Source organism: Thermoanaerobaculia bacterium (genome assembly GCA_035593605.1).
In the GTDB taxonomy this organism is placed as follows: domain Bacteria; phylum Acidobacteriota; class Thermoanaerobaculia; order UBA2201; family DAOSWS01; genus DAOSWS01.
This window is the reverse complement of record DAOSWS010000006.1, coordinates 1-57,671: the sequence shown is the minus strand read 5'-3', so window position 1 is coordinate 57,671 and position 57,671 is coordinate 1. Positions and strand designations below refer to the sequence as shown.

At 54.0% G+C, this 57,671-nt stretch carries 45 protein-coding genes and 1 pseudogene; 38 read left to right on the top strand and 8 right to left on the bottom strand.

Going from position 1 to position 57,671, the window contains the following annotated elements; genetic code table 11:
• The first annotated feature begins 113 nt into the window (after window positions 1-113).
• From PLD04_04115 to PLD04_04040, 16 genes are all read left to right on the top strand, one after another.
• Window positions 114-740, top strand: a complete 627-nt coding sequence (locus PLD04_04115; GenBank protein HXK67504.1) for a cytochrome c3 family protein — start codon at window positions 114-116, stop codon at window positions 738-740.
• 66 nt (window positions 741-806) lie between these two features.
• Window positions 807-2,477 (top strand): hypothetical protein, encoded by a 1,671-nt coding sequence (locus PLD04_04110; protein ID HXK67503.1) that lies wholly within the window; start codon window positions 807-809, stop codon window positions 2,475-2,477.
• Entirely contained in the window at window positions 2,470-3,375 is a 906-nt protein-coding gene (locus tag PLD04_04105) for a hypothetical protein (GenBank protein ID HXK67502.1), read from the top strand. Before PLD04_04110 ends, PLD04_04105 begins: the two co-directional genes overlap by 8 nt.
• Window positions 3,363-3,998 (top strand): cytochrome c3 family protein, encoded by a 636-nt coding sequence (locus PLD04_04100; protein HXK67501.1) that lies wholly within the window; start codon window positions 3,363-3,365, stop codon window positions 3,996-3,998. Before PLD04_04105 ends, PLD04_04100 begins: the two co-directional genes overlap by 13 nt.
• On the top strand, window positions 3,983-5,008 hold the full coding sequence (locus PLD04_04095) for a cytochrome c3 family protein (GenBank protein ID HXK67500.1): 1,026 nt from the start codon (window positions 3,983-3,985) through the stop codon (window positions 5,006-5,008). Before PLD04_04100 ends, PLD04_04095 begins: the two co-directional genes overlap by 16 nt.
• Before the next feature lie 109 nt (window positions 5,009-5,117).
• On the top strand, window positions 5,118-8,183 hold the full coding sequence (locus PLD04_04090) for a 6-bladed beta-propeller (protein ID HXK67499.1): 3,066 nt from the start codon (window positions 5,118-5,120) through the stop codon (window positions 8,181-8,183).
• Window positions 8,180-9,223, top strand: a complete 1,044-nt coding sequence (locus PLD04_04085) for a cytochrome c3 family protein (protein HXK67498.1) — start codon at window positions 8,180-8,182, stop codon at window positions 9,221-9,223. Before PLD04_04090 ends, PLD04_04085 begins: the two co-directional genes overlap by 4 nt.
• Window positions 9,220-17,661 carry a CxxxxCH/CxxCH domain-containing protein gene (locus PLD04_04080; protein HXK67497.1) on the top strand — a complete coding sequence of 2,814 codons (8,442 nt, stop codon included), beginning with the start codon at window positions 9,220-9,222 and terminating at the stop codon, window positions 17,659-17,661. The genes PLD04_04085 and PLD04_04080 overlap by 4 nt, the downstream gene beginning before the upstream one ends.
• A 73-nt stretch (window positions 17,662-17,734) precedes the next feature.
• The gene (locus PLD04_04075) at window positions 17,735-18,985 is read left to right on the top strand and encodes a rhodanese-like domain-containing protein (protein HXK67496.1); all 1,251 of its coding nucleotides are present in this window, start codon (window positions 17,735-17,737) and stop codon (window positions 18,983-18,985) included.
• A gap of 23 nt (window positions 18,986-19,008) precedes the next feature.
• Window positions 19,009-19,557, top strand: a complete 549-nt coding sequence (locus tag PLD04_04070) for a hypothetical protein (protein HXK67495.1) — start codon at window positions 19,009-19,011, stop codon at window positions 19,555-19,557.
• Window positions 19,554-20,429 carry a hypothetical protein gene (locus PLD04_04065; GenBank protein ID HXK67494.1) on the top strand — a complete coding sequence of 292 codons (876 nt, stop codon included), beginning with the start codon at window positions 19,554-19,556 and terminating at the stop codon, window positions 20,427-20,429. Before PLD04_04070 ends, PLD04_04065 begins: the two co-directional genes overlap by 4 nt.
• The gene (locus PLD04_04060; GenBank protein HXK67493.1) at window positions 20,426-20,938 is read left to right on the top strand and encodes a hypothetical protein; all 513 of its coding nucleotides are present in this window, start codon (window positions 20,426-20,428) and stop codon (window positions 20,936-20,938) included. Before PLD04_04065 ends, PLD04_04060 begins: the two co-directional genes overlap by 4 nt.
• On the top strand, window positions 20,935-22,179 hold the full coding sequence (locus PLD04_04055; protein ID HXK67492.1) for a cytochrome c biogenesis protein ResB: 1,245 nt from the start codon (window positions 20,935-20,937) through the stop codon (window positions 22,177-22,179). The genes PLD04_04060 and PLD04_04055 overlap by 4 nt, the downstream gene beginning before the upstream one ends.
• Window positions 22,166-22,963, top strand: coding sequence for a cytochrome c biogenesis protein CcsA (ccsA, locus tag PLD04_04050; protein HXK67491.1), 798 nt, complete (start codon window positions 22,166-22,168; stop codon window positions 22,961-22,963). Before PLD04_04055 ends, ccsA begins: the two co-directional genes overlap by 14 nt.
• A gap of 3 nt (window positions 22,964-22,966) precedes the next feature.
• Window positions 22,967-24,160, top strand: coding sequence for a hypothetical protein (locus PLD04_04045; GenBank protein HXK67490.1), 1,194 nt, complete (start codon window positions 22,967-22,969; stop codon window positions 24,158-24,160).
• Window positions 24,157-24,939: a hypothetical protein gene (locus PLD04_04040; GenBank protein ID HXK67489.1), complete on the top strand. Its 783-nt coding sequence runs from the start codon at window positions 24,157-24,159 to the stop codon at window positions 24,937-24,939. The genes PLD04_04045 and PLD04_04040 overlap by 4 nt, the downstream gene beginning before the upstream one ends.
• 2 nt (window positions 24,940-24,941) lie before the next feature.
• On the opposite strand, the gene PLD04_04035 is transcribed toward PLD04_04040, so the two are convergent.
• Genes PLD04_04035 through PLD04_04020 form a run of 4 tightly spaced genes read right to left on the bottom strand, consistent with a single transcriptional unit; the run spans window position 24,942 to window position 27,595 of the window.
• Window positions 24,942-25,508 carry a ferritin family protein gene (locus PLD04_04035; GenBank protein HXK67488.1) on the bottom strand — a complete coding sequence of 189 codons (567 nt, stop codon included), beginning with the start codon at window positions 25,506-25,508 and terminating at the stop codon, window positions 24,942-24,944.
• Between the two features lie 29 nt (window positions 25,509-25,537).
• Window positions 25,538-26,218 carry an outer membrane protein assembly factor BamD gene (gene bamD, locus PLD04_04030; GenBank protein ID HXK67487.1) on the bottom strand — a complete coding sequence of 227 codons (681 nt, stop codon included), beginning with the start codon at window positions 26,216-26,218 and terminating at the stop codon, window positions 25,538-25,540.
• Window positions 26,215-26,883 carry a ribulose-phosphate 3-epimerase gene (gene rpe, locus PLD04_04025; GenBank protein ID HXK67486.1) on the bottom strand — a complete coding sequence of 223 codons (669 nt, stop codon included), beginning with the start codon at window positions 26,881-26,883 and terminating at the stop codon, window positions 26,215-26,217. The genes bamD and rpe overlap by 4 nt, the downstream gene beginning before the upstream one ends.
• Entirely contained in the window at window positions 26,876-27,595 is a 720-nt protein-coding gene (locus PLD04_04020; protein ID HXK67485.1) for a PASTA domain-containing protein, read from the bottom strand. The genes rpe and PLD04_04020 overlap by 8 nt, the downstream gene beginning before the upstream one ends.
• A gap of 159 nt (window positions 27,596-27,754) precedes the next feature.
• Between PLD04_04020 and PLD04_04015 the strand changes: the two genes are divergently transcribed.
• Window positions 27,755-28,174 (top strand): BLUF domain-containing protein, encoded by a 420-nt coding sequence (locus PLD04_04015; protein HXK67484.1) that lies wholly within the window; start codon window positions 27,755-27,757, stop codon window positions 28,172-28,174.
• Window positions 28,175-28,211: 37 nt separating this feature from the next.
• Here PLD04_04015 and PLD04_04010 read toward each other — a convergent pair whose 3' ends face one another.
• Genes PLD04_04010 through PLD04_04000 form a run of 3 tightly spaced genes read right to left on the bottom strand, consistent with a single transcriptional unit; the run spans window position 28,212 to window position 31,919 of the window.
• A complete protein-coding gene (locus PLD04_04010) occupies window positions 28,212-28,661 on the bottom strand; it encodes a DsrE family protein (protein HXK67483.1) in 450 nt (149 codons plus the stop codon).
• 42 nt (window positions 28,662-28,703) lie between these two features.
• Window positions 28,704-31,463 (bottom strand): PAS domain S-box protein, encoded by a 2,760-nt coding sequence (locus PLD04_04005; GenBank protein HXK67482.1) that lies wholly within the window; start codon window positions 31,461-31,463, stop codon window positions 28,704-28,706.
• 60 nt (window positions 31,464-31,523) lie between these two features.
• Entirely contained in the window at window positions 31,524-31,919 is a 396-nt protein-coding gene (locus PLD04_04000; protein ID HXK67481.1) for a response regulator, read from the bottom strand.
• A 167-nt stretch (window positions 31,920-32,086) separates the two neighbouring features.
• Here PLD04_04000 and PLD04_03995 point away from each other — a divergent pair, with 167 nt between their 5' ends.
• From PLD04_03995 to PLD04_03980, 4 genes are all read left to right on the top strand, one after another.
• Window positions 32,087-34,126 (top strand): response regulator, encoded by a 2,040-nt coding sequence (locus tag PLD04_03995; protein ID HXK67480.1) that lies wholly within the window; start codon window positions 32,087-32,089, stop codon window positions 34,124-34,126.
• An 87-nt stretch (window positions 34,127-34,213) separates the two neighbouring features.
• On the top strand, window positions 34,214-35,101 hold the full coding sequence (locus PLD04_03990; GenBank protein ID HXK67479.1) for a DMT family transporter: 888 nt from the start codon (window positions 34,214-34,216) through the stop codon (window positions 35,099-35,101).
• A gap of 66 nt (window positions 35,102-35,167) precedes the next feature.
• On the top strand, window positions 35,168-36,181 hold the full coding sequence (locus tag PLD04_03985) for a hypothetical protein (protein ID HXK67478.1): 1,014 nt from the start codon (window positions 35,168-35,170) through the stop codon (window positions 36,179-36,181).
• 54 nt (window positions 36,182-36,235) lie between these two features.
• The gene (locus PLD04_03980) at window positions 36,236-36,448 is read left to right on the top strand and encodes a TOBE domain-containing protein (GenBank protein ID HXK67477.1); all 213 of its coding nucleotides are present in this window, start codon (window positions 36,236-36,238) and stop codon (window positions 36,446-36,448) included.
• A 27-nt stretch (window positions 36,449-36,475) separates the two neighbouring features.
• Here PLD04_03980 and PLD04_03975 read toward each other — a convergent pair whose 3' ends face one another.
• Window positions 36,476-37,345, bottom strand: coding sequence for a hypothetical protein (locus tag PLD04_03975; protein ID HXK67476.1), 870 nt, complete (start codon window positions 37,343-37,345; stop codon window positions 36,476-36,478).
• 77 nt (window positions 37,346-37,422) lie between these two features.
• Here PLD04_03975 and ispG point away from each other — a divergent pair, with 77 nt between their 5' ends.
• The 17 genes and pseudogenes from ispG to PLD04_03890 all read left to right on the top strand — a co-directional run bounded on the left by ispG (window position 37,423) and on the right by PLD04_03890 (window position 57,417).
• Window positions 37,423-38,652 carry a flavodoxin-dependent (E)-4-hydroxy-3-methylbut-2-enyl-diphosphate synthase gene (ispG, locus tag PLD04_03970; protein HXK67475.1) on the top strand — a complete coding sequence of 410 codons (1,230 nt, stop codon included), beginning with the start codon at window positions 37,423-37,425 and terminating at the stop codon, window positions 38,650-38,652.
• Between the two features lie 136 nt (window positions 38,653-38,788).
• Window positions 38,789-41,314: a SpoIIE family protein phosphatase gene (locus PLD04_03965; GenBank protein ID HXK67474.1), complete on the top strand. Its 2,526-nt coding sequence runs from the start codon at window positions 38,789-38,791 to the stop codon at window positions 41,312-41,314.
• Window positions 41,315-41,421: 107 nt separating this feature from the next.
• Complete coding sequence (gene ileS / locus PLD04_03960) at window positions 41,422-44,118, top strand: isoleucine--tRNA ligase (GenBank protein HXK67473.1); 2,697 nt, start codon at window positions 41,422-41,424, stop codon at window positions 44,116-44,118.
• Window positions 44,115-44,603 (top strand): signal peptidase II, encoded by a 489-nt coding sequence (lspA, locus tag PLD04_03955; GenBank protein HXK67472.1) that lies wholly within the window; start codon window positions 44,115-44,117, stop codon window positions 44,601-44,603. The genes ileS and lspA overlap by 4 nt, the downstream gene beginning before the upstream one ends.
• A complete protein-coding gene (locus PLD04_03950; GenBank protein ID HXK67471.1) occupies window positions 44,584-45,369 on the top strand; it encodes a prolipoprotein diacylglyceryl transferase in 786 nt (261 codons plus the stop codon). The genes lspA and PLD04_03950 overlap by 20 nt, the downstream gene beginning before the upstream one ends.
• The gene (locus PLD04_03945; GenBank protein HXK67470.1) at window positions 45,335-46,267 is read left to right on the top strand and encodes an RluA family pseudouridine synthase; all 933 of its coding nucleotides are present in this window, start codon (window positions 45,335-45,337) and stop codon (window positions 46,265-46,267) included. Before PLD04_03950 ends, PLD04_03945 begins: the two co-directional genes overlap by 35 nt.
• Entirely contained in the window at window positions 46,264-46,746 is a 483-nt protein-coding gene (locus PLD04_03940; protein ID HXK67469.1) for a hypothetical protein, read from the top strand. The genes PLD04_03945 and PLD04_03940 overlap by 4 nt, the downstream gene beginning before the upstream one ends.
• A 61-nt stretch (window positions 46,747-46,807) precedes the next feature.
• Entirely contained in the window at window positions 46,808-47,365 is a 558-nt protein-coding gene (efp, locus tag PLD04_03935) for an elongation factor P (protein HXK67468.1), read from the top strand.
• Window positions 47,365-48,141, top strand: coding sequence for a bifunctional hydroxymethylpyrimidine kinase/phosphomethylpyrimidine kinase (gene thiD / locus PLD04_03930; protein ID HXK67467.1), 777 nt, complete (start codon window positions 47,365-47,367; stop codon window positions 48,139-48,141). The genes efp and thiD overlap by 1 nt, the downstream gene beginning before the upstream one ends.
• 25 nt (window positions 48,142-48,166) lie before the next feature.
• Window positions 48,167-49,534, top strand: a complete 1,368-nt coding sequence (locus tag PLD04_03925) for a sigma-54 dependent transcriptional regulator (GenBank protein ID HXK67466.1) — start codon at window positions 48,167-48,169, stop codon at window positions 49,532-49,534.
• Window positions 49,535-49,608: 74 nt separating this feature from the next.
• The gene (locus PLD04_03920; protein ID HXK67465.1) at window positions 49,609-50,277 is read left to right on the top strand and encodes a metal-dependent transcriptional regulator; all 669 of its coding nucleotides are present in this window, start codon (window positions 49,609-49,611) and stop codon (window positions 50,275-50,277) included.
• Complete coding sequence (gene feoB / locus PLD04_03915; GenBank protein HXK67464.1) at window positions 50,274-52,277, top strand: ferrous iron transport protein B; 2,004 nt, start codon at window positions 50,274-50,276, stop codon at window positions 52,275-52,277. Before PLD04_03920 ends, feoB begins: the two co-directional genes overlap by 4 nt.
• A gap of 73 nt (window positions 52,278-52,350) precedes the next feature.
• The gene (locus tag PLD04_03910; GenBank protein HXK67463.1) at window positions 52,351-52,626 is read left to right on the top strand and encodes a ferredoxin family protein; all 276 of its coding nucleotides are present in this window, start codon (window positions 52,351-52,353) and stop codon (window positions 52,624-52,626) included.
• 72 nt (window positions 52,627-52,698) lie between these two features.
• Window positions 52,699-54,744, top strand: a complete 2,046-nt coding sequence (locus tag PLD04_03905; protein HXK67462.1) for an oligopeptide transporter, OPT family — start codon at window positions 52,699-52,701, stop codon at window positions 54,742-54,744.
• Between the two features lie 88 nt (window positions 54,745-54,832).
• Entirely contained in the window at window positions 54,833-55,195 is a 363-nt protein-coding gene (locus PLD04_03900) for a PqqD family protein (GenBank protein ID HXK67461.1), read from the top strand.
• A gap of 58 nt (window positions 55,196-55,253) precedes the next feature.
• Window positions 55,254-56,225: pseudogene (gene selD, locus PLD04_03895) on the top strand (selenide, water dikinase SelD).
• A gap of 529 nt (window positions 56,226-56,754) precedes the next feature.
• Window positions 56,755-57,417, top strand: coding sequence for a hypothetical protein (locus tag PLD04_03890; GenBank protein ID HXK67460.1), 663 nt, complete (start codon window positions 56,755-56,757; stop codon window positions 57,415-57,417).
• Window positions 57,418-57,671: the final 254 nt, after the last annotated feature.

Genomic DNA, 57,671 nt, shown 5'->3' with positions numbered 1-57,671 from the left:
CAGCAGGAGACAGAATGGGAGGGACCTGAATGGTTGGCATCTGCTTTGCAATACACAAAGATGGACTGAAAAGTTACAATAGGGTTGATTTATAAAATTTAGGAGGGTTCATAATGCGCAAAGTTTTCTTTCTTCTCTTCCTCGCAATGGCAGTCACGATGATGGGCGCTGTTGCCACTACCCCGCACGATCTAAGTGTTGCCGGTCCGGGAGCTACGGCTACCACAACAACGCAGGTCTGTGTCTTTTGCCATACACCTCACCAGGACACCATTCAGACCGATCCGCTCTGGAACCAGGAAGAAACATCCACCAGCCCATTCGGGGTTTATGATTCCACAACTTTGGATCACGCTCCTGCCGAAATCGGTGGAACCAACAACACGTCTCTCCTCTGCATGTCCTGTCACGATGGAACGGTTGCTGTTGGATCGCTCTACAATGATCCGAACGATGAAGATCCTGTTGCAATGAACGATGGAGGCCTGGTTGTTGGTGGCGTTATCACTGGAACAGCCAATCTTGGGATCGATCTCACTGATGACCATCCAATCAACTTTGTCTACAACAATGCTCTGGATGCCGGCCTGGTTGCCGCTCCCGGTAACGGCGTGCTCCGTGGGGGTGAAGTGCAGTGTGCTTCCTGCCACGACCCACATGACAACAGCGTGGACGGTTATGGCTTCCTCCGGGTGACGATGGATGTCAGCGCTCTCTGCACTGAGTGCCACATTAAGTAAGTTACGCTATTAATGATCCATCAAGGGGCACCTGATGGTAGGGTGCCCCTTTTTTGACTACTTGATATGGTTTTGAGAAAATTACCTGTAATTATCCTTGTGTTTCTTCCAGCGTTTGTCTGGGCAAATTCATACTACCAGTTTAACCTTCAGCTGGGAGGAGAATACCAGGAACGGGAACGCATACAGGGTGGCGAGTCTGTCACGATTGCAGAGGAAATGCATATCTTTGCAAATATCAGGTTCACCAGCCACCTCTGGAGTCCCCGTATTTTAAAGTATATGCTTCTCTTTAATGTGGACAATTCTGATGATAAAATTGATGAGTACGCTTATACCCGCGAGACAATCGGGTACGGACTTCACCTGACTTTTTTCCCATACAATAGAGACAAGCTTGAATTGATGTTTGGAAATGATACCTACCAGGTAGATACGGACCATGGTACCGATTATTCTCATAAAGCGACCTATCTGGGTATGCGGGGCCGATACAGAGGCTGGTTTCTTTCGTTTGAAAACAGGGATATTCGTCCAGATAATTCACCACAGAATGAGAAGAGTTTTCAAAACGGAGAGCTCAAAAAGAGCTGGCGATGGGGAAGCACAGCCCTCAATCTTGATGCAAAACGCAGAAAAGATGAAAGAGCATTTTTCAACACAGCGTATACTTATCAAAATATACATGCATATTCTCAGACCTATCTGGAAAGTGATGGAACCATCCAGGCAAGTTTGACCCTACAGGAAACTTCTTTCTTGGATAGCGATCAAGGTTTTGAAAACAGTGATCAATTGCTGCGAGCCGACCTGGTCTGGACACAACAATTTTCTGAGAGATGGAATACCTACGCGGATTTAACGGTAATGTCAACAGAGTCCGGCAACAGGGGTGTCAGCCTGCAGACGAAGAGTCGGCATCGGCTGACAAGTCCATTTTCAGTCGAGTTTTCGTTAGATTACACAAGTCTCTCTACGGAAAGCATTTCCAGTCAATACCCCTCCATGGGTGTAAGGGCGATCTACCTGCAAAAACTGGGGTATACAACCTTCAACTTGCAGGCCGGGGGGGAGTACCACGGCAAACGGAGCCATTATTATGATGAACCGTCCCTGGATCTTTATGGAATGGCCCATATATCTAGGATTCACAAAAAGTCCGAAGCGGAAATAACCCTGGAGTATTCGGGATTTGAGACGAACCTCACACCCTATGCTGAAGATGACATTTATGCTGAAAGGGATTATCGGTTTCTGGAAAAATCTGATATCTACCGTTTACGTTCGCAGTATCGGCTCAAGCTGAGGAAGCCAGGTTCCAAGCTTAATTGGTGGGGAAAGTATGAGAAGTATGACCAGATGTTTCAGACCAGCGTGGCCACGGATGTTATTACTTCTCAATTACTATTTCAATATTCCAGAATAAAGCTGAGCGCTGGCTATCAGGACTTTCAGGAAGAGTCGCTGTTCAGAAACATGAGGCATGAAACATGGAAGTATACCCTCACGGCAAGGTTGAACTCCTTTCTGGTCATAACAGCAGACTGGGTAGAACGCGAAAGAATGTTTGAAGGCGCTCTCTCCACAGAAGAAGATATGCGTGTTGTTCTCGGTTATACCTACGGCAAATTTATGTTCAATTCACGATATGAGAGGCGGAGGGATATCTCGGAATTCGATACGCGAGAATATAATGTGTTTGCTGTCACACTTATAAGAAATTTTGGAAATGAATAGACTCTTCTTAGCCCTGCTCCTTATCCTCGTCCTGCCTATTATTGCTGATACCTGTCGCTTTACAGATCAGGGGGTCTACACCTCCCCGGATGAGTTGATAAAGAAAAGTCAAGGTTTATGGAAGAAAATCTTCTTTGGAGTAGATAAACCCCGCCGGTCATTTCATCAACCCTCTTCCGTCGCATCTGCCAATAATATGATTGCGGTTGCCGATATGGCCGCCGGGAAGGTGTGGCTTGCTGGAGATAAGAAACATCCTGTCTCGCTATCTCCTCCTGAGGGCTTTGGATCTCCCGTAGATCTGGTTTTTGGAAAGGATGAGTTGTTTGTGTCTGATTCTTCAGAAAAAAGAGTTTGGTCCTACAACCTTAAAAGCAAAAGATGGAAAGAGATCGTACATGTATTTGTCCGCCCCACCGGTCTCTTCTATTCTGCGGACAGAGAAACTCTACTTATTGCCGATACCGGCGCACACGCAATCTATACCTTTCAAAGCGAGAAAATTTGTTCGTTAATCTCAGAGGGACTCAATTTCCCAACCGATGTAGTAGCAGGCGGAGATGAGATCTACATTGCAGATGCCATGGACCATCAGATAGAGGTTTGGTCCTGGGAGGGGAAGCGGATTCGGGTTTTCGGGGAATCTGGAAACAAGCATGGCTATTTTGCCTTTATGCGCGGTTTGGCCCTGGACAGGACAAATGAACGTCTGTTTGTTAGTGATGTGCATATGAATTGGATTCAAGTGTTTGATAGAATGGGTAAATTGCTGTTCGTGTACGGGGGGGAAGGTGTATTGCACCACCCCTCATATATCAATTACATTGATAAGACTCTCTGGTTGGCAGATTCTTTTTCCGGCAGGGTTTTGAAGTTGGGGGTTTCATGCGCGAACTGATCATTGTCATGTTTTTGAGCCTGCCCCTGGCTGTATTGGGTGATGATTCGGTCATTCATTCTTTACACAACCTTTCACGATCAGGCCCGGGTCAGATAAAATCAAGCACGGAAATCGAAGTATGTAAATTCTGCCATATTCCTCATACGGCCGATCCGGTTGAAGCTCTCTGGGGTCATCAGCTTTCAACGGCGCAATACGAGATTTACACCAGCGACACTCTGGACAGCACTATGGACCAACCCAATGGCTCTTCAAAATTATGCCTTTCCTGTCATGATGGGACGATTGCTCTGGGTGGCTTAATTAACCAGAATCTTGATGTAGGCCCCATGCCCTTCAGTTCCGGAGGATTTATTGGTACAGATCTTTCGGGCAGCCATCCGGTCAGCATGGTTGTGGACAACGGGGTGGTGGCTTCGAATAACAGCCGCTATAAATCATTGAATAACCTAAGTGATATGACGGCCGATTCGGATGGTGTCGCACTGGATGGCAACATGCGGTTTCAATGTACCAGCTGTCATGACCCCCATTCAGATCTCAACTATGGATCCAGTGGAATCCACTTCTGGCGCAAATCCACTTTTTCGGAGGCCTGCCTCGTATGTCATACTCCCTGATCTTTCTCCTGGCACTCTCGGTTTCCGGGCATCAGGACTGGTCGCAGATTGTGAAGATGTGTGAATCCTGTCATGTGGGACATGGTGTTTCAGGTGAGAAACTTCTTCCCAGCGAGGATCCCGATTTCTGTTATCGGTGTCATGGTGGTCCGGTTATGTTTTCTGAAATGATTAATAGGGGTTTGCTGGCCTCCCATTCTAATCCGACGGACTTAAGCCGGCTGGGTAACCTGCCTTATAAACACCCGGAGGATATTGGATGTATCGCATGTCATACAGGTCACGGAATCCATCTGCCCGCCTATAACCCCGGATCCTCTCCAAAGCCAAACACAAAGGAACAGGAGAGCTTCGAATATGAGCTTTGCCAGTCCTGTCATAGCAATGTGACAGTCTATCAATTTCCCTCATCCTCCCATCCGGTAGCCTCTCTTCAGTCATCAGGAAAGGTGCCGTCGCTTATCGAGCCGATGACGGAAGAGTACTGGATTAACTGTTCTGACTGCCACAACGCGGATGACGCCGGGCTGCCGCGAGGAGTCCATGCTTCCAACTATCCCGCCATTACGATTGCAAATTACCAGATCCAGGACGGCTTTGAGGAGTCGGAGGATGCCTATCTGCTCTGCTACGCCTGCCACAAAAGGGAAAGCATCTTAAACAACGAGAGTTTCCCCTACCATTCTGAGCATGTCGTGCTGGAGGAAACCACCTGCTTTACCTGCCACGACACCCATGCAAGCCGGACACTGCCCTGGTTGCTGACTATCGAAGACGGGACCAGGAACGACCGGATCTTTCCCGATGGATCGGGACGGAAGAGTTACCAGCAGACCGGAGATCGGGCCGGAATCTGTTATCTGACCTGTCACGGTGTGGACCATAACGGCTGGGTTTACGGACCCGATGCCGGGCGGACCAACATGCGCCGCAGGATCGAAAAGATGAATCGTTTTTCCTCTCCGGAAGGTATGAAACCCCTTGAGGGGCAACCGAACCGGACACGCTGAAAAATTGTAACCTATTTTTACACCCCGAATTGACATTGCGGTTTTTTTCCCCTTACACAAGTTGAAATTCGACGATGGCATGAATATTGCATATTTTTGAAAGGATATGGTGTCTTCAATTCGGACTCCGAAATTATTCCGTCTTTTCTTCCTCGTCGTGGGGTTTCTCACCCTTGGGGTGGGGCTTTTCGCCCAGCAGGCCCCCGTCGTGGATGAATTTCTCCTCTCCGTGCCCTCGGTCCTTCCCGGAGGAACGGTGGATCTGACCGTGAACGCCCACGATCCCGATTGCCCCGATGTATGCACGACCGGCTGCGGGCAGACGATCCGGGCGGATCTGACACTATGGTCTGCAGATGGAGGAAATTATCTTTCCTTTGATAACGGTGTCACGGGGTCGCCCTACACGGCTTCGGCTCTCTGGGAAGCTCCTCTTGTGGAAGGCGTGTACACCCTTACGATCTCCCTCTCTGACTCCGGCACCTGGATGTGTGGAAACCGGCAGACCATGTCGGACAGCCGGACGATCCTCGTCACCTCAGACCCCAACCTCCCCCCGGAGATCACATCCCTGACCGCATCCCCTGCAACGATCCTTATCAATCAGACCTCTGCCCTTACCTGCTCCGCATCCGATCCGGACGGAGATCCTGTCACCTACACCTGGTTCACCGATAGAGGGACAATCCAGGGTTCCGGTTCCTCGGTGGTCTTTTCCGCTCCCGACTTCCCCGGGATCGTTACCATAACCTGCCGGGTTACCGATGACTCGGGGGCCTTTTCCGAGCGGAGCGTCCTTTTGCCTGTGATCAGTCTCCAGGCGGAGCAGACCCTGAAACCGGGCCTGGTCACGCCTCTTCGTGTCGCCCTGGATGATTCCGGGTACGCCTTTGTCGCGGATCCCCGGAATGGCGGGATCGCCGTAATCCAGACGACTTCCTCCACCCTGGCCCGTCGGATCCTGGTTCCCGGGATTACGTCCGTTGACTTCGACTGGGACGGCCATCTTCTTATCGCATCGACTTCGGGTGCTCGAATTCTTGATCGGAATGGAGCTTTGATTCGCTCGCTTCTGCCTCCGGGCGGTCTGATCGTCGCAACGGATGTGGCTGTAGACCCGGTCCTTCAGCACCATGTCGTTCTTTATGGACGTGCCGGGAAGGTAGTGGTGTTCGACAGTACAGGATCGGTCCTGACCACCTTTGGTTCCATAGGGGACGGAACGGGCCAGTTCAAGGGCGCCACCGGCCTGGCTGTGGACTCCATGGGCCGGATCCTGGTCGGGGATCGGGGCCATGGAAAGGTCCACATCTTTGACGCTACGGGAACATACGCCGCATCCATCGGTGATCTCGGGGGCGGGCTGGGTGAATTTATTCAGGTGGAAGATGTGGCGGCGGATGGAAATGATGCCATCTTTGTCACCGACAGTTTTCAGAGCCGAATGCAGATCTTTCAGCCCGACGGCACACCTCGAGAGGTTATCGGACAGTATGGAGATAGCCTGGGACAGTTCAAAACACCCACCGGAATTGGAATCTCCGAGACCCTGGGCCGGGTTGTCGTTGCATCTCTTAATACGGGGTCACTGCAGATGTTTACGATGCCCGGGGCGATCCATCCTCCCGGAAACACACCTCCCACGGAGCCTGTACCCGTAAGCCCGGCCGATGGAGCCCTGATCCCGAGGGGATCGACAGTTCTCCTCAGCGTGGCCAACAGCTACGATATCGATTACCAGTCCCTTCTTTACGAATTTGAACTCTACGAAGTTAAGAATGGGGCGCTTAATCTCCTTCAAGCCTGGCAGGTCCCGGAAGGACAGCCGGCCACTTCGGTCAATGCTTCGACGTGGGTATCCAAGGCGGGAAGCTATGTCTGGCGTGCCCGGGCCTGGGATTCTTTCTCTTATTCCACCTGGTGCGGGTATCAGACCTTCCAGATCGATAACGGTGCCGTGAACCACCCGCCGGAGACTCCTCTTCCCATGAGTCCGGCGGAAGGGAGTGAAACGGACAGCCTGGTTCCGGTTCTTTCGGTTCAGAATGCAATCGATGGTGACGGTGATCCGCTTACCTATACCTTTGAAGTTGTTCTCCACGATGGAGAGGGTTTCCAGACCGTATCTCTCTCCCCCGCTGTTTCGGAAGGTTCCGGAACGACGGCCTGGCAGGTTCCTGCCGGGGGTCTCGCTCTCAGCCAGGAGGTTTTCTGGCGGGCCCGGGCCTTTGATGGATTTGAATTCAGTGCCTGGTGTCCCTATACAGCCTTCATGACCCCCCCTCTGCCTGTTCCCTCTTCCGGAGAATACGGCAACCTGACCGGAGGGGACACAACAAGGCCCTACTCGGTATACTACGAGCTTGGTCCGGCGGATCAGGACACGACACTCTATTTCCAGGTGTACGATGTCACCGCAGACGGGGAGGTGGAGCTGGAAGTCAACGGCACCTCTCTCCACACGGTTTCCTCCCAGGTTGCGAATGAATGGTCCTTCACGATTTCCCTGACAATTCCGGCAGATGAACTGAATCCATCTTCTGTGAACCGCCTCACCTTCCTCCACGCAGGCACCGATGGATGGGGGATCCGCGCCCTCGGGCTTACGGGAGAGCCCGTTCCCCAGATGATGGCAGTGCCGTACAACACCGTCGTAGACCTCTCCTGGTCCCCCGATACTGGACTTGACCCGGGAACGGAAATCCGCATCTTCCGAAGCCTCTCCGTCTCGGGTCCCTTTGTCGAAATTGGAACGTACAACCCTTCTAAGGCTCTAGTCCGTGACATGGGGTTGTTGAATGACCAGACCTACTACTACCGCGCTGTCTATGTCGATGCAATCGGAACGGAAGGAGAACCCTCCGCGGTGGTTTCAGCCAAACCTGTTTCGAACAACGGTCCCACACCGATCACCGATCTGAAGGTCACCAAGGTGGGAGACGATGTGATCCTGACCTGGACGCCGGTGACTTCAATCCCGGCCATCGACAGGTATGAAGTTTACAGGGATGTCCTTGGATTCTGGACTCCCGATACATCGGCGTTTACCAACCTTCTCGTAACGGTTGATCCGTTTACAGGGGAAGCCGTCGATCCGGGAAGTGTCCTCATTTCAGGGGAAGAGTGGTATGAAGTGATTCCCCTGGACACAGGCGGGAGGAGGGCAACGCAATGAAGCGCAGTGGAATCCTTATCAGTGCGATCCTGATGGCGGCTACACTCTGGGCCGTTGATCCGCCCCACTGGAGTTCCTCCACCACGACGATTGACTGCACCTCCCAGTGCCATACCGGCCACACCAGCCTCGGGTCCGCACTGACGCAGGCCGCCAGCAATGTCAACCTCTGCCAGTCGTGCCACAACAACGCGGGACTCGCGGGAAACATGCCGGTGAATACGACGGACATGGCGATACCGGGAACCTCCGGGTTTCACCACGCCTTTGGGGTTCCGGCCGTGAATGCCTCGTTTGACACAGTATTGCCGACCAATTCAGCCATGGCCCTGCGCATCATGGAGGGGAACGTGACCTGTTCTACCTGCCATGACCAGCACGATGCCGGGGACTCGACCCTGGGAAGCAAGGCATCGATCAGCTCTCCCGACCAGGTCACAGCCCTGGGAAGCACGGGGACTCTCAGCTCGGGAGGAAGTTACTCGGGGTCCGGCGGTGTCTGGTACCTCGTGGAGATCATCGGGGCGGGAACCCAGGCTACCGCCACATTCCGATACAGCAAGGACCGGGGCACTACATGGTTTCCAACGGCGCCGGCCACGCTGACGGCGGGAACGGATGTTGCTCTGGACTTCGGAGTGACTGTCACCTTTGCTGCTGGAAATTACACGGCCGGTGAACGGTGGCAGTTTTCCGCTTCCTGGCCTTATCTCCGGGCCGCCCTGGATTCGGGAGACAACACAACGGGAGTAAAGTTCTGCAGGGACTGTCACACAAACTGGGCCATGACCCATGGAGAATCTCATACCTATGATGGATCGGTGAAAAGCCATCCTGTCGGGATAGCACTGAATGCAAATGGTAATGGATACGATCGAGCCGTTCCCCAGGACGGCAACGGAGCCGCGCAGGGAGGAGGCGGAGCCGATTCGAATACGAGTAATAACCTTCTCCTGGACAGCGGGGGACTTGTCCAGTGCTACACCTGCCACGGCGTCCACTACGCCGACGGCAACACTCTGACGGAGGACGGGCCATGATTGGGAGAACATTACGTCTGCAGTTTTTTCTCTTCCTTCTCCTCCTAAGCGTGACTTCATTATCTTTTGCCGGCGTCCATCGTTTGATTTCCGCTACGGACAATTCAACAAATGCGGATCTTTGTACGATTCCAGCTCAGGTTACGATGGTGACGATCACCACCTTGCCCTTTCAAGGTGGAAACAATGTTACCAGTACCACGGTGACGGTGGGAGGTACGGTCGTCGCCGCCGATGTTGCCGAAATACAGTTGTTGTACGGGGGTACGCTGGAGGGAAGCGTGACCAACCCACCTTCCCTGACCAATATTGTTATTCCGTCAGCGAACAACACCAAGGGGGGATCAAACTGGACCTACATTCTTTTTCTGAATGCCTCCGCTGCCGGAAAGACCTTCAATCTTACGGTCACAACCCTCACAGGTTCCGACAACGCCGTCTTGCCCTTTACGACAGCGACGCGCACAGCAGTCGCCTGTAATGCGGCACCGACTATCAACAGCACTCAGGCGTCCGACGGAACACTACCCCCCGGTCTGAACATCACTACCTGCTCGGGAAGAAATGTCACGATCAGTGCCACGATTAACGATGCGGATGGCGATCCCCTTGATTGGACGATCTATACCAACAGCGGTTCCGGGTTTACTCCTTGCAACAGTGCAACCGGAGTCACACCTCCCGCGTCCATTTCTTGCACAATCAATGGAATTTCCGCCACGACAACCTACTATATCTCAGTCACGGACGGGTCCGCCACCACGCTCGATCCCGCGGGAGCGCCCGGATCGTTCTACACGATCACCGTTCAGTCTGCGGATACGTCGGCCGGTGCCGTGACCGCGGTTTCTTCCGGCTGTACAGCCATTGATGTGACCGCTCCCTACACAGGGGATTGCGATGAAAACAACACCCTCTCTTACCGCTATCGGGTTTCTCCCGCAGGAGCCTGGGTTGGACCCACGGCTGTGTCTCACAGCGCCTCTCCCTATTCCTTCCCGATCTCCGGTCTCACGCACGGGGAGACCTACGATGTCGAAGTTACCTATCTTGACTCCGTGGTAGGCGGGACAAACCCGCAGACCCTATCCTCCATCCATGTCGGCGCGAACTGCACGGGGGCGGGGACTGTCACGGCCGCTCCAACGACGGGAGTTACACCCTCTATCCTGGTTACAGCCCCCTATACGTTTGACAATAATGGAAACAACACCCTGTCCTACCGGTACCGGGTTTCCCCGGCGGGCGGCTGGATCGGCCTGACACCGGTCGGGCACAGCGCCACTCCCTACCAGATCACGATTGCAAATCTGACCTGCGGAACGGCCTACGATGTTGAGGTCACCTACGAGGACGGGGACGGAATTGGTTCCGGGACCGCGGTTCAGACCGTGTCCGGGATTAATCTGACCTCTTGCACGGGAGCGGGGACGCCCTCCGGCATCGCCGATTCCTGCACCCAGATTACCGTGTCAGCGCCTTTCACCCAGGACGCCAACTTCGACGGTGACACCGATTTCGAACAGGGGCCCGCCGCTTTAGGCCCATGGACACCCGTCTGCTCCAACGTCACGGGGTCAACACCCCGGGAATGCGTGGACACAACGGTCTCCGAATCGACCGACTATTATTACCGCCTGACCTATCAGGATCCCGATGGGGTTAGTGGTACGGCCCAGCAGGTCATCGGCCCCGTTACGACCCCTGCGTGCCCGATCGCAATAACTACGGTGGGAGATGGGACCGATCCTGGAAGTACCAGCCGGTGTCCCGGGGACGGAAATGCCGAACTGGATGCCTTTACACTTAGCACCGACACCGGGACCGACACGGTAACCGAGGTCACGGTAGATTTTGCCAATGGAACCGAAGCCGGGATCGGGCTTGTGGAGATCACCAGCGATGACGGGGTGACCGTCTACGGGTCCCAGGCCACTCCCTCGGATCCCCAGCTGATCACCCTTGGATTGTCGATCAATGTGACGACTTCCGTGGTTCAATACAAAGTACGTATTACGCCTCAAAGCCACGCGGCCATGCCGGCCGTTCCAGGGACAACCTACGCCGTGACGGGAACGGTGACTGCGGTGACCAGCACCAACACGAAGAGCTACAACGATTCGACCAGTGCCACGGTCACCATCGACAACCAGTCCCCCAACAACCCGACGTGGGGCACGATCACTCCCGGAAACACGCAGATCACCCTCAACTGGACCAACCCCGGCGGAGATTTCAACGAGGTCATCATCCTCCGCCGGCAGGGTGCGGCTGTGGGGGACAGCCCCGCTGAGGGGACCGACTATTCGGGCCTGGAAGGCACAGCGATCGGATCGTCCACGATCGTCTACGTGAACAACGGGACGACAGTCACCGATACGCCCCTCACCAACGGACAGAGCTACTACTACAAAATATTTGCAAAGGACACGTGCGGGAACTATTCCGCCGGTCTGGGCACGGGCCCACATATTCCAGGCGACCCGGCCGTAACTCCCGGTCTTCCTTCAGCCGTCGTGAATTCCTGTACGCAGATTACAGTCTCTTCACCCTTTACCGATGACGTCAACGGAAACTCCACAACTACCGTTGCGCGGAAGGAAGCTTCGGTCTGCAATTCCGGCGGTACCTGGATTGACGTCTGTGCCGGAATCACAGGGGCGTCGCCCCGGACCTGCATTTCGGGTGGCCTGACCGGGGACACCGATTATTGTTACAGGATCACCTTCGATGATACGGATGGGGTCAACGGGACCAATCCTCAGATTATCGGGCCTGTCCATACGGTACCCTGCGGAGCCAACGACACGACAATTACGGCCAATGCGGTCACGATCGATGCCTGCCGTCAACTCACGGCCTCCACATCCTACACGGGAGATGCCGATGGAGATGGTTCAACCCTGGTTGAAACCGGCCCGGCCGCGGTGGGACCCTGGACGACCGCCTGTGGCGCACTGTCCGGAGCATCCCCCCGCCAGTGCATTATTCCGGTAAGCCCTTCAACGACCTACTACGTGCGGTTTACCACCAGTGATCCAGACGGTGTGACCGGAACGAACCCGGAAGTTTGGGGTCCCTACACGACTCCGGCCTGCGGCGCGGACCAGGATCCCCCGACCGTTCTCTTTGTTTCTCCCACCGCCGATGCGGTTCTTGGAGGCGCGGACCAGGTCAAGATCCAGGTCTGGGATGCCGGCGACGCCAGCCCCACGGTGGAATGGACCGTGGACGGAGGCGGATACAGTGCCGCTGCCCTCAACGGCTTCTACGCCTGCGGGACCAACTGCGGGATCTGGGAGTTTTCCCTTGATACTACGGGATATATCAATGGTCCGCACACGATCACCGTCCGGGCGACCGATGCCACAGGGAATGTTTCCACCGTGAGCCAGGGAGTGAACATCCTCAATTCCGGCGTTGTGCCTGCGGGTGCGGGAACCCTGCTCCGCCGAACTCATGGATCCCAGCTCTGCGCCGACTGTCACAACCTCGCGACCCATTCCAGCCAGCATACAAGCACCAAATACGGATCCTGGGCCCTGGACTGCCTGCGATGCCATACACCTCACGGAACCACAAATATCTATCTCGTCCGTGAATCGATCCCTACACCCAACAGCGGAACCCACAGTCCGATCATCCTCCGGGATGACGCGGCAACCAATCCCGATGGCGGATACCTGGGGAACCGGATCAGCGATCCCACGAACTATACCGATGGAATCTGCGAAACGTGCCACACGAGGACCAGCTACCATCGGAACGACACCTCCGGAGCCGACAACCACACTCACAATGCAGGAACCCGCTGTGTAAACTGTCATACTCATGAAGATGGGTTTGCCGGTGCGGGATGCGACGGCTGCCATGGCCGTCCACCCAGCCCAGCCGAGGGGGACAGCCATGCGGCCCACGTCCTTTCCTCCACGGCCCTGGAATCCTATACTGATCCGACACCGGAAACCACGGCGGCGGAATACGGATTCGCCTGTGTGAAATGCCACAACGGGACCCACGTGAGTGATCCGACTGATCCGCGTTCCGTGGATATTGCGGGTGAAGCCACCATCCCGGACACGACGGGAATGAGCTACACGGTGGATGAGCCCGGTTCTTTCACGGACGACCCCGGAGCCGGGTACACCTTCTACTGGTCCAAGAATGCCTGCACGAATGTTTACTGTCACGGCAACTTCACCGGAGGGTTAAACCCGGCATTGAACTGGGGGACCTCGTCGACGACCTGTGGAACCTGCCACAAGGCCACCAACGCGGATCCGCCCACGACCGGATCGCACAATCCCCACGTAATCTCGACGGCGTACAACTTCGACTGTGTCACCTGCCACCGGGGCACGGCCAGCGGCGGTTCCCTGATCGATCTGACCGTCCATGTCAACGGAGCCCTGAACTGGGACCTCAACGACGAAGGGGATGCCAGGATTGCCGCCGGATCGACCTACAGCGGAAGTAACACCGGCTCCACCACCACCTTTGGGACCTTTGGAACCTGCGCGAACCTCTATTGCCACTCCAATGGAAACCCGGTTACGGGAACCATCAACACGTGGACACCGACATGGGGAGATCCCACCTTCCCGGCGGACTGCACCGGATGCCATGGAAATGACTCCGCCAGCGCTTCTCTGATCGGCAATGCCGCGGCTTCCAGGGACGGCTCCCTCTACCATGAGATCCATGTCGGAACCTACGGGTACAACTGTAACGACTGCCACGATACGACGATCGGGGCCGACAACCGGACGATCGCCAGCTTTGCGGCCCATGTCAACAACGCGAAGGATGTGAACTTCGCTTCTGCCGTTCCCGCGGCCGGGATCGACCAGACGGGAGGCTCCTGGGACAGCGGGACCCATCAGTGTGCGAATCTGTATTGCCACTCCAGCGGTCAGACGACAGGTCCCTTCGGGGCACCTCTCACCACACCTGACTGGGACGGCGCGGCTCTCGGATGCAACGGTTGTCACGATCAGGCGGGAGCCTCCACGACGTCGCTTTCCGCAGCCCACTTCACCCACACGGAAACCGACTTTTACAACATCGGCTGCCAGCGATGCCATATCAATACGGTCAGTGACTCGACGACCATTTCCACTATTGCCAACCACGTGGACGGAAATGCCGATGGAGACGTCGTCTTTGACAATACAGGCCCGAACAACTCCGGCGGAACGTATAACACCGGAACGGAAACCTGCTCCAATACCTACTGCCACTCCGACGGGAAGGATACAGCTGCGCCGTACATCTCCGGTCCCTCCATCGCATGGACGGCGAGCGCCACCTGTGCCTCCTGCCACGATGATGCCGATCCTGCCGCGACCAACCTTTCCGGTGCACACCAGAAGCATACCGAGACGGACACCTACGCATTGGGCTGCCAGCGGTGCCACACCAATACCGTAAGTAACTCCACGACGATCTCCAATGCCGCCAACCACGTGGACGGAAATGCCGATGGAGACGTTGTCTTTGACAACTCGGGCCCGAACAACTCCGGCGGGACGTACAATACAGGGACAGAAGCCTGTTTCAACACCTACTGCCACTCCGACGGCAAGGATACGTCCGCACCCTATACGTCCGGCCCCTCCATTGCCTGGACAGCTGGGGATACCTGTGCTTCGTGTCACGATCAGGCCGGCGCCTCTTCCACCAACCTATCCGCGGCTCACTTCATGCACACGGAGACCGATGGCTACAACCTTGGATGCCAGCGGTGCCACACCAACACGGTGAGCAATTCCACCACGGTTTCGAACTTTGCCAACCACGTGGACGGAAATGCCGACGGGGACGTGGCCTTCGATTCCAGCGGGGTCAACAATTCGGGCGGTGCCTACGCCCCGGCTACAGACACGTGTACCAACACATATTGCCACTCCAACGGGACCGATCTTGTGGCTCCGTACACCCACTTGGCCTCCATCGCCTGGACTGCATCCCGAACCTGCGCCAGCTGTCACGGGGCCCCTCCGGCCTACGGCAATGGTTCCCCCAAGGCCAACAGCCACGACAAACATACGTCCTACAGCTGCCAAACCTGCCACAACACCGTGGTGGATGGAACGCCCGCCATTATCAACAAGGGACTCCACGTCAACGGTGTCTACAACGTGGCCGCCGGAGCCGGAGCCTCGTTTACCGCCTCCAGTACACCCACGACCTGCACATCCAACGCCTGTCACGGGAACCTGACATGGGGTAGTACGGGAAGCGGCTGCTGGGACTGCCACGTCGTATCTGGAGGAGCTGGAGTTGATGACGATGTGGATGACTATGTCTTTGGAACGGCACCCACGGCAATCATTGATGGGAATGACTGGACTGCGTACGGTCATGGAAATTCGACTGGATTTTCGGGAACCGGCCAGTCCGGAAACAGTGCCCCCAATTTCGGGGCAAATAACAACGCCTGCAAGTACTGTCATTCCAACAGTACCGAAACGATCGCCCATGGAAATGCTTCCAACCCCTTCCGCCTCGTGAACACAACGGGCGGAGATGGAAAGATTGGGGTCTGCCTTGTCTGTCACAAGGGGGGAAGCACGGGCTACAACCCGGAAGGGATTGGAAACATCAACGCGACGAAGAAGATTGACGACTACCACGCCGGGACTGACCATCCGGAAGGCGGTGGCACAGGGGATGACGGTGGAACTTTCTGCTGGGACTGCCACGACCCCCATGGAGATCAGAACTGGAACCATGCGACCGATAAGCTTCTGGCCTATATGATCCAGGAACGCCCCGTCGAGGATCACTCCGGGAGTAGCGGCTGGGGCATCCCGACGACCTACGCGGCTTCGAGCCCCCACTTCAACTCAACGGTTGCGGGAACCAGCAGCTGGGAGTGGGGAGACTACGTCATCGATACGTCCTTTGACGGACTCTGCCAGGTCTGCCACGATTCCGCCTCTCACTTCCGTTCCAACCTGTATGATCCTTTACACAACCCGGGTTCCCGATGCACCTCAGCCTGCCACAAGCACGACGCCAGCCCGGGAACGGTGGGAAACCTCGCTTTCAAGGCTTCGGGCGGATGTAAAGGTTGCCACGGTTCGGAGACCGACACCACGGCCGATAGTGTACCTCGAGAGCAGATCGTGGGTGCCGCCGCGTTGGGAGATCCGGGTGACGACTTTATCCGTTCGAGCCGCCACGTCAGCGATGGATCCAATAATGAAATCGTCACGGACCTCGATTGCATTGTCTGCCATTCGGAAGGGGGCGTTTCATCCACCGATACCAACATTGTATTGACCGGCCTCCACGAAAACGAGGTCGTGGATCTCAGAGATGTGGATGACAACAGTTCTGTCGCGGCCGCCTGGCCCGGGAAGAGGCTGGGAACCGCCACGATTACCTCAACCAACCGGGACGACATGGATTCCTTCTGTCTTGGATGTCACGACTCCGACACCTCATCGGCCACATCTGGAAGGGGAGGCGCCTGGGATATCGCTGTGAATGACTCAGACTCTGGATTTGATACCGGAGGGGCCTCCCGGCGGATGACGCCCTTCAACTCCAGTGACACTCAGCAGAATGCCAACGAAGGCGCTACATTGACGACAGCCAGGGACGGCTCCGGTGTCAAGGACGTTCGTGGAGCCTTCAACTACCAGAACCTCACAGGACGAGCCTGGGCCAGCCATCACAACCTTAACCAGTTCAAGCTTCGGTATGAAACAGCCGCCGGGGACAGGAACACCAACAACTCGACCCACTGGCCCACAGCTTCGTGGACCGGGTACACGACCCGGGAAAACGTGACCCTCAACGCGGGTACAGCCAGCTCCGGTTTTGCCGTCGGCCTCCACTGCTCCGACTGCCACCTGAACGAGTCCAACGCCCATGGATCACGCAACACCTTCTACATGCTCTCTGATTCCAGCGGCAACGACACGGCATTCGCAAACGTGGGTACGGACACCTCCACTGACATCTGCTCCAAGTGTCACAATCCTGCGGTCTATGGGACGGGCAACACCGATACAGGAAACAGCCGTGTTACCGCCCATAACGAAGCCGGTTCCCGATGCGACAACATCGACCAGGGCGACATCGCCTTTCTGGGAGACGATGGTGGCAACAATACGCAGATCACCTGTCTTGGATGTCATGGAGGACTCAGTTTCGGGATGATCCACGGAACCAACGGTTCCTACAACACCTATAAAACTGGCACGGCGACGAAGATGTACCGGTTCATGGGAACGGGTGGTTCGATGCGCTGGTATACCCCCAACGAGAATAAGGGCAACAAGTATTCCAGTGAGGGAGACTGGGAGGTAGCCAGTGCCGGCGGCTGCTACACAATCAACGCAGCCGACAACTGGGGCGCCTGCACGAACCATCTTGCAGGCAGATCCGGGGTGAACGACAACCGGGCAAGGCCTCTGGACTATTAAGCGGGAAATTTCCTGCGACTCTGTGGACGGATTGAACCTTCCTGTATCCTGTGATTAGGGCTATCATAGAAACATGAGATCCTTGATCCTACTCCTGGCTTTCTTTATTTCCCCACTATACGGTGAGGAGATAAAGGGACACGTTCTGGTCGCAGCGGGACCCTTTATCGTGATCGACACGGGAATATCCGAAGTCATAGTTTACCTGCCGGATACAGCATCGCTGGCGGATTTTCTGGCCGCATCGGAACTGACGAAGGGGGAGACGATTCTGGTAGAAACAAGTGGAAAAAGCAGGGGAGTGGAAACCGCGGCGGTTGTTGTGCGGAGACCGCTCCTGTCGATTGATCCCGGGTATACAATCCTCGCAAGAGACGTGGAAACCATGAGAAATAAAAAGGGCCTGATCGTACTGGATGCCCGGTCCGCGGATCATTTTTCCGCCGGCCATCTCCCGGGAGCGCTTTCCCTGCCCGTAATGATGTTTACACCTGACCATGCCGTACTTCCTGCAGGGAAGGAGACTCCCCTTGTTGTCTATGGATCGGACGCCAGGGACGAATCAAGCCACCGTCTTCTTCGCCTGCTCACGGCACAGGGGTACTCGGATGTCAGGATTCTGGTAGACGGTCTTGAAGGTTGGAAAGTTGGATGGGACAGTCACAGGCAACACATCGAAATGGAGCCGAAATTTCTGGCATCCCTTGTCGCCAGGCAGGTTCCTGTTGCCATTGTGGACGTACGGGACATCAGCGGAGAAAAGCAAACATCCCTTCCCGGCGCGGCCAGGATTCCGTTCGATCAGCTGACGTTCAGGTTCTTCAAGGATCTTGTTTCCACTCTACCGGTGATCTTTGTCGGCGAGACAGCCGATGACCCTTCCGCCCGGTTAGCGGCGGAGAAAGCTCTTCCCTGGTTAACCCGCGGTCCTGCATGGGCGCGCCACCCCGTCTTCGTTCTGACCGGCGGCATGGCAGGATGGAAAGAGGCAGGCGGCTCCGTGGTTCCGACAGGGGAAGCGACAATTCATTACCGGCCCGATCCTTCGGTTCCGGAACTGGATCCAGAGGAGCTCCAGACATACTGGAATCGAAGGGGGCACGGAGTTACCTTTATTGATGTGCGGTTTTTAGGCGTGGAACCCGAAGAGGGTCTGCTCCATTGCCCTCTTGAATCCTTTCTTACCGTTCTGGACACACTTCCCAGAGACGGACTCTACATTATCTTCTGCCAGGCGGGGGAGAGAGCCAGAATTGCTGCTGAAATCATGAACCGGAATGGATATTCTGCACTCTTTACGCGATTGCAGCCTCCTCTACCCTGAAGACCTATCGATCGGCCTGTCCCATGAAAACCTTCCTTCTCACGCTGCTCCTTGCACTTCTCTCCACTTTTCTTTACTTCTCCCTGTCCATGCGAATGACCCGGCAGGCGGAAGCGAGAGACAGGACCGCTGCATTAGAAAATCGTGAGGGTGCAAAAAAGGAACTTGAAGATACAGTTACACTTTTTAATAAGATCTACGAAGATTTTTACGCCACCAACGGCAATCCAGCCATGATCGACGTTCTTCCCGCGTCAAAAATGGTGAAGCACAGAATTTTTAAAGATATCGGTTATCTGAGGGACCGCTCTCTCTATTGCGTCCATGACCTTGCCGCCTTTCGGGTTGTCTCCGTCAAACCTGACAGGGATGATGGGGGAGATGTGGCAGAAGTTGTTACCGAAGAAGCATGGTCCTACCGGTACGTAAACCTGGCTGGCGGTCAGACTGGTTCGCCACTTCGCGGAATCCGCCTCTCCTTTCGCTACGATTGCCGAAGAACACCAGAAGGATGGATTATCGAAGGATGGGACCCCGTTTTTCCGGAAGTGTCGACGGGGGGGGATTCGTGAGACGCTGGCTTGGATCGCCTTTACCAGCATTGGCGGCGGCGCTGCCCCTCCTGCTCGCCGGGGTAACATGGCTGCCTCTACCTGTGGATGATACCTTCCAGGGACTACCCTTCTGGTTAGTCTATTCTCTATCTCTGACCCTGATCGTCTTAGCACTCATCCTTCAGGGAATCAGAAGATCGTTCAGCGGCTTCTTTCTCAATGCTGCTGTTTTCACGGCCCTGCTGTGGATTGGGTGGACTCTGGCGACCACATGCTCCGCCTCGGTCTCTCTGGGGATGGGGGCTTCACCTTCCGCCTTTCGTGTGACCGAATGCGGTTTTCTTGGACGCCCACCGCATTCACTTCCGGTTCTGACCGATGTGGATAATTCGAGAGACCAATGTACATTCCAGACTGAGAGTAAGTTTCAGACTGCAGGAAAGAACAAAACGATTACATACAAGGGTTGGTCTCTTTCCGTGATTTCCATGCACCATGCTCCCCTTTTCTCCCTTAAGAGTCCGGGTGGCGGAGAACAGTCGCTTCTTGTCAAGCTCGATGATCCTGAAAATCCCAGAGACTTCTTTGAGTATGATGTTCTTCCCTTTCGCTTCTACTATCATCTCTCCCGTTCGCATGAAGAAGAGGCTCCTTTCTTTCCGGAGAGCCTCTCCTGTTCTGTAGTGAGGGGGAAACATATCATTGCAACAGGAAATCTACATCCCGGCTCATCGATGGAATTTGAGGGATTTCAGCTTTCATACGGAAAAGGCGCACCCTGGGTGATTCTACATATTCGCAGGAAAGTCTTTTACTGGCCCGGTATCCTGATTCTGTTCTTCTTACTGGGTTTTGCCGCCTGTTCATGGCGGGAGCGAGAGCGGGTATGAGATATTTCATCGCCATTCTACTCGGTGCCACCGTAGTTTTCATGGTCTTTTCCATCACACAGGAGTGGACGATCTTTGAGCCCTTCTTTCTTGGGCAAAACGAGAATCCTGTGGAGGAAGCGGTTGTGCCCACCGGGATAGAGGAGACCCTGAAAAAGATGAACACGTTGCTTGTGCACCTCTACCGTTATAAAGGGGACATCAGGTTTTTGGACAGGATGCCTATTTCCGGTAATGTACGGCAAAGTCTCGCCGAAGATCTGGCCTATTTAGAATCGGCCGGGGTGATCCAGGACATGGAATTGATGTCGTGCTCCATCGAATCGGTCAGGCAAGTGGGTAAGCAAACAGTTACAGTTCTTACTCTGGAATCGTGGAGACTTCTTTACCGGGATCCCAAGGGCCGACCCTTCGACCCGAAGCCCAGGACCTTTGACATTCAGTGGCGCTACCTGATGAAAAAGAATGGTGGGGCTTGGGAGGTTGTGGCCATGGAACCGGCGATATGAACCCTCGAAAAGGTCTTTACTCGTTGAAGATTACAACCGTGATCCTGTCCCTCATCCTCTTTCTCCTGATTATCAATGTCACCATCCCTCAGGAGCAGGTAGTAGGTCGTCAAACCATTCAGGACAATGTAAAGGGAAGGCCCTGGATGGCTTTTTTTCTCATCACCCTTGGTTTTTCGCACGTTCCCACATCGCCCCTCTTTTTGTTCTTGCTTGGCTGTTTTTTTCTCCAGCTTCTGGCCTTTCTAATCCGTTTTATTTCAACGACCTGGAAAAGAGTCCGAATGACGCCGGAACGATGGGAGGCCTGGCGATCGATAGATATGAGAGATCATGATGGAAAGAGACTGACTGCGGAACTGGTTCGGAAGGGATTCAGGGAAAAACCCCTGGTTGCCGGTACAATCTGGTTCGTAAGAAACCGAATATCCCCTCTTGGTTTTTTGCTCTTTCACGTCAGTTTCTTTTTCCTGTTGACCGGAGGTGTCCTCATCCATTACACGCGGTATCATGCTACGGTAGAACTGATGCAAAATCGTCCGGTTACCTTTGCTGCAAGAGAATGGATTGATATCCACCGGAAACCGCTCCTGTCACCGCCGGATCAGGTATTTACTGTTACACTCGATTCGGTTGAGGCGAAAAAAATCAAGGACGAACCCATCCGACTCGATACCGAATTGACCTTCAGTCTGTGGGGTGGCAGTATCGTTAAAATGGCATCCGTCAATTGTCCGGGCGACTTTCTGGGGTTTTCCTTTTATCCTCAAACACTCTTCGACGCTTACGTGTTCAAAATCTTTAACGCACAGGATTACCTTGTGGATACCTTCGGTATCCAGATAAAGGGGGAAGATGTAATTTTACCGCCTGTCATCCTCATGGACGGTTTTTCCCTCCTGCTGGATCCGGGCAGGGATCCCCTGGCCAGGGTGGAGGGTCCGGGATTCTCCAAGACTATCCCGCTGGAACCCGGGAATGCCGTTCAAACGCCAGTCTTCACGCTCCTTGTTGCGGATCGAGTCCCCTGGGTTTCCTTTCAGGTTATTTATGAGAGGGGGGGGGTAATTTTAATCACGGGATTCATGCTGGCCATTACCGGCCTGATCTTCCGCTTTTTTTTCCCCAGGCAGGATCTCGTTCTTACATCCGGGATGCTCTACTTCAGGGGCGACTACTTTCCCCAACATCTTCGCGAAAATCTTGAGGAACTTCGAAAGGATCATCATGACACCCCTTGAAGGCCTGACGTACTGGCTGGCCGTCCTTTTATACAGTATTACCTTTGGCTTTGGTTTTATGGGACTGCTCTTCAGGAAAGAGCGTATGGTCCGATTTTCCTGCTTTTCTCTCTGGGCAGGGTTCGGATCTCACACCGCGGCCTTTTTCTCCCGCTATATCCAGGCGGGGCACATTCCCACAATCGGAAACTACGAAAACATTCTTACCGGTACGCTGGTCATCGTAGCCGTATCCTTATGGTTTTTTCGAAAGCGCAGCAGGTTTCCCGGTCTTTTGGGCACACTTCCCTTTGTGATTCTGCTCATGGGTTTCGCGGTCGTGTCAGATACGGCTCAAAGACCATTTGTCGCTTCTTTACAGTCCTTCTGGCTCTATATCCATATCTTCTTTGCCTGGCTTGCCTACGGTTCGTTTACTGCTGCTGCAGGTGTAGCCGTAGCCTATCTGGCAGCCCTACGACAGGGTAATATCCGTGACGACTTCAATGAACTGATGTTTCGACTCACGGCATTGGGTCTGGTGACCGATGCAGTGATGATTGCTTCAGGTTCTATATGGGCAAAGGATCTCTGGGGTTCCTACTGGTCCTGGGATCCCGTGGAGACATGGTCCCTGATTTCCTTTCTCCTCTATGGACTGGTTCTCCATCTCAGGGTGACACTGGGGTGGAAGGGAAAGCGGCTGGCCTGGATCCTCATTGTTGCACTGGTCACCGTTCTGGTCTCCTTCTGGGGTGTGAATTTCGTTATGGACAGGAGCCTCCATGTATTTAATGTCGGGTAACCGATGCTGACCCGTCTGTACGACCTGCTCTCTTCATGGAGGCTCTCCGTCGTCCTTATGGTTTCGGGAGCACTGTACTACATCTTCCTCGCTATCTGGGGGGCGCGTTCCCCTGCGCAGGTGGTCCAGACCATCGCGGGCATGTCTCCGTTTATTCTCCTCTACGTTCTCCTGCTTACCAACACGCTGTTCTGCTTTTTGAGAAGAATCCGGGGATATCTTACTCTTCTCTCTCCATCTGCGGTCTTTCTTCCTTCGGTAGCCCAGTGGATCCATTTCTTTCCCGACGTACCGCCTCTTTCCGATATTCCCGAATTGGAAGGTGAAACGCGAGTTCAGATTCGAAACCGTTTTGCCCCGCTGGGCACCCTCCTCCTTCACGGCTCCCTCTTTATCCTGGCAACGGGATTTCTCCTGTCGCACCTGACCCGGTTTGAAGGGAAATTTTCAGCAGGACAGGGAGAGTCCCTTTCCGTAGGTCCAGGAAATTATGATAGCCTCTCTCCTCCAGCCCCTCTCCGCCGTTCTCTTCCTGCCTTTGAATGTTCCGTTGTATCGATTCACCCTGAGTTCTGGGAAAATGAGCTTCTCTTTACACGTTTCGTCTCAAGCGTAAAGATTAACGGCAGGCTTAGAAGCGTTGCCATCAACAATCCTGCCTTTCTTTCTCCCTTTACCTCCATTCGTCTCTCCTCCTTTGGATATGCACCCGTCTATCTGCTTGCCGCAAGGGGAAGCCGTCTTCCTGTGGAACAGGGAGCCGTGAAAGTAACGATCTTTCCTCCCGGCCAGGTCGGCCACTTTCAGACACAGACCTTTCCCCATACCTTTTATCTTCGGCTTTATCCGGATTACGTCGAAGCAAAGGAGGGACCATCCACAAAATCCATGCGGATCAGCAATCCGCGTTTCCTCGTGGAAATTTACCGCGGAAAGATCTTTTTGAAAAAACAGCTGGTTAAACTGGGAGAATCGATCGATGTCGAAGAACTGTCGATCGCTTTTCTTGAAATTCTCCCGACGGCGGAGTATACCGTGGTCAGTGATGTGGGCATCCCCATCATATTCCTTGCCTTCCTACTCATGTTGGCGGGACTGATCCTTCGTCTTCCAGGGACCAGAAGGGAGATCTCCGTCACGCTGCGGGACGGAAGGTGGGAAGTCCGGGGCTACAACCACCGGGAGTTGAAGCCATGACGCCTCCCCTCTGGACACTCCTGTTCTATCAGGGCGTTATGTACGGATCGGCTGTCGTGACCTTGTTGACGCTGGTCCTGCGTTCCAGGAATGTGAGCCTGTGGCTTGGGAGAGCTACAGCCGTGATGATTCTGGCTCTATGGGCCATCCGATGGTGGATCGCCGGCCATCTCCCGATGTTTGGAGCGTACGAAAGCGCCCTTTCACTCTGTGCTTTTGGTGGAGCTATTCTTCTTGTGATGGATTATTATGCCCGGCGGCCGTACCTCGCAGTTTTCCCCCCCGTTGCCGCAGTCCTTCTTTTCCATGGAAGTCGGTACAGTTCAAACCTGTGGGCGCTCACGATTTCCGAGAGGGGATTCTGGGTTCACATCCACGCGCTGGCGGCCTTTGTCACCTTTGGGGTTGCCCTGGTGGTTCTTGCGGATGCTGTCATGCTTCTCTCCAGGCGTGAGTTTCCCCTCCGCCGTGATCTTCTTGCCCTCTTTTGCATGGATTCCCTGATGATCATATCAGGTAGTTTTTACCGATTCCTTCTCTTCGGGAAAGCCTGGTCCTTCGATCCAATCGAATCCATGAATCTCGCCGTCTGGCTGGCTCTGGCCACTCTGATTCACATGGGAACCTTCCGTCAGTGGTCTTCCCGGAAAATGGCCCTCTGGGCCCTCTTTGTGCTCGTTCTCCTGGTGCTGGCCTATCGATTGATATTGATCTTTCCTGCCTGGAGCTCCTACCACATCCTGGATATCGACCTCAGGATGCACATTTTGCCGAAATAGTATTACGCTTTGCAGGTGGGGGATTCGTCGAGGTACCGGAGAAGGTCTTCGATGGCGACCTGTTTTTCCCTGTTACGAATGGAAGTGAGGAGCTTTCCCAGGGCCACAACGTGCATCAGCTCTTCCTCGATAATCCGGCTGATCACCTTACGGTCCTGTTCGGTTGTGGCATATTCCCGAAGTCCATGATAGAACGAGATGGAATCTTTCTCCATCCCGACGGCCTTCCAGAGCGTCTCCTCAAGAGATGGATGTTCCGTGAAAAAGGCCTCCATCCTTTCTCCCGATTTAAAGACATGGCCCTCCAGCCAGGATTGGAGGTAATCGGAGATAAGCTCAGATTTTTCTGATGGTTTTCCCGCGACATGCTGATGGAAGCAGTCTTTCAACTCCTCGAAACGGTGCAGGTGCTTCAGCTCCATTTCAGACATCTGGTCCAGAAATTTTGCAACTTTTACGTCCTGGGAATTGACGGCGGCCTCACTGTAAAAGGTTGCCCCCGCTTGCTCCATCTGAATCGCGATGTTGAAGATTTCCGCGCCAGTAAACCGGGTCTCGATGGTTGTCATGGTTTCCCCCCCTGCTTGATGAGAGACAGCTATTTTTCCCTTTCCGCCAGTGCCTTCTGAACCGTTTCTTCCAGGATCTTACCGTCTTTTGCCGCTTCAGTCGTTGGATAGGATTTGTAAAGAAAGTTCAGTCGTTCAAGAGAAGACTCGAAGGCCTTCCTTCGGAAATAGAAGTAGGCGACTTCGTATTCGTGCCGTGCAAGGACTTCCTTGCATTCATTGAACGATGCCCGGGCTTCCTTCAGATATTTACCGTCGGGAAACATCTCTTCGTACCGGGAAAAATAGGTCATCGCTTCCCGCGTTTTCTGTGTATCGAGCGTCGGTTTCAGCTTCTGATACAGGGTTGTGACTCCCATCATGTAGAGAGCTTCTTCGGCTTCTGCCGCCTGGGGGAATCGGTTATAGAAATCCTGATATCGGAAAAAAGCCTGCACGATGTTGTCCAGACCGCCTTCCTGATAGAGACTGTCAGCCAGCCCGATCAGGGCCTTGGTGCTCTGGGGGCTGTTGGGAAAGTTTTCATAGATGAACCGGTAATAGACCCTCGCATCCTCGTAATTTTGCTGTGCCATGAGTGCATCGCCCTGCTCCAGGATCTCTTCGGAGGAGAGGTTGGTGATCTGGTTTAGAATTTCCTGTTCCCTGTCTGTGGTTTTGCAGGCTGTCATGAGAGAAATCAAGGCTATCGCCCATACGATCGTCTTCACAGAGTCCTCCTGATGGACATAAATTGACGGAGAGTGTCCTCCGGATGGGTACTTCCAAAAATAGCATTTCCAGCCACGAGGACATCCGCCCCGCATCGGACCAGATCGGGAGCGTTATCCAGGTTTACGCCTCCATCGACGGAGATGAGAAAATCGAGCCCATGGCCGGCGCGGCGTTCTGCCAGTTCCCGGATTCGATCCATTGATTCCGGGATAAAGGACTGACCACCAAACCCTGGATTTACCGACATCAAAAGGACCAGGTCCACGTAAGGCAAACATCCATCGAGCACAGAAAGAGCTGTTCCCGGATTCAGAGATACTCCGGCCTTCATTCCCCTCTTACGGATGTGGTCCAGACAACGATGGAGGTGGGACTCCGCTTCGACGTGCACCGTAAGCCATGAGGTCCCGGCATCGGCAAAGGCATCGATAAAATTCTGAGGGTGAACAATCATGAGATGGACATCCAGAGGTACTTCGGTACTCTGTTTCAGGGCTCGAACCACCGGAGGACCGATCGTGATGTTGGGTACAAAAACTCCATCCATGACATCGACATGGATCAGGGAGGCTCCGGCACGGGCCATTCGTTCGAGGTCGTTACCGAGACGGGCAAAGTCAGCCGAGAGAATCGAGGGAGCAATCAGGGGATGTTCAGCCATTCGATCCTCCTGTATTTACGGTGAAGGAGACCACATCTCCGGGACGAACGGGGTGACCGGGAAGGGGGAACTGGTGGAGGATGATACCTTCCGGATAGGCTTCCATGGATTTCTCTCGGACACCGGAGATCGTAATTCCGCGAATTTCAAAGGCACGTCGAACCGGTTCCAGGTTTTTTCCCAGACAGTTGGGCATGACATAAGCCTGCACGGGAGTTGGAGAGGCCACAAGAATCTGAACCGGCGTATCCCTCGAGACAAGCGTGCCTTCGGAGGGAAAGTGTGCAATGATTCGGCCGGGGTCACCGGGAAAAGGCATTTGCGCAATGGAATCGATCCGCAGCTGCTGCTTCATAAGAATAAATTTGGCCTCCTGGACATTTTTTCCCTTAAGATCAGGAACCGCGATTTGCTGGAGTCCAAGACTGAGGCCAACCCTAACCTCGGATCCCCGGACCGCCTGTCGGCCCCCCTTGGGGTCCTGGGCCGCCACGGCTCCTCCGGGAATTGAATCCGAAGGTGTTGCAAGGCCCGTATCCAGAACCAGTACCAGTCCGATTTCCTTGAGGGCCTGCTCCGCCCGATCCAGCGGAATCCCTACAAGGTCCGGCACCCGCGTCCGCCCGGTGTGCAGGGTCCACGTGAAACCGAACCAGAAGGTCACGGCAAAAAGAATCGAAGCGAATACCAGGTAGACCAATTTTCGAAACATCGTTGTCACTCTAGCACGAACTCACCCCGTTCGCAATGAAATCTGATGAAATCTAACAGATGGAATCCGGGGATTCAGGGATGCTCCTCCTCTGTCCGGGGAGTGGAGCTCCGATTCGACTTGTGGAATTTTCATTCGAATTTCCCCGTTTTCCAACCCATGAAACGAATCAAGTACCTCAGCAGGTTTGCTCAACCCATGACCACCCAAGACCTGGACGATCTGGTCCGAATTTCCGAGGAAAACAACCGAAAGCTTCATGTGTCGGGTTTCCTTATGACCGCCGGAGGAATATTTTTCCAGGTAATTGAAGGCCCCGATGAAGCGATCGATGGGCTCTGGGAAAAGATCATGCAGGACGATCGCCATCGTGATGTCCTTCCGTTAAGTATCGAATCGGGAATCCACGATCGCCTCTTCCCGGACTGGTCGATGAAAAAAATCGATCTGAATGAAATGACGAACACCCGGCTTGAACCCCTGCGAGCCCTCCTGGAAACGGTCATGACGCTCAGGAAATCCGCCGATGATCTTCTCGGAGTCCTTGAACGCTCCGCCTGGAACGAGCTCACCAACTGATCCAACCTGGTGACGCCGTGGAAATCTACGGCATCATTTAGTAGTCCAGTGTCAAAATTCTCCCCTTTGTAAAGGAAAAGAAATGGTCTTTATTGGCCACGTGAATGCCTTCTGCCAGATCCTCGGAACTTTTGCCCGCCGCCTGAAGGCATCCCGGACACGCGCACACCATGACTCCCTTTTCCATGAGGGTGGAGAGAGCCTCCTTTGACGATGGGAAGGGTTCCATGAAGAGATCATGGGCATCCCGGAGAACCACTTCGACGCCCTTGATATCAAAATAGACCGCGACATCGTGGCTCTCCGCCATTTTGATCGCCATGTTCAACCCCATAAGGACCCGATGAGGATCTTCGGCTCCGTGTGAAATATGAATGAAGACCCCATCCCTCGGGATTGGTTCCGGTTTTCCTTCTTCCCTGCACTTGCATCCAACCAGAATCAGTACCAGCGATCCTACGAACAGCCAGCATCGTAAGCCCCTCATTTTTTCCTCCTTTGGTTCTTAAAATCACCTGAAAGATTCGGTTTACGGAGCTGCGGCATCGTTCATCTCACGGGGCAGCTCAAAGAAAAAGGTTGTCCCCACATTCACTTCGGACTCGAAAGAGATGGTTCCTCCATGGCGCTCAACAATTGCTTTGCAGATATTGAGACCCAGCCCTGTGCCTCCCCGTTGACGGCTTCGACTCATCCGCACACGGGCAAACTTTTCGAAGATCCGATCCTGAAACTCCTTAGGGATGCCGCTTCCGTGATCGGAGACCGAGACCCGAACGGATTCCTGTTTTACTGTGATGGTCACCCGTACGGTATCACCCGGCGGCGAAAATTTTGCGGCATTGGAGAGGAGATTGGTCATGACCTGGCTGATTCTATCCGGATCGGCATGGATCCAGATCGGTCCGGGTTGGTCGACCAGGTCAAAGGACACGGTGAACTGGTTGCCATAATCCCGAATGGCCGAGAGAGACTGAACAACAAGGGCCGTAAGATCGACCGCGCGAAAGTTGTACACCATACTGCCTGATTCAATCTGCTGAATATCCAGAATGTCGTTGGTGAGCAGAACCAGTCGACGGCTCGAATTCAAAGCGATCGAGATCAGCTCCCTTGCTTCAGCGGGAAGATCTCCGGCCAGTCCCTCGGCCAGGAGACCAAGAGATCCATGGATCGACGTGAGGGGTGTTCTCAGTTCGTGACTTACGATGGAGACAAATTCATCCTTCATCCGTTCGACTTCTTTTCGGGCGGTAATATCCTGCCCCACGCCTATGACGCCGACGATCATTCCTTCGCAGTCCCGTCTCGGCGTGGCGTTCAGAAGGACAACGGCATGTCTTCCATCACGAGTCAGAATGGGGAGCTCAAAATTGGAGGTTGATCGCCCTTCCAGCGACTTTCTGAGTACCTCCTGAACCTTGTCTCTGTGATGAGTCGGGATGAAATTTCGCAGGAGATCCTTTCCCAGGGCGTTCGATTTTGAAATGTTGGTCAACGTGGCGGCCGCCTGGTTCCATTCGTTGATCCTGCCTGAGGCATCAATTCCAAAGATTGGAGCATTGGCTGTATCAATAAGCTGGGCCAGTTCCGAGGCGATCCGGGCAGTTTCCATCGTTGCCCGCCGTGTTTCCGTGATATCTTCGACCACGCCCTCGTAATAGAGGACCCGCCCTTCCCTGTTTTTGATCGCTGTTGCGCTTTCCCGGATATAGAGCTGAGAACCGTCCTTACGCCTCCAGACCGTCTCGAAGCCCTGAAGACTTCCGTCTTTCTCCATGATTTCCTGGAAAAGTTTCCGGGTTTGTGCATCGGAATATCCGGTGGCGTCCAGACCTAAGAACGCCATCTCCTCAAAGGACGAAAAACCGAGCATCTTGATAAGAGCAGGATTTGCGGCAATGATCTTTCCATCCGGGGTGGTCTGGTAGATACCCAGAACGGCGTTTTCAAAGAGACTGCGATAACGTTCCTCACTCTTTTTTAACGTTTCCTCGGCAATCTTCCTCTCCGTGATGTCCTGTTTGATGGCGATAAAATGCGTAATCCGATAGCCGGCCTGCTTTACGGGGGTGATCGTCTGCTCCTCGGTATAGAGAGAGCCATCCTTTCTCCGATTGACGATTTCCCCAAGCCACGTTTTTCCGGATGTCACGGTTTTCCAGATATCTGCGTAAAAAGCATCGTCGTGATGGCCCGATTTCAAAATCCTTGCGGACTGCCCAATCACCTCTTCGGGCTCATATCCTGTAAGTTTGGTGAAGGCCTGGTTTACCCACTGGAAAAGCCCCTTCTCATCGGTGATCACCACACCGTGAGCGGCGACCTGAAGGGCCGTCGTGAGAAGGTGCAACTGCTGTTCCACCCTCATGCGGCCGAGTGTGTTGGCAAAGATTTCCCCGACCATGGTCAGAAGGTTGAAATCCTCTTCTCCCCACCTTCGAGGGGATCGGATCGAATCGAGCCCCACACATCCAACGACGGTCTCCCCGTACTTCATGGGAACGGCGATTGTGGACCTGGCATCCTCCGCCCCCATGACCACAAGTTCATGCTTGATCTCGGGGAGGATATCGCCAGGAGCCGCAATGTTCAAGGGGTTCCCGGAAAGAAAGAGTTTTGATGTTTCGGGAATCATTTCCATGACGATCGGAGTTCCCTGGGCACGGCGAAGGGGAAGATCGGGCATGGCCCACTGGTGAGAAAGGGTAAGAGTCTGAAGGTTTTCACTGAAGAGGTAGATATAGCATCGATCCACCTGGCTGAACTTTCCAATCGTTTCGAGAGTTCTTGCAATCGCGGATTCGATCTCACGCTGTCCAACGTTAATAAAGTGGGTCGAAATCAGCGTCATGAGTTTCTCTAGATCCAGAAGGTGGTGAAGAGCCTCCTCGGTCCACTTTCTTTCTATGGCACTGACGATCGCAAGAACCAGCAGGTTACTGTTGATGTGGGACAGGACAAGATGTCCCTGAGCTCCTCCCAGAACCGCCTCCATGGCCATGGTCTCATCGTCAGGGTCGATGATGACAATGACCGGAATTTTGGACGCGAAAAACTGAATACTCTGAAAGGCGTTCTCATCAATGAATTGCCGGCGTGAAAGATCCAGAAGGATGATGTCCGGTCTTTCCTGTTCCAGATGGTCCCGGGCCTTTTCAAGAGTCTGTGCCCAGGTCAGATCAAATCGTTCCCGGCGTATGGTAGAAAGAAGATTCTGGATGGTTGAATAATCTTCTTTGCTGGAATCGATAAGCAGGACGTGAATCGTTCGTCGATGTGTCACCATGGTGGAGGAGTCTGGATTAGTTCCATCTCTCAGGTGGAAATGTGTTCTTCGGAATCACTGTCATTCCCGGTGCAAAGCCGTTGCCTGCTCCCAGATTGCTCGGATCAGGCCGGGAAGCTGGATCGGGTCAAAGGGTTTGGTAATCACATCGGCCGCACCCTGATTGCGGTAATGTTCGACTTCATGAACCTGGGCCATGGCTGTCAGAAAAATCACCGGTATGTGAGCAGTTTGAGGAAGGGCCCGAAGGGCTCGAAGGGTGGTCAGACCATCCATTCCCGGCATTAAAACATCCATGAGAATGACGTCAGGAAGGAACTCAGGGGCCCGCCGGACCGCCTCTTCCCCCGAACCACAGAGCTCAACGGTAAACCCGCCGATTCGCTCAAGGGTCAGACAGGCGATCTTCTGGATTTCCGGATCGTCCTCGACATAGAGAATTCGTTTCAGTATCATACGGTTAAACCCATCATCCTGACATGGTTGCTGACCGGATCAAGGTACAAGCCTCTGATTCTGTTCGCATCTTCAAATCACTATAGCACACTCGACTGAGCCCCCTCAATGAAGGAATGGAGGATGCTCTATCTCTGTTACAATGAGGAGAAATTGAGGAGGTTTTCTTGAACGTTGTTGTCATCGATGACGACCCCAAAATCACGAACCTTGTCCAGGTCTTTCTGGAGCAGAAGGGGTTCAGAGTTTCCGTTGAACATGACGGGTTGACCGGACTGAAAACGATAGAAAAGGAACATCCCGACCTGGTTCTCTGTGACCTTCTTCTTCCAGGTCTGCACGGTATGGATCTCTGTGATCGGGTTAAGAGAAATGCATCCTTGAAGAATATACCGATCATCCTGATGACGGGAGTCTACAAAAAATCCAAATATCGGATCGATGCAAGGCGTTCGGGTGCGGATGACTTTATTGAGAAGCCCATTGAACTGATGGGACTCTGGAACAAGATTCAAAATCTGACACAGGCTCCGTCACCTTCCGATGACCGGGCCATCGAGTCGATTCGCCAGCAGATTGAGGATCTTCGAAGAGACTACTTACGTCATCTTCCGGAAAAAATTCACGAAATTGATCAGCACTGGCAACAGGTCCTCATCGAGCGTGAGGTGGGCGAAGTCTTCAAGGCTCTCCATATCCTTGTTCATAAATTGACCGGCTCCAGCGCGACCTTCGGCCTGAGCGATGTGAGCGAAACCGCAAGCCGAATGGATGTCATGCTCTGGTCCAGCCTTTCTTCGGGTAATTTTCTGCGTTTCAAGGATCAGAACAAAGTCTCCGCCTTCATTGAAGTGCTGAAGGAGCTGGCCCAGGAAAAGAAGACCGCGGCGGCCGCGACGGTCGTGGATTCTGTTCCTGAGCATGTCGAAGAAAGCTCCGAGCGTGAATCCCGGTTAATTTACCTTGTTGAAAACGACCCTCTGATTGCAGAGGACCTTGCTCTTCAAATCGGGTACTTCGGATATACGATCCGCGCCTTTACCCGGGCCGACAAGCTTCGGGAAGCCCTGAGTGCCAGCCTCCCTGCGGCCCTGGTCATGAACCTGGACTATTTGCGGGATACGCCGGAACACGGAATAGAGATGGACAGCCTGCTTGAAATATGGCGCTCCCGCTTTCCCTTCATCATACTCTCCGCACGGGGAGATATACAGTCCCGTCTGAGTGCCTGCAGACTCGGGGGCGATGCCTTTTTCACGAAGCCCGTGGACGTGAGTAAGCTGATTGAGAAACTGGAACTTCTGCTGGGACACCAGAGTCCCGATCCTCTGCGCGTTCTCATTGTAGATGACGATCAGGATCTTTCCCGGACCTACTCCCTGATTCTCAAACAGGCAGGAATCGAAACGAGCATTGTCAATGATCCCATTGATATCCTGCTCCATCTGGTAGATTTTCGAGCCGACCTTATCCTTATGGATCTTTACATGCCCACTTGCAGCGGAATGGATCTGGCTTCCGCGATTCGGCAGATGGAAGACTATGTCGGCGTGCCCATTGTCTTTCTTTCTTCTGAAACAGAGCTGGAAAAACAGCTTCAGGCCATGAAGATGGGAGCCGACGACTTTCTGATCAAGCCCATCGAACCCAACCATCTCCTTTCCGTCGTCAACTCCAGAGGGTATCGATCGAGAATGCTTCGATCCTTCATGGTACGGGACGGTCTCACCGGTCTCTATAATCACACCAGCATCAAGGAACAGCTTTCGAAGGAAGTCCTGCGGGCCAAACGGGAAGGGGGAACGATCTCCTTTGCGATGATCGACATCGATCACTTTAAGGCGATCAACGATACCTACGGACACACGACGGGAGACAACGTTCTGAAAAGCCTTTCCCGCCTTCTTCAGCAGAGGCTTCGAAAATCGGACATTATTGGAAGGTATGGCGGAGAAGAATTCGCCATCATTCTTCCGGGGACGACAGACAGCAATGCCTATAAGGTACTGGATGATATCCGTCTGGGTTTTGCACATCTCAAACATCAGTCGTATGATGGGACACCCTTTTCCGTTGAATTTTCGGCGGGGATTGCTTCCTTTCCCAGTTGTCCCGATGAACGAAGTCTTAACGAGGAGGCTGATAAGGCCCTCTATGCCGCAAAACACCGCGGTCGAAATCGCGTCGTTCTGGCTGCAGACCTCTAGTATGTTCCCGATGGATGATCCTCTTTTTCTTTCGGGGATGAATCACCCTCTCAATCGAGAAGCAGGAAAGCTTCACTGATTCCGGTTATGGAGAGACGCCTTCTTCACGTTCACCTGGCACTGGGCTTCGTGCAGCTTTCCTTTGGCGCCTTCCATGTCTTTGGGAAGGCGATTCTGGAACACTTTGACCCCCTCGTCGTTGCGGGCCTGAGAGTTGCCTTTGCTCTTCCGGTTCTGATGATCCTGGCGTTATGGCGCCGCTCGTTTCTCCCGGAGCGAAAAGATCTTCCCTATCTGGCACTCCTTGGTCTCTTCGGTGTCTTTGCCAACCAGCTGCTCTACATTCAGGGGCTGAGTCTCACCTCTGCCACCCACGCCGGTATCCTGATGCCTTCCATTCCCATTTTTGCCCAGGCCTTTGGTATCCTCCTACGAATCGAGCGTACCTCACTCGGAAAGATACTCGGTATCATTCTTGCCATTGCCGGAGCCCTTGCCATGCTGCGGATTTCGGACATGACCATGAATAATCGGGCCTTTCTTGGGGACCTTCTTATCCTGGTCAATTGCATGAGTTACGCACTCTTCCTTGTCTTTGCCAGGCCCGTTCTGACCCGTCTTCCCGCCCTGACCGTCATCACGTGGACCTACCTCTTTGGCGGACTGGGAATCCTTGCCGTAACCTCCAAAACGATTATCCATTTTCCCTTTGAAACAGTACCTACGCTCGGTTGGGCAGGAATTGCCTATATCGTTGTCATCCCATCCACGTTGAACTACTTTCTCAATACATGGGGAGTCAAGCATTCGACACCTACGCTGGTCGCCACCTATATCACGCTTCAGCCCGTCGCCGCGGCCCTTATGGCCTTCCTGGCTCTGGGAGAACGGTTGTCGATAAGGGACGGAGTGGGGTTCGCTCTGATTATCGCGGGGCTTTTTCTTGTCTCAAAATCAATCCGTAACCGATCCTGAGTATTTTTTCACCCTATTTCTTTACTCGGAGCGGCCCGGAACCGTATATCTTTCAAGGAGGGGAGAATGGCCTGTTCCCTGCGAACTGATTATGGTTTCATCCGGAAGAAATTAACGGATGCGGGTGTCATTCTGGTGGTGTTACTCATGGCAGGAACAGCTATGGCCGGATGGACATGGGAAAAGATCGAAACATCCGTGAATGGACCTCAGATCTTTCTGGAAGGAATCAAGCCTGGATCTCCGGCCAATACCTTTCATGTTGCCTATAATCCCGATGACCGGTTCATCCATCTTTCCCATTTTCTGGATCACCAGAATGTTACCGAAGAGTGGCTCTTTGATGGATACCAGTGGATATTTGTGTGTGATGCCCCGATTGGCATGTCTTCCTCCTATCTCTTTGCGGGTTCACAATATTTTGAACCAACGGGAAAGATGGTTGATGTCCTTTTCTCGGGCTGTACCTATAACTCCGCCATACAGTGCAGTCAATTAATCTCCACCGATGCATTGGAATGTGTTCATATGGAGAATGAATTATCCATCGTTGTCCGACATGCCGTATATGATAGCGATAGAAGACGGGTGCTTCTCTTCCCATTTGATATGGATGGCGACAAAATTGGAGAATATAACGGACAGACCGTTGAATGGGTCAATATCGGGCAGAACTACCTGTCGACGGATTTTGCCGCCTACGATGAAGCGATTCAGAAAGCGGTGATTGTAAGTCAGGGACTGACCTATGAATTTGATGGGAAAGATCTGAATCTTCAGAGTGGAATGAACCCTGATACCGTTCCCATGGGAATGGTCTACCATCCCGACCTGATGGGTACCCTGTTATACGGGTATCCCTGGAGTGGAACAACCTACCTCTATCGAGAACATCACTGGACCCCTTGGGAATCTACATCCTCCTCCACCCTTCCATCGCAACTCTACTTTCCCCGCTTTGTGTATTTCCCTCCCCTGGGTTCGATTCTGATGGTTGTTCTGGAATGTTCAGACTATCCCTGCAAGGTACAGGTCTATCAATATCATAGAACCCATGGTCGACCGTTTCACAGACCCTGAACATTTCATGATTGTTGAGAGGTTCAGGTATGATGAACCCATGGGAGGTAAGCCATGAAATATGGAGCCAGAAACCAGATTCTTGCTGTGGTCCGGGAAATTAAAAAGGGGAATGTGATGGGTCAGGTGAAAGTGGATATAGAAGACCCATCGTCCGTGACATCGGTAATGACCGTCGATTCCATTGAGGATCTGGGATTGAAAGAAGGGGACAGGGTCAAGGTGGTTGTCAAGGCTATCCACGTCCTCCTGGTGAAAGAGGACTGATGTATTGACAGAAGAGAGTGTGCGTTTTCAGGGGGTTCGGCCCGGGAAGGTGACCGTCGCAAAGGGCCAGGATTCTTTGAGCCAGTGCCGGATCTCTTCTTCCACCGCAGGTTCCAGACCTTCTTCATAGGCGCTCTGCCTCAGCCAGAAGAAGACCTGAGCGTCTGCGGACCCGAACCGATCGGGACGGATGTGAACTTCACCCAGGATCAGCCCGTTCTCCATAGAAAAGATCCCATAGGTAAATGCGGTTTTCCTCTTTGACTCCTTTTCGTACCTGCGAATCGCTTCCACCGTGTCCATGGGAGAACGGCCCGCAAGTTCCCATTCTCCCGACGGAACGGTCCGAAGATGGGTTCTGGATGCTTCCAGGGCTTCAAAGAGAGGTTCAGCATCCTCCACCGTAAGGGTTCGTATTTCAAACGTTCCAATCCGGGCAGGATCGGGAATCAAAAAGGTATCGGGCACAAAGGGTTGAGAGGCAATGGAGTCCGAAACTCTGGAAAAGGTGATATCGAGGGATGCGGTCTGGCCAAAGTGCAGGGTTCCGTTGATCCTCCCGCCCCCGGATTCGATCCGTCCATGAAATTCCATTCGCACCTCTTTCACCTTCCAGGATAGTCGGGAAGACTCCTGATGGAGTTCGATCAGAGGAAGGGGAGACTGGCGCCGACCGTTATGGATCATGGTCAGGAGTCCGCTTTCATCGGTACCCTTGAGTTCAACGATGTAAATGTCCCGGTTTGTTGTATCGACCCTCACCTCCGCTTCCCAGGTTCCAGAAAGATCGACGGTGGATCGGGGAGAGCAGGATAAGGAGTAAAAAGAGAAAAAGAGAAGGGTTAGACATGATCCCGTAACTGTGGGGATTAACCTTTGATAATGGAGCCTTTCCATGAAATTACTATACACCACATCCCTATTTCTTGCAGATTGTTACACCTCGTGATTCCGCCTTCGGTATAATGGTGTCCATGGTACCGATTTCCTCACGACGCCCATCCGTGCCCGTTTTTGTCCAGAAGATTCCTATCGGGGGAGAGCATCCGATTGTCGTTCAGTCCATGACCAATACCGATACAGAGGATGCCCGCTCCACTGCTGACCAGGTTTATGATCTCTGGCGCGCAGGGTCCGAACTGGTTAGAATTACGGTCAATACGGAAAAAGCGGCCCGTGCTGTACCTGAAATCAGGAATATCCTCCGGGATCGAGGTGCGGAGGTTCCCCTAATCGGTGATTTTCATTTTAACGGGCATATCCTCCTGCAGAAAGTTCCCGATGCGGCGGAAACCCTTTCCAAATACAGGATCAATCCCGGAACCCTGGGTGGACGCCATAGAAAAGACGATAATTTCCGTACGATGGTTGCCATCGCCCGCGACAGACAGAAACCGGTCCGCATCGGTGTGAACTGGGGATCCCTCGATCCAGCGATACTTGCGGAGCGCATGGACGTCAACGCACGTCGGGAAGAACCGCTCCCTGCATCGGAAGTGATGCGGGAAGCCATTGTGGAATCGGCGGTTCGGTCTTCGGAAATGGCCATGGAAGAAGGTCTGGGAGAAGACCAGATCATTCTTTCGGCAAAGGTGTCCCATGTTCCCGATCTGATTCTTCTCTACCGCGACCTGGCAAACCGGACCCGTTTTCCGCTCCATCTGGGTCTTACGGAGGCGGGAATGGGAGACAAGGGGATTATTGCATCGACTCTGGGAATCGGGACACTGCTCGCCGAGGGGATCGGGGACACAATCCGGGTTTCTCTTACCCCATTTCCCGGAGAATCGAGGACTCGGGAAGTAGAAGTGTGTCAGCAGATTCTTCAGTCCCTGGGTTTAAGGAATTTTTTCCCCCAGATCACCAGCTGTCCGGGGTGCGGACGAACGACATCCACTTTTTTTCAGGAGCTGACCGAAGAGATCCGAACCTTCATCATGGGCCGGCTTCCGCAATGGCGGATCACCAACCCCGGTGTCGAAAACCTGACCATTGCCGTGATGGGATGTGTCGTTAATGGACCGGGTGAATCCAGGCAGGCCCATATTGGAATTTCCCTTCCCGGAACAGGAGAACAACCCAGGGCGCCGGTCTTTATCGAAGGAAAACTCCATACAACCCTTCAGGGGCCATCCCTGGTTCATGATTTTGAGGAAATCCTGGAGTCCTACGTGCAGAAAAAATTTCCGGAATCAACAGAGTAGGGGAATCCGGGAAATGGGATTTCGATTCCCATAAAAGAGATAAAGTCTCATTCTATGGAACAAATTCTCCCTTTATCCTGTTTTCATAGTCTATGAGGCAATATGATAGGGTTCAACATATCAGGTGGAGTCTTTCTTGAGACCAAGAGTTCTGGGTTCCATTATCATTCTCGCGATCCTGATGGGACCGGTTGTCGGTTATGGCGTGTACCGGGTTGTAGTCGGTCAGGAACAGCAATCGATGCTGGAACAGCTATCCAGGGATCTTTCCACAGGGGCTTTCTGGATTGAACGGGAAATTGTCTCCGGAGTCGAAGCTCTCTATTCTCTCCAGGCCCAGGTTTCCAAAATGGATCCATTGAGTCAGGATGATTTTCATGAGATGACCGGTCCGATCATCCAGCGTCATCCTTCCCTTCAGGCTCTGGAGTGGGTTCCGAAGGTGACAGCGGAGAATCGGCGAATTCATGAAGAGCAAAGTAGCCTGCACGGAAATCGGACTTACGCCATCACCGAGGGGCTGGATCGGGGAGAACTGAAGCAGGCGGGGGAGCGGGACCTCTATTATCCGGTCCAGTATGTCGATCCTTTTCCGGGTAATGAGAGAGTTGTCGGATACGATCTGGGCTCCAATCCCGAAAGAATGAAAGCCCTTCAGAAGGCTGAACATGAAAATCGTCTGGTGATTACCGGATCTCTATCTCTGGTTCAGGGAGGAACGTCTCCCGAAGGATTTCTGATGATTCTTCCCGTATCCGGGAATCAAGGCGGAATCACGGCCGGGAAAACATCGGGGATACGGGGGTTTGTAGTGGCTGTCTTTCGCTCCGGCCGGCTCACGGGTGTCTCCCTCTTTCACAGGGCCTCCTCCGCGCTGGGGGATATTCATTTCCAGCTGATCGAATCGGAAGGAGGATCGGATCAGACGGAAGTCATCATAACCCGATACGATCGTCTGGTCCAAAATCCCGATCTCTCCTGTGAGCGGTATCTGAAAATCGGGGATCGGACCTGGCGGCTTGTCGCTTATCCCACCGACGCCTTTCTGACTCGAATGTTTACACGAAATCCCCTGCGGGAAAGCCTGGTCATCGGAGGGATCTGGGAACTTCTTGTGATTCTGGGGGTGGTTCTCATCAAACTGGCCCGGGATCGTGCTAAACGACGGGAAGCCCGGATTACCCGGGCGGTCATCTCAAGTATTTCAGAAGGAATCATTGTCTCCGATCTGAACGGTGAGATTCTCATGGCCAACGATGCTGCGCGGTCGTTCTTTGGAAGTGTTTCCGGGACCGGCCATCCCTCGGAATGGCCGAAGCAGTACGGAATATACAGACCGGGAACGGAACAGCTCTATTCTCCGGAAGAGCTCCCACTTCTGCGGGCGATCCGGGGGGAAACCTTTCAGGATTCGGAAGTCTATGTTCGAAACGAGAAAATCCCTGAGGGTGCTCATCTGAATGCAAGCGGGGTCCCTCTTCAAAATGAGGATGGTGCCAACATAGGGGGAGTGGTGGTATTTCGAAACGTGACGGATCAGAAGGCTTCGGAAGAGAGAATGAAACAGCTCTCCAACGCGGTTGAGCAGACGGCAGACGCCATCTTCATCACCGATCATGAGGGAACCATCCAATATGTAAACCCTGCGTTCGAGGAAATGACGGGCTTTTCCGAAGAGGAAGCCATCGGAAGGACTCCTGCGATCCTGAAATCGGGACTTCAGGATGACGGGTACTATAAGGAACTCTGGCATACGATTCTGGAGGGACGGGTTTTTCGAGCCACCGTAGTCAATCAGAAAAAAAGTGGAGGAACCTTTTTTGCCGAGCAGACAATCACGCCGATGAAGAATGGTAACGGTGCGATTCACCACTTTGTCTCGGTTCTGAAAGACATGACGGAATCGAGAAAGCTTCAGGAACAGGAATTTGAGATGGCGATTGCCGCCAATGTACAGAAGCGTCTCTTTCCCACAGAGGCACCGGTCGCAAAGGGGTACGACATTGCCGGAAAAGTCTTCCCCGCCCGGATGACGTGCGGAGACTATTTTGATTTTCTGCCGATGCCGGGAGGAAATTGCGGAATGGTTGTGGCGGATGTATGCGGGAAAGGGATCGGACCGGCACTGGTTATGGCGGAAACCCGGGCCTTCCTGCGATCCCTGTCCAGATCCCATGCCAATTTGAGCTCCATTATGGAGACGTTGAACCAGATGCTGGTCCAGGACCTGGAGGAAGCCTCCTTCGTAACCCTTTTGATCGCCAGCCTGAACCTGCAGACGGGCCAGCTGGGGTTTGCCAATGCGGGTCATCCGCCGGGGTTCATCCTGGATTCTCACGGAACCGTCCGGGATACACTTTCCGCCACGGGCTTGCCGCTCGGGATGTTTCCCGATGCGACCTATCAATGCAGGAGAGAAATTTCCCTTCAGCCGGGTGACCTTCTCCTCTTCGTTACCGATGGAGTCCTGGAATGCGAAAATGAAGATGGAGTTCCCTTTGGTGAAGAAAGGCTCCTTGACGTTCTCAAGAATTTGATCCGTCTTCCCTCGGTAAAGATTGTCGATGCGATTTACGATGCAGTAAAGGAATTCTCCAGCGGGAACCACTTTCAGGATGATATTACGATCCTGGTCTGCAGGAGGGAAGAACCCCGTCTCTGAGGGATCGCCTTTCCAGGTCGTGATTGACAAAACCCTTTAATTTTGTTAGGTTTCCAGACATTATGGATTACAAGAACTCGCTCTGTCTCCCTCAGACGGACTTCCCCATGAAGGCCAACCTGCCTCAGAGGGAACCCGATTTTCTCAAGCGATGGCAGGAAATGGAAGTCTACGGGAAAATTCAACAATCCCGGGAGGGCCGTCCGATCTTTTTCCTTCATGATGGTCCCCCTTATGCGAACGGGCACATTCATATGGGAACCGCATTGAATAAAGTTCTCAAGGATATTGTCGTCAAATCACGCACCATGATGGGAAACCGGGCTCCCTACCGGCCGGGCTGGGACTGCCACGGGCTTCCCATTGAACTTCACGTTGACCGTCAGCTTGGGATCAATCGTAAGGATATGAGTATCCTCGATGTCCGCGCGGCCTGTAAAGAATATGCAATGAAGTATATGGACATCCAGCGCGGAGAATTCATGCGCCTGGGTGTCTTTGGTGAATGGGAAAACCCCTACCTGACCATGACCCATGACTACGAGGCTGACATTCTGGAGGCCTTTTACAAGGTTTTCCAGGATGGAAACGTCTATCGGGGGAACAAGCCTGTCTACTGGTGCGCTTCCTGTGCCACGGCCCTGGCCGAGGCAGAGGTCGAGTACCAGGACCATGAATCTCCCTCGATCTTTGTGGCCTTCCCGATTCAGGAGTGGCCGGAGGATCTTCCCCGGCCCAGGGGTGTCCCCCATGCCGTGATCTGGACGACGACGCCCTGGACACTTCCGGCCAACGTCGCCATCGCCGTCCATCCGGCTCTGACCTACCGATTCATCGAACATGATGGAAAGGCTTACCTGGTCTATGCAGATTTCGCCGAGAACCTTTCACGTGTGTTCGGATTTGATGAATGGACCCTTTCCGAACCGATCCCGGGGAAAGACCTGGAAAAGCTTATTTACACCAACTCGCTCATGGATCGCCGGGGACGTTTTATCCTGGCAGATTTTGTTACGACCGAGCAGGGATCCGGCCTTGTTCATATCGCTCCCGGTCATGGGATGGAGGACTTTATTGTCGGTCAGCAGTACCACCTGCCGGTACTGGCTCCGGTTGATGCCCGCGGCTGTTTTACCTCTGATGTTCCCGCATATGAAGGCCAGCATGTTTTTAAAGCCAATCCCGCCATCATGGCCGACCTTTCCTCCGGCGGATCTCTCCTGAACCAGAAGCCTCTTTCCCACAGCTATCCAGCCTGCTGGCGCTGTAAAAACCCCATTATCTTCCGGGCTACGGAGCAGTACTTCCTCTCCCTTGGTGCCAATGACCTCGGTCCTTCAGCCGTGCGGGCCATCAGCACGGCAAACTGGATTCCAGCCTGGGGGGAAGAACGGTTAAAAGAAATGGTCGAAAACCGTACGGACTGGTGCATATCCCGACAGAGGGCCTGGGGCGTTCCGATCGCCCTCCTGCGGTGTGAAGACTGCAACAGGGTCCAGAAAGATCCGGAATTTTTCCAGGCCGTCGTAGACCTTTTCCGGAAGCACGGTGCCGACGTGTGGTACAGGGACGAGATCCAGGATCTTATCGCCGGCAGGACATGCTCCTCCTGTCAGTCCACGAATCTGAGCCGCGAAATGGATATCCTGGATGTCTGGTTTGATTCCGGAGTATCCCATATTGGCGCGCAGATGCCTGTCTGGCCCTGCGACCTCTACCTCGAAGGTCACGACCAGTACCGTGGCTGGTTTCAGAGTTCCCTTCTCCTGGCCGTCGCTCTGCGGGGACAGCCATCCTATCGGACTGTCGTTACTCACGGATTTGTCGTGGATGGTGAGGGAAAGAAGATGTCAAAATCCCTCGGGAACGTCATTGCGCCGGAGGAGATCATTAAGAAATACGGTGCTGAAATCCTGAGGCTCTGGGTATCGATGGTCGATTATCGAGGTGATATTCCAATCTCCGAAGAGATCCTGAAGCGGCTGGCAGAAGCCTACCGGAAGGTCCGCAACACCCTGCGCTATCTCCTCGGAAACCTGCACGGATTTGATCCTTCCTCGCCTCTTCCTCTGGAGGATCTTCTTCCTCTGGATCGATACATTCTTTCACGTCTCTGCGAAGTCAACGAAAAAATTGTCCGGGCTTACCGGGATTACAACTTTCATCTTGTCTACCATTCCCTTGTGCAATTCTGCAGTGTCGATCTCTCCGCCCACTACCTGGATATGATCAAGGACCGTCTCTACTGCGATGAAGCACAGGGACGAAATCGGCGGTCGGCCCAGACCGCCATGGCTTACATCCTTCACAACCTTCTCCGGATGATGGCTCCGGTCATGGTCTTCACGGCGGAAGAAGCTTACGGTTCCTATACGGGAAAGGTGCTGGATTCTATTCACATGGAAACCTTTGCCGATCTTTCTTCCTTTACCCTGCCCGAGGAGCGGTCCCGGAAGTGGGAGAGCCTCTTTGATCTGAGGCAGGAAGTCACCCAGGCCCTGGAAGCGCTTCGTGCCACTTCGGTGATCGGTTCTTCCCTCGGAGCCGGCCTGATCTTTACCCGCCATGGAGCCCTGGAAACACTCCTCCAGTCCCTTCAGCTCGATCTGGAAGAGTTCTTTCTTGTTTCATCCGTCGAGGTCGGATTTGAGGATACGGTGGATGGAACCTGGTCCCCCTCTCGAAGCATGGAGGGTCTCTATTTCAAGGTTGCGCCCAGAGAGGGAGAGAAGTGTCCCCGCTGCTGGAAATTCAAGGAACTGGAAGAGGGGCTCTGCTCCCGGTGCAACGGGGTCGTTGGATGAAACGTTTTATCCCCTGGATGTGGACCCTCACCCTGGTCCTGATTGCCCTGGACAGGGTGACCAAGATTCTGATTCTCCATTCGGATTCCCTGCCCGCCACCATCATTCCCGGTTTCTTCACCCTGGTCCATGTGACCAATACGGGAATTGCGTTCGGGGTCTTCTCCGGGATCTCTCCCTCCATCATGAATCCGGTGCTGACGGGAATCGGAATACTGGTACTCATCTTTCTGGCCTACTTTCTCCTCTTTCAGGATGAGACCGTCCCGGTGAGGATCGCCATGCATCTGCTTCTGGCAGGTGCGGCCGGAAATATCTGGGATCGAATGGCGTATGGAAAGGTCATCGATTTTATCGACCTTCACCTTGGTAACCATCACTGGCCCTCCTTTAATATTGCCGATGCCAGTATCTCCACAGGTCTCATCCTCATCCTCATCCTCTCGTTCAGGAAATCCACGTCCCGTGTTCCCCAAGCTGATTGAAATCGGACCCTTCTTCATTCCTTCCTATGGCTTTTTTGTCGCCCTGGGTGTCTTTGTAAGCCTTCTCGTGGCGAAGTTGCGCGCCCGGAAAGAGGGAATGGACGGTGTCAAGGTTTTTGATACGGGACTTTCCATCGTGATCGCATCTTTCATCGGTTCCAAGATCGCCCTCGTGTTCGTCTATCCCGGGGATTTCTTCCGTTCTTTCTCTTCGTTCATCTCCCTCATCCGATCCGGTGGGGTCTTCTATGGCGGTTTTATCGCCGGCGTGATCACAGCCATCCTCCTGATCCGAAAAGCACGTTTTCCCATCTGGACCCTTGGAGATGTTTACGGCGCCGCACTTCCCATCGGTCAGGCCATAGGCAGGATCGGATGCTTCATGGCTGGATGCTGCTGGGGAAAATCCTGCAGCCTTCCGTGGGCCGTCACCTTCACCAACCCCTTTGCCCATGAAATTACGGGAGTCCCTCTCCACACATCCCTTCACCCGTCTCAACTTTACCTCTCCCTTTCCGATTTAACCATCTTCTTTCTTCTCCAGCTTCTCTATACACGACGCCGGTTTAAGGGACAGATCTTTCTCATGTACGCGTGGCTCTATGGTGCAGCCCGGTTCCTCCTGGAGTTTCTAAGGGGAGATCCCCGGGGTACGCCTCTCGGCGGCCCTCTGTCCACCTCGCAGGTTGTCGCTATCGTCGTAGTGACGGTTTCGTCCTTCTTCTTACTCCGTGGATACCTTTCGTCTCGAGGTTCTGAAGCCTGAACGGCGCCTGGATACCTTCCTGGCCTGCTGCCTTCCGGAACTGAGCCGGGCGGCCCTGGCCCGGCTCGTCCGCGCAGGTCATGTGCGGGTCAATGGTCGGGAAGCCAGGCCCAGCCGTCCGCTCTCTCCAGGTGATGTCGTCGAAGGCGTGATTCCTCCGCCCGTACCTTCCCAGCTCATTCCCGAGCCGATGGATCTCTCCATCCTCTTTCAGGATGAGCATATACTGGTGTTGAATAAGCCGGCCGGCCTCTGTGTTCACCCCGGTGCGGGAAGAAGTTCCGGAACGATTGTCCACGGTCTCCTGGCGATGGGACCTGGTCTGTCCTCCATCGGAGGCGTGGAGCGCCCGGGAATCGTCCATCGGCTTGACAAAGACACATCGGGCTGCCTGGTCGTCGCACTTCACGATCGTGCCCATGATGCCATGGCCCGGGCCTTCAAGGCCCGAAGGGTCCATAAGGTCTACCTGGCTGCCGTATGGGGCTGTGTACCCTTTGACGAATATCGAATGGACGGTCCGATCCGCCGTCACCCCGTGCATCGAAAGAAGATGCAGGTTGGGGAGAGTGGACGGGATGCCCAGACCCTCTTTCTTACACGGGAACGAAAAGAAAGATTCTCACTTGTGGAAGCGAGACCCATTACGGGGCGGACACACCAGATTCGTGTTCATCTGGCCCATCTGGGGTATCCGATTGTCGGGGATGAGACCTACGCACGAAATTCGGGAAGACAGTACATAGATCGCCAGGCACTTCACGCATGGGTCATTGCCTTTCCCCATCCCATCACCGGTGAATCCCTTGAAATTGAGGCTCCCCTTCCCGGCGATATGGTAGACTTGATACTGAACCTGGGTTTTGCCCTTCCCGTTTTAGAAAGGAGCAAGGTATGAAGGCATGGATGGTTCTGGTTATTGCACTCATTATTCTGGGTCTTTTCGGTGCGCTCTGGGTTGTGGAGGAGCGTAAAGTGGACAAGGTCAAAGACGATCTGGATGCTGCCCGGACGGATTTCTCCCAAAAGCTCCAGGCAAAGGACGCAGAGATGGCTAAAATGGAGCGAAGCCACAAGTCTGATCTCGCTCGTTCCATGGCCGTCTTCGCAAAGGATCTTCTGGCCACCCGTGATCAGGGTGCTCTGATTACTGCAGTGAACGATGCCATTACCACCCTTCCCGTTGATGAGATTGTCATTGTGGACTCCACGGGGCTCGTGATTGCCACTTCGAACCTGAAGTTTTCCGATTTAACCCTCACCGATGCCGGGTTTGCCAAAGCCCTGGAAGCCGATGGCCCGATCTATGCCGATGGTGCATGGTATGCAGCAGCGGGAAAGGGTGCTCTGGCTCCAGGGATGGTACGCGTAAAGTAACCCCACTTCCATCTTGATCCCGGGACATGAATTTGATACCCTTCCCGCGGAGGTTTGAACCATGATTGTTGCCACTCAGATCCGCGCGGGAAATATCCTGGTTATCGATGGAGAACTCTTTCGGGTAATCCAGATGACCCATGTCACACCTGGAAAGGGCCACGCCCATGTCCAGGTGAAGATTCGAAACCTGAAAACCGGTAATGCCTACGAACGCAGGTATAACTCGGGAGATAAGGTGGAGAAAGCTATGCTGGACAACCGGTCCATGCAGTACCTCTATTCCGATGCGTCGGGATACCACTTTATGGACCAGGAAACTTACGAACAGATCGCACTTTCGGAAGAGATCCTTTCCGACTCTCTGAAATATCTGAAGGAAAATGACATCATCCAGGTGGACCTTTTCGAGGGAAACCCGGTGGGTATCGAGATCCAGCCCTCGGTCATTCTTGAGGTTGTTGAAACAGAGCCGCCCATGAAGGGGGCCACGGCGGCCGGTGGAGGAAAACCGGCCAAACTCGAGAATGGGATTACGGTTACGGTTCCCCAGTTCATTCAGATCGGGGATAAGGTCAAGGTCGATACCCGGGACGACAGCTATCTCGAACGCGCCTGATGACTCCTCCTGCTGTATGTCTCACCATTGCTGGAATCGATAGTTCCGGCGGTGCCGGCGTTCTCATGGATGTTGCCATGATCCGGTTGTCGGGGAGTCATCCTGCGGCTGTCATTTCGGCCACGACGGCTCAGAATTCCACGGGGGTTCACGACGTCCATCTCATCCCGCCCCGACACCTTAAGGCTCAGCTCGATGCGGTATTTTCCGATATGGACGTTCGGGCCGTTAAGACCGGCATGCTGGCGGACAGCTCCACGATCTCCGTGGTTGCCGAGGCGCTCTCCGGAGCGACGATTCCCGTCGTCGTGGACCCCGTCATGGTCGCCACCTCCGGGAGCGCTCTGACGGTAGACGATACGATTGCCGCCCTGCAGGAGCGGCTGATTCCCTGCGCCACCCTTCTGACTCCCAATATTCCGGAAGCTGAACGCCTGCTCCATGCGCCGATTCGTTCCTTCGCATCGCCGGAGGAGATGGCCCTTGTGCTTGCGGAACGGACCAGGACCGCCGTTCTGCTCAAGGGTGGACATGGAGAGGGTGAAACCATCCTGGATGTGCTGGCCACTCCGGAAACCGTAACGACCCTGAAGATGCAGCGGAGAAAGGGAACCTACCATGGAACCGGGTGCGCCCTCTCCGCAGCCATCGCATCTCTTCTCGGGCAGGGAGTGGAGCTCCTTCCCGCTGTCAAGGCGGCCCGGACCCTCCTGGTCAACGCCATTGACGGGGCCTTCCGTCCCGGTCATTCGGAGATGCTCTACCTCAAGGTCTGATTCGCTGTGATAAGATGGTCGCGAAATGGATAGAATCCTCGTCGTTGAAGATCGGCGGTCTCTTCTTAAGATCCTGTCGGAAGTTCTGGGTGACAGGGGGTACGAAGTGGTCGGCGCCTCCTCCGGGACTCAGGCCCTGGATCTGTTGCGGAAAGAGCGTTTCAGTCTGGTCCTGACCGACCTGAAGCTGCCGGGCGCCGACGGTCTGGAAGTATTGACCTCCGCCCGGGAGGAGGATCCCGATCTTCCCGTGGTTATCATCACGGCCTTTGGAACCGTGGAAACCGCCGTTGAGGCTATGAAAAAGGGCGCCACGGAATTTCTTTTAAAACCCGTCGACCATGAATTCCTCAGCCTGATTGTTGACAGAATCATCGAAAAGCAGAGAATTTACCGAGAGAATATCCTTCTCAAGGAAGAGCACGCTCGAAACTTCGGTTTCCCCACGATTGTCGGATCCTCACCGATTATGGACCATCTCTCCCGCGAAGTTCAGAAAGTGGCGGCCACAGAAGTTTCAGTCCTGCTGAGCGGAGAATCGGGGACGGGCAAGGAACTCTTTGCCCGGGCAATTCACTCGTTGAGCCCAAGGAAAGATAAACCCTTCGTTGCCATCAATTGTGCTGCAATTCCCGATACCCTGATTGAAAATGAGCTCTTTGGCCATGAAAAGGGAGCCTATACGGGAGCATCCAGCCGGCAGATGGGGAAATTTGAGCTCGCCCATACTGGAACGATCTTTCTGGACGAGATCAGTGAGCTCGGAATGAATGTCCAGAGCAAGATTCTTCGGGTCATCCAGGAAAGAACCTTTGAGCGCATCGGCGGGCTCCAGACGATTCAGGTGGATGTCCGCATCATTGCGGCAACAAACCAGGACCTTCAGAAGGCCGTTCGCGAACATCGCTTTCGTGAGGATCTTTTCTATCGGCTTTCCGTCTTTCCCGTCTTTATCCCTCCCCTTCGTTCCCGTCCCACCGATATTCCAATTCTCGCGGAACACTTTCTGAAGAAGTACTCGGCGGAGATGGGACGCAGATCCCTCTCTTTCGGAAAATCGGCGATGGAAAAACTCCGGAATCATGGATGGCCTGGAAACGTGCGGGAACTGCAGAACATGATCGAACGATCCGTGATCCTTTCCGAAACCGACACTATCGAGTCCGATGATATTCAGCTGGCAATGGAAGACCCGAAAGAATCCAGCCTCCTTACCCAGATCGGTCTTGAAGGTTCTCTGGAAGAAATCCTGACGCGGGCAGGTACAGCCCTGGAGAAGGAAATCCTCCGTCAGGTCCTTCTGCAGGAAAAACAGGATCTGACCCGCACGGCAAATCGTCTGAGCCTCACCCTCCGGGCGCTTCAGAGGAAAATTCTGGATTACGGACTTTAGTTCTCGTTCACATCCCGCTGTTTTAGTCCCTTCTCCTTGACAAAAAACTTTTGCTCTCCTAACATTATTTGTACATGGAAACTACACTCTCCCCGGCCCTTGAGAACTATCTCAAGGCAATCTATCTTTTGCAGAAGGATCTCAAGGTGGTCCGGGTGAAGGATCTTGCCCATTCTCTCAACCTCAGAATGGCCTCGGTGGTGGGCGGATTAAAGACCCTGAAAGACCGTGGTTTCGTAATCCATGAACGGTACGGCTATATCGAATTGACGCAGAAGGGTCTCATGGCAGCGAAGGAAGTCTATCGTCGCCATCAGGTACTCCATCGGTTCCTTACCGACATTCTTAACGTACCCGAGGAGCAGGCAGAGGAAGATGCCTGTGCCATTGAGCATTACATATCTCAGGTTTCACTGCGCAGCATGGTCACCTTTATCGAGTCCTACCAGGCCCCTGAGGGAAAGGAAACCCGGGGCGCAGATCTGACAAATCCGAACGTCGGTCCGCCCGGGAATGTCCGATCCCTGGCCAGACTGAAGGTGGGAGAAGAGGGACAGGTCCACCGTATCGAGGGGGAGGTCTCCCTGAAGCGAAAGCTTCTGGATATGGGAATGGTACCGGGAACTGTGGTACGCGTCATTACCATTGCCCCCTTCGGGTCTCCCATGATTTTAAGTGTACGGGGATACCATCTCTCTCTTCGCCGCGAAGAGCTTGAATCGGTCTTAGTGAAATCGTTATGAATCCGGAACCAGTGATTACCGTTGCCGGTAATCCCAATGCCGGGAAAACAACCATCTTCAATGCGCTGACAGGCTCCCGCCAGCATACGGGAAATTGGCCGGGAGTCACCGTGGAAAAAAAATACGGTTTTTCCCGAATCGGCGATCGAAAGTGCAAGGTCGTGGATCTACCGGGCACCTATGGTCTCTCTGCCCACTCCCTGGATGAAAGTGTCGCGAGGGATTTTCTCCTCTCCGGAGAGTCCGATGTCGTAGTCATCGTTGTGGATGCCACCCTCCTGGATCGACATCTCTACCTCGTGACCCAATGTCTAGAAATGGGACTGAATATTGTCCTGTGCCTGAACATGATGGATTCAGCCGAAGAGGCCGGGATTCGGGTGGACTTCGCCCGTCTCTCCGGAATTCTGGGTATTCCCGTCGTACCCTGTGTCGCCGTGAATAATCAGGGTCTGGATGAGCTAAGGGATGCCATTTCCGGCGCTCTGAACAAGCCCGACGGCGCCTTCCGGGTGCACTATGGAGAAGATCTCGAGCGATATATTGAAGAAATCACGGAAAAAGTCAGCGACATCGGGGTTCCCTATCCGTCCCGATGGGTGGCCCTCCAGTTTCTGGAAGAAGATGCTCACGCACTCGATCTTATTCACCTTGTGGAAGGGGGGCGGGATCTGCGACGGGCCTGGATCGAAGGGGCGATCAACCTCTGCCAGACCCTGGGGTATGACGATCTTCCCACCCTGCTGGCAGAAAAGCGTTACGGTTTCGTGCATGGTGTCGTCAAGGAGTGTGTGTCCCGGCAATCGGCCTTTGACCGGATTGACTGGACTCGCCGAATCGATACGGTTCTGACCAACCCCTTCGTCGGAATGCCGATCTTTTTTGTGATCCTGTGGCTTTCGTTTCAGCTGGTTTTCACGCTGGGCAATCCGGTGGCCACGGCCCTTGATGTCGGGCTGTCCACCGCGGCTTCGACCATTTCCGGGTGGTTTTACGCCCTCCATCTTCACCCCTTTCTGATTTCATTTCTGACCCATGGAGTGATTTCAGGCGTCGGGAGCGTCCTGGTCTTCCTTCCGAATATCATGATCCTCTTCTTTCTCATCGCAATCCTGGAAGACTCCGGCTACATGGCCCGGGCCGCCTATATCATGGACCGGCTCATGCACACGATGGGTCTTCATGGAAAGTCCTTTCTTCCCATGATTCTGGGATTCGGGTGCAATGTGCCTGCGATCATGGGAAGCCGCATCCTTGAGTCGGAAAAGGATCGAACCCTCACGATTCTGATCCTTCCCCTCATGTCCTGTTCCGCCCGTCTCCCGATCTATATCCTGTTCACGGGAATCTTTTTCCAACGGCACCAGGGACTTGTGGTCTTCAGCCTTTATCTCATCGGTGTCATTCTGGCCGTCATCGTAGCGAGGATTTTTCAGAAACTCTTCTTTCGGAATGAAACGGCTCCCCTGGTTATGGAGCTTCCTCCGTACCATATGCCCTCGGTTCGCGGTGCGGCCTATCATATGTGGCTGCGGTCGAGGTTGTTTGTCCGCAAGGCCGGTACCGTTATCCTGGCCGGTGTGGTTCTTATCTGGTTTCTGGCTTCCTTTCCTCCCGGAGTTTCCTACGCCTCACCCGAGAGCTGGATTGGTAAGATCGGTGATTTCCTTGCACCTCTCCTGGCCCCGGCAGGTTTCGGTTTCGGTGAGGCAGCCATTGCCCTTCTATCCGGTGTCGTTGCAAAGGAGATCGTTGTCGGCACTCTGGGGACCCTTTATGGAGATCTGTCCCTCAACCAGGCGCTGGCCTCACATTTCACCCATCTCTCTGCCTACGCCTTCATGCTGATGTCTTTAATCTATGTGCCCTGTCTCTCCACTCTGGCGGTGATCCGCAGGGAAATCGGAGTCCGCTGGGCCCTTCTCACCATCACATACACTTCGATTCTGGGCTGGCTGATCGCCACGCTCGTCTACCAGGTCGGATCACTCTTTCTGTGAGAACCGGTTTTTTTCATCCGGCCCTGGATTCACCATTCGTTCCTTTCCGGTCCGAATGGAACCCGGAGCTCCCATGACCCATATCATTACCGAACCCTGTATCGATATGAAGGATGCTTCGTGCGTGGATGTCTGTCCCGTGGACTGCATTCACCCGCGGAGAGAAGAACCCGATTTCGAGGACGTCACCATGCTCTTCATCCATCCGGAGGATTGCATTGACTGCGGAGCCTGTGTACCCGCCTGCCCGGTCGAGGCCATCTTTGTGGAAGACGATGTCCCGGAAAAGTGGAAGAAGTTCATCGAGATCAACTATGCCTACTACGGGCTGAATCCACCCGAAGAGTAAGCACCGCCGCCGTTTATTGCCTCTCACCCTCAAGTAGGATACAATAGTTCAAATCTTTTCAGGGGGTTGTCTATGTCTCAGGTGAAATTTAAACCCTACATCTCTCCAGAAACTGACATGAAAGAACTCACGTTCAAGGCACTCTTTGTGGGTGTCATCCTTGCCATGATCCTTGGAGCTGCCAATGCCTACCTCGGACTTCGTGCGGGAATGACCGTTGCCGCGACCTTTCCTGCGGCTGTCATTGCCATGGCTGTCCTGAGACCCTTCAAGGGCACCATCCTGGAAGAAAACATTGCCCGAACCACGGGTGCCGTCGGTGAAGCCCTCGCGGCGGGCGCCGTGTTCACGATCCCCGGCTTCATCATTGCCGGCGTGTGGAAGGACTTCGACATCGTCATGGGAACCGTCCTCATGCTGGTCGGCGGTATCCTGGGCGTTCTTTTTGTCATTCTCCTCCGCCGGACCTTCATGGACGACCACTCCCTGCCCTTCCCTGAATCCGTTGCATGTACCGAGATCGTGAAAGCCGGGCAGGCAGGTTCCACGGGTGCGGGCCTGGTCTTTGGATCGATGGGGCTTGCGGCCCTGATCGAGTTTTTCAAGAATGCCAATGGCATTCCCTTCATCGGTGAACGCTTTAAAAGCATCTTTACGATCCAGGGAAAGGCCTTTCCCTATCAGTTTCCCAGCCCCTCGCCCGCCTTCCTGGGTGTCGGGTTCATCATTGGGCCCCGCCTCGCCGCCATCACCTTCTCCGGAGGTGTATTCGGCTGGCTCTTCCTGATGCCCCTCGCCCTCTTTGTCCGGGCCCTCTTTGATCCTGCCTTTGCGGCCCACATCACATCAACGATCGGCATAGACGGCGGCAGGGCGATCCTCTTCAACGAATTTGGTGCCTTCTATGCCGACAGCATCAAGAAGGTGGCCATCGGCGCCATGATCGTGGGTGCCTTCTATACCCTGTACAACATGCGTAAAAGCCTCATTACAGGCATTCGTCGATCCATCTCCTCCATGGGAGGTGCCGCGGAAGGTCACGTCGAGCTTCGAACTGAAAAGGACCTGAACTTCAAGGGAGTCCTCCTCGCTATTGCCGCCATGGTGGTCTTTATGTTTCTCCTCTACAAGGTTCTGGCGGGCAGCTTCTCCATTTCCCTGATTACGACGATTGTCATGGCCATCGCGGGCTTTCTCTTTGCCGCCGTGGCCGGATACCTCGTTTCGATTATTGGGTCCTCCTCCAACCCCATTTCCGGTCTGACCCTCTCCACCCTTCTCATCGCGGCCGGGCTTCTCTTCGCCCTTGGTCTCCGCGGAGACGGGGGCATCCTCGCCGCCCTGGGTGTCGCAACAGTCGTCTGCTGCGTGGCCGGCGTTGCCGGAGACATGATTCAGGACTGGAAGGTCGGTCACTTCCTCGGCGGTACCCCCTGGCGTATGGAAGTGGGCGGTCTGATCGGTGTTGTCGCCGCTGCATTCGCCCTGATCTGGCCCATCATGCTCCTCCATAAATTCGGGGGCGGTATCGGCTCCGAAACCCTGCCCGCACCCCAGGCCGGACTCATGGCTGAAGTGGCCAAGGGCATCGTGGGCGGCCAGATGCAATGGTCCCTGATTCTTATCGGAATGTTTTTCTCGCTGGCCCTCATTCTGATCAAGTCGCCTTCTCCCATGCTGATCGCCGTGGGGATGTACCTTCCCTTCGAAACTACAGCGGCCATCTTTGTGGGCGGCGTCTTCAAATACATCCTGGATGCCATGGTGGCCAAGCGCACCGGCGTTAAGGAGGATGCACCGCTGACCGAGGAACAGCAGCACAAGAAAGAGGCATCCGAAAACAAAGGTCTTCTTGTTGCATCCGGTCTTGTGGCGGGAGAGGCCCTCATCGGCATTCTCCTTGCCGCCCTCGTCGCCGCCAAGGTAAAGATCTTCGCCAATCCCATCGCGACTGTGGTAGGGGAGATTCCGGAGTACGACAAGCTCCTTTCCGAGGGCTACACCATCCTCGCCAAGACTCCATCCTGGTTCGGCCATTACTTTGTGGGATTCCTGGTTATGGTCGCCCTGGGTGTCTTTATGGTGGGCATGCCCCTGAAGGCCCTCAAAAAACGTTGAAGCGTCTCTTTCTAAGTTCTTATTCCCTGCCCCGGAAAATCGGGGCAGGGTTTTCAATTTCTACCCGGGAATCGATTATGAGGCCTGAGTGAAAAAAGAAGAGAAGGCACCGAACTTCCTGGACTTTATCCCGGAACCGCTCCGGAAGGCGGAAACGGACGGGGAGGGAATCGTCACCGTCTATGTGCCCCGCTTCGGTTCGGGCCGCCTGGGCCGTATTCTCACCCGTATCTTTCGATCGAAGGACATCACCGTCCGCCTGGACAGTGTCGGATCCTTTGTTTGGAATCGGTGTGACGGACACCGCTCTCTCTTCAGCATCGGGACGGAGATGAAGGAATCCTTCGGGGAGGAGGTCGAACCGGTTTTCGACCGCCTTGTCCTCTTTATCCGCCAGATGGAACGGGGTAAACTAATTCATGTGAGGAACCGTGAACCACTCCAGGAATGAGATCAGACGGCTGACGGAATTCGCCTCCTGCGCGGGGTGAGCCTCCAAGACAGGTCCGGGTGACCTGCAGCGCCTGCTGAGCGGATTAAGCGGCATCTTTCCCCCGGAGATGACAGAAAAGCTGCTGTGCGGCTTCGAGACCTCCGACGATGCCGCTGTCTACCGGTTAACTGAGACGACCGCCCTGGTCTTCACGGCCGATTTCTTTCCCCCCATCGTGGACGATCCCTTCGATTTCGGCGCCATCGCCGCCGCCAACGCTTTATCGGACATCTACGCCATGGGAGGCGAGCCCTTCCTGGCGATCAACCTTCTCTCCTACCCAGCCGACCTGGGGGAAGATATTGTCGCGGAAATCCTCAGGGGCGGGATGGAGATGGCCCGGGAAGCCTCCGTCATCATTGCCGGGGGTCACACAACCCAGGACCGGGAACCGAAGTACGGCCTGGCCGTGATCGGGTCTGTCCACCCCGACCGGGTAATCCTGAACCGGGGCGCACGGCCCGGAGATCGGATCCTCCTCACGAAACCCCTGGGAATCGGGGTCATCACAACGGCCCTGAAAGGGGGGACCGCGGATTCCAGTAACGTGGCCGAGGCCACGCGCCGGATGAAACAGCTGAACCGGGAGGCCGCCCGGGCCGCCCTGAATTCCGGTGTTCGGGCCATGACCGACGTCACCGGGTACGGCCTGGCCGGCCACCTTCACGAAATGCTGGAGCCCGACAGCCTCGGAGCCGACCTTTCCTGGCAGAGCCTTCCCTTCCTCCCGGGGGCCCGGGATCTTGCGGAGAAGATGGTTTTCCCCGGAGGAGCCTACACGAACCAGGCCTATTACTCGACCTGGCTGGAAATCGAAAAGGATCTGAGCGACGGAGATAAGCTTCTGCTCTGTTCCCCCGAAACCTCGGGGGGTCTTCTCCTGGCGATCCCGCCGGAATCCCTTGAAACCTTCCGGTCGGGCGCTGGCACCCTTGAGTTCTGGGAGATCGGTGCTTTTACCGATACGGGGAGAATCCGAATACGGTAGACATTAGTCGGTAGTCCGCACCCTTCGGATCTAAACTAAAAATTTTCAGAGTATCCATTCGGTGACTCTTCGAAAGCAATATGTCCAGTGTGAGAGATCCCCTTCCGACACGAAAAAACCTGAGTTGGAGGGCATCCATTCGGCACATGACTTACCTCCAGTAAATCAGAGTTTCATGGATAGATCGTAGATCAGGAAAAGCAAAAAACAAATTCCACCTATCAATTTGTCGCTCAGTTGTATTCTGGCTGAGAACATAATCCAGGGATCATGGAGCCATTTGTTACAATGATTTCATGATGGCCGTAAGAGTGAATGTTCAGCGAGGTTGGTGGTTGGAAGAGAGATCTGATTCTACGAAAGCAATCCGATGAGCTGGAGTCCGATTCAAAAATTAGAGAATGTTTCTTCCGATTTTCGAATCATTTTCTACAGTGCTGTCACCGTCTTCATCCTCACGAACCTCTATCACTGGGGTGCAGTGTCGAACTATCCACTCTTTTATATCTTTCCGGAACATTCATTCACGGTGGTTGAAGCTGAAACGGGCGGACCGCTGGAAGGTGCTGTAGCTGTGTATATTTATACTCAGATGCCTGTCTATGATGGAGGAGAGGCATCCCGAATGGTAACCCCTTTTCTGGATCCCTGGGTTCGTGTTTCGAAATGGTTAGGTGTAATTCAAATCGGAATGCATGAAGAAATAAGCGATTCGAATGGCAGGATCACGATACCGTCCTTTGGTCCCGTTCGCAGGAGGAGAAACTTTGCATTCCAAAACTCTGTTCCAGAAATGTTCATATTTAAACGTGGATATTCTGTCAAAAGAATGTTTAATCGTGAATTTGAAGAATATGATAAACGCGAATTGGGAGAGCATTCCATCGTTCCGAAGTGGGCGGGAAAGGAAATTAAATTATCCAGGGCAGATTATTCCCGGGATCGATATCGCGATGTATTTGAAGCCCTTTTCTGGATCTATAATGATTTGGATCTTCTGTTCAATAAAAGAAAGGGATATTTCTTGAAAACCCTGCCTTACGCAACGGATCAATTCTATACCGTGGTTAGTGAGATCAATATAAGCCCGAACATAGAGGACATGAAGACTTTTGAAGATCGACAGTTCTGGTTGAACAGAAAAAACTGGCTGGAAAAACTCGAATATATCAGGCTGACGTTCGACAGTTGAATTTCACAAGTTGCTCATAAAAGGGAAGTAAGGGTACGCCTATCCAGACGTACCACTAGGTTTTTCAAGGATTGAGAAATTTTGGGTTACGCTTCGATCACGCGGTTCGGCGGTCGCATGCCGATGGCCTTGAAGGCTTTGTGGGCCTCGCCCTGCAGGTCCGTCCTGCAGGTGTACCGGGTCCCGTTATCGTTCAGCGTGACTGACGTTCGACAGTTGAATTTCACAAGTTGCTCATAAAAGGGAAGTAAGGG

What these genes read in the sequence shown, in the direction of transcription:
- PLD04_04115 (HXK67504.1), top strand. Translation starts at nt 114, where the DNA reads ATGCGCAAAGTTTTCTTTCTTCTCTTCCTCGCAATGGCAGTCACGATG.
- PLD04_04110 (HXK67503.1), top strand. Translation starts at nt 807, where the DNA reads ATGGTTTTGAGAAAATTACCTGTAATTATCCTTGTGTTTCTTCCAGCG.
- PLD04_04105 (HXK67502.1), top strand. Translation starts at nt 2,470, where the DNA reads ATGAATAGACTCTTCTTAGCCCTGCTCCTTATCCTCGTCCTGCCTATT.
- PLD04_04100 (HXK67501.1), top strand. Translation starts at nt 3,363, where the DNA reads ATGCGCGAACTGATCATTGTCATGTTTTTGAGCCTGCCCCTGGCTGTA.
- PLD04_04095 (HXK67500.1), top strand. Translation starts at nt 3,983, where the DNA reads ATGTCATACTCCCTGATCTTTCTCCTGGCACTCTCGGTTTCCGGGCAT.
- PLD04_04085 (HXK67498.1), top strand. Translation starts at nt 8,180, where the DNA reads ATGAAGCGCAGTGGAATCCTTATCAGTGCGATCCTGATGGCGGCTACA.
- PLD04_04080 (HXK67497.1), top strand. Translation starts at nt 9,220, where the DNA reads ATGATTGGGAGAACATTACGTCTGCAGTTTTTTCTCTTCCTTCTCCTC.
- PLD04_04075 (HXK67496.1), top strand. Translation starts at nt 17,735, where the DNA reads ATGAGATCCTTGATCCTACTCCTGGCTTTCTTTATTTCCCCACTATAC.
- PLD04_04070 (HXK67495.1), top strand. Translation starts at nt 19,009, where the DNA reads ATGAAAACCTTCCTTCTCACGCTGCTCCTTGCACTTCTCTCCACTTTT.
- PLD04_04060 (HXK67493.1), top strand. Translation starts at nt 20,426, where the DNA reads ATGAGATATTTCATCGCCATTCTACTCGGTGCCACCGTAGTTTTCATG.
- PLD04_04055 (HXK67492.1), top strand. Translation starts at nt 20,935, where the DNA reads ATGAACCCTCGAAAAGGTCTTTACTCGTTGAAGATTACAACCGTGATC.
- ccsA (HXK67491.1), top strand. Translation starts at nt 22,166, where the DNA reads ATGACACCCCTTGAAGGCCTGACGTACTGGCTGGCCGTCCTTTTATAC.
- PLD04_04045 (HXK67490.1), top strand. Translation starts at nt 22,967, where the DNA reads ATGCTGACCCGTCTGTACGACCTGCTCTCTTCATGGAGGCTCTCCGTC.
- PLD04_04040 (HXK67489.1), top strand. Translation starts at nt 24,157, where the DNA reads ATGACGCCTCCCCTCTGGACACTCCTGTTCTATCAGGGCGTTATGTAC.
- PLD04_04035 (HXK67488.1), bottom strand. Translation starts at nt 25,508, where the DNA reads ATGACAACCATCGAGACCCGGTTTACTGGCGCGGAAATCTTCAACATC.
- rpe (HXK67486.1), bottom strand. Translation starts at nt 26,883, where the DNA reads ATGGCTGAACATCCCCTGATTGCTCCCTCGATTCTCTCGGCTGACTTT.
- PLD04_04020 (HXK67485.1), bottom strand. Translation starts at nt 27,595, where the DNA reads ATGTTTCGAAAATTGGTCTACCTGGTATTCGCTTCGATTCTTTTTGCC.
- PLD04_04015 (HXK67484.1), top strand. Translation starts at nt 27,755, where the DNA reads ATGAAACGAATCAAGTACCTCAGCAGGTTTGCTCAACCCATGACCACC.
- PLD04_04010 (HXK67483.1), bottom strand. Translation starts at nt 28,661, where the DNA reads ATGAGGGGCTTACGATGCTGGCTGTTCGTAGGATCGCTGGTACTGATT.
- PLD04_04005 (HXK67482.1), bottom strand. Translation starts at nt 31,463, where the DNA reads ATGGTGACACATCGACGAACGATTCACGTCCTGCTTATCGATTCCAGC.
- PLD04_04000 (HXK67481.1), bottom strand. Translation starts at nt 31,919, where the DNA reads ATGATACTGAAACGAATTCTCTATGTCGAGGACGATCCGGAAATCCAG.
- PLD04_03990 (HXK67479.1), top strand. Translation starts at nt 34,214, where the DNA reads ATGGAGAGACGCCTTCTTCACGTTCACCTGGCACTGGGCTTCGTGCAG.
- PLD04_03985 (HXK67478.1), top strand. Translation starts at nt 35,168, where the DNA reads ATGGCCTGTTCCCTGCGAACTGATTATGGTTTCATCCGGAAGAAATTA.
- PLD04_03980 (HXK67477.1), top strand. Translation starts at nt 36,236, where the DNA reads ATGAAATATGGAGCCAGAAACCAGATTCTTGCTGTGGTCCGGGAAATT.
- PLD04_03975 (HXK67476.1), bottom strand. Translation starts at nt 37,345, where the DNA reads ATGGAAAGGCTCCATTATCAAAGGTTAATCCCCACAGTTACGGGATCA.
- ispG (HXK67475.1), top strand. Translation starts at nt 37,423, where the DNA reads ATGGTACCGATTTCCTCACGACGCCCATCCGTGCCCGTTTTTGTCCAG.
- ileS (HXK67473.1), top strand. Translation starts at nt 41,422, where the DNA reads ATGAAGGCCAACCTGCCTCAGAGGGAACCCGATTTTCTCAAGCGATGG.
- lspA (HXK67472.1), top strand. Translation starts at nt 44,115, where the DNA reads ATGAAACGTTTTATCCCCTGGATGTGGACCCTCACCCTGGTCCTGATT.
- PLD04_03940 (HXK67469.1), top strand. Translation starts at nt 46,264, where the DNA reads ATGAAGGCATGGATGGTTCTGGTTATTGCACTCATTATTCTGGGTCTT.
- efp (HXK67468.1), top strand. Translation starts at nt 46,808, where the DNA reads ATGATTGTTGCCACTCAGATCCGCGCGGGAAATATCCTGGTTATCGAT.
- thiD (HXK67467.1), top strand. Translation starts at nt 47,365, where the DNA reads ATGACTCCTCCTGCTGTATGTCTCACCATTGCTGGAATCGATAGTTCC.
- PLD04_03925 (HXK67466.1), top strand. Translation starts at nt 48,167, where the DNA reads ATGGATAGAATCCTCGTCGTTGAAGATCGGCGGTCTCTTCTTAAGATC.
- PLD04_03920 (HXK67465.1), top strand. Translation starts at nt 49,609, where the DNA reads ATGGAAACTACACTCTCCCCGGCCCTTGAGAACTATCTCAAGGCAATC.
- feoB (HXK67464.1), top strand. Translation starts at nt 50,274, where the DNA reads ATGAATCCGGAACCAGTGATTACCGTTGCCGGTAATCCCAATGCCGGG.
- PLD04_03910 (HXK67463.1), top strand. Translation starts at nt 52,351, where the DNA reads ATGACCCATATCATTACCGAACCCTGTATCGATATGAAGGATGCTTCG.
- PLD04_03905 (HXK67462.1), top strand. Translation starts at nt 52,699, where the DNA reads ATGTCTCAGGTGAAATTTAAACCCTACATCTCTCCAGAAACTGACATG.